Raw genomic sequence first — 57,671 nt, forward strand, 5'->3', positions numbered from 1 at the left:
GCCCGCTCCCACAAAGGGCAGGGCTTTGATATGAAGTAGGGCGGGCTCCTGTGGATGCCGCCCTTTTTTGTGCAAGAGCATTATGCAAAGCAGCAGCAACCTGTTTCCTGTCGCCCTGATCAGCGCCGAACGCCGCGGTGATCTGAGCGAAGACGTGTACCGCTTGAAACCCGGCAACAGCCCCGACTGGTCGGTGGAAATTGCCGTGACCCGTCTGGGCATGGCCGATGACGCGACGCCGCGCGGTGTGCCGGTGATTCTGCTGCATGGCAGTTTTTCCAATCGACGCTTCTGGTATTCCCCAAAAGGCCTGGGCCTGGGCGCGTACCTGACGCGCCTCGGTTTTGATGTGTGGATCCCGGAAATGCGCGGCCACGGCCTGTCGCAGCGTAATGAGGACTACCGGCGCAACCGCGTGGCCGACTACGCCCGTTACGATCTGCCGGCGATTGCCGCGTTCGTCCGTGAGCAGAGCGGGCAGGTGCCGCACTGGATCGGTCATTCGCTGGGCGGCATCACCCTGGCGGCGGCGCTGGGTGGCGAATACCTCGGCGAGCCGGCGGTGGCGTCGGCGGCGTTTTTCGGCACACAGGTCAGCCGCACCTACTGGCCACTGAAGATTCCGCCGGTGGAGTGGGGCGGGCGCTTCATTCTCAAGCGCTTCGTGCAACTGTCCGGCTCACGCCTCAAGCGCGGCCCGGAAGACGAACCGATCGGGCTGGCGCTGGAAAGCATGCGTTGGTACGGCCTGTTCGGGCGGTTTGGCGACAAGGACAAGGATTGGTGGGCCGGTCTGGCCGAGGTTCAGGTGCCAGTGCTGGCGGTGACGGCGGCGGGGGACCATCAGGATCCGACGTGGGCCTGCCGCAAACTGTTCGAGCAGATCGGCTCCGGGCACAAGCAGTTCGTCAATCTGGGCCGCGAGCAGGGCTTCAGTGACAACTTCGGGCATGTCGAAATGCTGGTGAGCAAAGCCGCGCAGGCCGAAGTCTGGCCGCTGGTGGCGCGCTGGCTGCAGGATCAGCACACGCCGCTGTTGGGCGAGCAAGCGAATCTGGCGGCAGCGGGGTAAGCCGAAGGCGCTGAAGGGCATTTCGTTCGGATCGGCTTGCGGCTAAGATATGACGCGTTGTGCAATTCTGGTCATATTGGGTGGCTGTTTAGCGATAACGTTTCAGCGTTTGTTCAGGTTCGTTCAGCGACCATGCATGCGCCAGGGTAAACAGCGACCACCGGGACTCGTTTCAACAGAGTGCGACATCCTTGATCGTCATCCTTGTTACAGGAGTTTTTCGATGAACCATTACCTCACGCCTGACCTGTGCGACGCCTATCCGGAGCTGGTGCAGGTGCTGGAACCGATGTTCAGCAATTTCGGCGGCCGTGATTCTTTCGGCGGCGAAATCGTGACCATCAAATGCTTCGAAGACAACTCGCTGGTCAAGGCACAGGCTGACCTCAAGGGCAACGGCAAAGTGCTGGTGGTCGATGGCGGCGGCTCGCTGCGACGGGCGCTGCTGGGTGACATGATCGCCGAAAAAGCCGCGAAAAATGGCTGGGAAGGCATGGTCATCTACGGTTGCATCCGTGACGTCGACGTCATCGCCCAGACCGATCTTGGTGTGCAAGCACTGGCCAGTCATCCGATGAAGACCGAAAAACGTGGCATTGGCGACCTCAACGTACCCGTGACCTTCGCCGGCGTGACCTTACATCCGGGCCACTTCATCTATGCGGACAACAACGGCGTGATCGTTTCGCCGAGTCCGCTGCAGATGCCTGAATAAGTTTTCGACATAGGGATGCGGATGTTCGAGGAAGAAAACGCGCAGTGGGGGCTGGTGCATGCCCTGGTGCTGGACGGTAAAGGCGGTGCGCGTTCGATTGCCCGGACCGAGCTCGATGCTCTGCAGCTGCAGGCTCATGAAAGCCTGTGGCTGCATTGGGATCGCAGCCATCCGCAAACCCAGACCTGGCTGCGCAAATCCAGCGGCCTGAATGAGTTCAGCTGCGACCTGCTGCTGGAAGAAAACACCCGGCCGCGCCTGTTGCCATTGCCGGATGCCGAGCTGCTGCTGTTTCTGCGCGGGGTCAACCTTAATCCGGGGGCCGAGCCGGAAGACATGGTCTCGGTGCGGATTTTCGCTGCCGCTCAGCGTGTGATTTCGCTGCGTTTACGGCCGCTGCGCGCCACCGATGAATTGCTGGCGCTGCTGGGCGAGGGCAAAGGCCCGAAAACTTCCTCTGAACTGATCCTTTATCTGGCGCAATTCCTCACCAACAAGGTGCAGGATCTGGTGACGTGCCTGTCGGAACTGGTCGATGAAGAGGAAGAAAAACTGGATGCCGACGAACGGTATACCCCCGAGCATGGCTCGATTTTGCACATCCGCCGCCGGGCGGCCGGACTGAAGCGTTTTCTCGCCCCGCAGCGGGACATTTTCGGACAGCTGACGCGGATCAAACTGCCGTGGTTTGTCGACGATGACGCTGACTACTGGAACGAATTGAACAACAGCCTGACCCGCTACCTCGAAGAGCTGGAGTTGACCCGAGAGCGCATGGGGCTGGTGCTGGAGGCCGAAGACCGGCGTCTGAACGTGCGCATGAATCGCACCATGTACCGTTTCGGCATCATCACCTGCATCTTTTTACCGATGAGTTTTCTCACCGGTCTGCTGGGCATCAACGTTGGTGGAATTCCGTTCTCCAGCAGCCCTTATGGATTCCTCATCGCCTGTCTGACGGTGCTGGCGATGGCGTTCGGTCAATGGTGGTTATTCCGCCGTTTGCGCTGGGTGTGAAGATGCAACATGTGACCCGACCAAATTTGCCCGCGTCTTTCACAGACATCACGAGAGGTGCGTATGCACGATCCGTTTGAACAGTCTTTGCGCGACATGCTCAACGCTTCGCCGTCCAGCCGCGACGACGATGCCTGTCTGGGTCGCGTACTCAAAACCGCCAACCGTCAGGTCGGCGCCGGTGATCTTTTCAGCCTGCTGGGCCGCTGGCTGCCCGCGCTGATGATCGCCCTGAATAACGGATCGGCTCACGTCTCGCCGGTTTCCCGTCTTCGTAAAACCACTGCACGCACTGCTGATAAGGCTGATTGAATATGGAACTTGATCTCTGGACTCAGAGCCTCGTCACTGCAATGACTGCGTTGTGGACCAAAGTTGCCAACTTCATCCCGAACCTGTTCGGCGCACTGGTGGTGCTGCTGTTGGGCTTCGTGGTGGCCAAGCTGCTCGATACCTTGCTGTCCAAGTTGCTGGCCAAACTGGGCCTCGATCGCCTGATGGGCGGCACCGGCCTGACCAAACTGTTGTCGCGGGCCGGGCTGCAAGTGCCGATCTCGACCCTGATCGGCAAGATCGTCTATTGGTTCGTTCTGCTGATTTTCCTGGTTTCTGCAGCAGAGTCGCTTGGACTTGAGCGAGTTTCAGCTACGCTGGACATGCTGGCGCTGTATTTGCCGAAAGTTTTCGGTGCCGCGCTGGTGTTGCTGGTGGGTGTTCTGCTCGCGCAGCTGGCCAATGGGCTGGTGCGCGGGGCGGCGGAAGGCGTGGGCCTGGACTATGCTTCAGGTTTGGGTCGCATTGCCCAGGGGCTGGTGATCATCATCAGCATCTCGGTCGCGATCAGTCAGCTTGAGGTCAAGACTGACCTGCTGAACCATGTCATCGTCATCGTATTGATTACCGTTGGTCTGGCGGTTGCGCTGGCCATGGGCCTGGGAAGCCGGGAAATTGCCGGTCAGATTCTTGCGGGAATCTATGTGCGTGAGTTGTATCAGGTTGGGCAACAAGTGCGTGTTGGTGAGGTCGAAGGCCAGATCGAAGAGATCGGCACGGTTAAAACCACATTGCTGACCGATGACGGTGAGCTAGTCTCACTGTCCAATCGGATCCTGCTGGAACAGCATGTGAGTAGCCGCTAACCCGGCAAACCCTGCTAATGTATGCCGCCGCAAAATGCCCTGAAGGGCCAGCGGCGGACATTGACCTGACTGTCGGCACGACTTGTTTTGAATAAAGCCCAAACGCTATCCACGCGCTACGACCCCCGTGAGCTCTCTGATGAGGAGCTGGTCGCGCGCTCGCATACCGAGCTGTTTCACGTGACGCGCGCCTACGAAGAGCTGATGCGGCGTTACCAGCGAACATTATTTAACGTTTGTGCGAGATATCTTGGGAACGATCGCGACGCAGACGATGTCTGTCAGGAAGTGATGCTGAAGGTGTTGTATGGCTTGAAGAACTTCGAGGGGAAATCGAAGTTCAAGACCTGGCTGTACAGCATCACTTACAACGAATGCATCACGCAGTATCGGAAGGAACGGCGAAAGCGTCGCTTGATGGACGCCTTGAGTCTGGACCCCCTGGAAGAAGCGTCGGAAGAAAAGGCGCCGAAACCCGAGGAGAAGGGCGGACTCGACCGCTGGCTGGTGTATGTGAACCCGATTGACCGTGAAATTCTGGTGCTACGATTTGTCGCAGAACTTGAATTTCAGGAGATCGCAGACATCATGCACATGGGTTTGAGTGCGACAAAAATGCGGTACAAACGTGCTCTAGACAAATTACGTGAGAAATTTGCAGGCATTGCTGAAACTTAGTTCAGCGCAAATATCTCTTACGTGTAGGCAAGTTCTGATAGACTTGCCGCCGAGTTGTCCCCCGGTTTGCGGGACTGCTTCACAATCACCAGATGGGGATTTAACGGATGAAACTGAAAAACACCTTGGGCTTGGCCATTGGTTCTCTTATTGCCGCTACTTCGTTCGGCGCACTGGCACAAGGCCAAGGCGCAGTTGAAGGCGAGATCAACTACAAGAAGCAGTACAACGACAGCATTGACCATGTCGAAGACGGCTTCAACCCAGGCGCCAAAATCGGTTACTTCCTGACCGACGACGTCTCGATCAACTTCGGCTGGGATCGTAACAACCACACCCGTTCGAACGACGGCACCGGCAGCCAGAAACTGCGTGGCGACAACTTCGGTCTGACCGCTCAGTACCACTTCAACAACGCTGGCGACGCTCTGCGTCCTTACGTTGAAGGTGGCGTCAAGCACGGCAACCTGACCAACGTAGCTGCTGACGGCCACACCGGTCGCGACCAGTCGACTTTCCTGACTGCTGGCGCTGGCGTTAAGTACTACTTCGCCGAAAACTTCTTCGCCCGTGCTGGCGTAGAAGCTGACTACAAACTGGACAACGGCCGTTGGGACTACGCTCCATCGGTTGGTCTGGGTGTGAACTTCGGTGGCGGCGGCAAGCCAGCTGCTGCTCCAGTTCCAGCTCCGGCTGAAGTCTGCTCCGACAGCGACAACGATGGCGTTTGCGACAACGTTGACAAGTGCCCGGACACCCCAGCCAACGTAACCGTTGACGCTGATGGCTGCCCAGCAGTTGCTGAAGTTGTTCGTGTAGAGCTGGACGTGAAATTCGACTTCGACAAGTCGGTCGTCAAGCCAAACAGCTACGCTGACATCAAGAACCTGGCTGACTTCATGAAGCAGTACCCAGCTACTCACACCACTGTTGAAGGTCACACTGACTCCGTCGGTCCTGACGCTTACAACCAGAAACTGTCCGAGCGTCGTGCAAACGCCGTTAAGCAAGTTCTGACCAACCAGTACGGTGTTGAGGCTTCCCGCGTTCAGTCGATCGGCTACGGCGAATCCCGCCCAGTTGCTGACAACAAAACTGAAGCTGGTCGCGCTGTTAACCGTCGCGTAGAAGCGCAGGTTGAAGCTCAAGCTAAGTAATTAGCTCGCCGCTTTGAGAAAAGCCCGGCTTATGCCGGGCTTTTCTTTGCCTGCGATTTGGCGTTGAAGCTTTAAAGGATCGCAGCCTGCGGCAGCTCCTACAGGATGTGGACAGCTCCTCTGTAGGAGCTGCCGAAGGCTGCGATCTTTCGCTCTTCTGCAACGGCCGCCACCGCCCCAATCACCAGAATCGCCGGGCTTTTCAATTCAAAAGCACAGGCATCCTCTGCCATGCCCAGCAAATCGCTCCGACACTCGCGCTGCTCCGGCAACGACGCATTTTCAATCATCGCCACCGGCGTATCCGCCGCCATCCCGCCCGCCAGCAGCTGATCGCGAATCTCGCCAAGCTTGGCCACGCCCATGTAAATCACCAGCGTCGTGCCGCCCTGCGCCAGCGCCTGCCAGTTCAATTGGCTGTCATCCTGAGTGTGCGCAGTCACCAGCGTCACCCCGCGCGCCACTCCGCGCAGCGTCAGCGGAATATCGCACTGCGTCGCGCCAGCCAGCCCGGCGGTGATGCCGTTGACCAGCTCGACCACAACCCCACGCTCGCGCAGCCACTGTGCCTCTTCACCGCCGCGACCGAAAATGCACGGATCGCCGCCCTTGAGCCGCACCACGCATTTACCCTGGCGTGCATAACGCAGCATCAGGCGGTGGATGAAGGCCTGCGGCGTCGAGCGACAGCCGCCGCGTTTGCCCACGGCAATGATGCGCGCCGCCGGGCAGTGCTCGAGCACGGCGTTATTGACCAGATCATCGATCAGCACCACATCGGCTTCACGCAAGGCGCGCACCGCTTTGAGGGTCAACAGCTCCGGGTCGCCGGGGCCTGCGCCCACCAGCCAGACTTTCGCATTCATGCGGTGTTCCTCATCAGATCGCGACGGCTGATTGCACGTCGGCAGCCAGCAAACGTTTTATTTCCGGGACGCAGGAGCCGCATTGCGTGCCGCAGCCCAAGCTGTCTTTCAAACCCTGCAAGTCCAGGCCCTGGCGAATGCCGGCGCACACCGCGTTGAGGCTGACGTTGTTGCAGTTGCACAAGGTTTTATCCACAGCGCTTTGCGCCCCGACGCTACCCGGTGGCGCGCTCATCGGCGCCAGCAGCCAGCGTCGCAGTTGTTCGTCCGCCCGGCCTTCCAGCCACAGCCCTTGCAGCCAATGCTGGGCGAGGGTTTCGCCGGCCAGGCGAATCGCAGTGATCCGGCCGTTTTCTATGCGCACACGCTTGCCGATGGCGCGGCGTGGATCGTCATAGGCCAATACCGGGCCGTCGATCAACGCCAGACAACGGTCGATTTCACTCAGCAATTGCGGATCCGGTGCCTCGCTGCTGGCAGCGCGTATCAGCAACGCCGATCGTTCACGTCCGACAAGGCTGAGACTTGCGTAGGAAAACGCCTCACAGAGCGGACGTAGCGTCTCGAAATGCCGTTGAACATCGCCCTCGATGAGTGCGAATAGCTGCCACGGCAGATTCACCGGTTCCAGGCGAACTCCGCTGTGCTTGAGTTCCGGCTGCTTCGACAACGGATCAAACGCCGGCAGGGTCAGACTGTTCACCCCACCCTTGAGAAAACGATCGCCCCAGTGCATCGGCAGAAACGCCTGGCCCGGGCGCACGCTGTCATCGCTGGCGACCGCGACAACCAGCGCACCGCGGCGACTTTTCAGACTGACCAGATCTCCCGGCTGCAAGCGGTGCCGACGCAGTTCGTCCGGGTGCAGGCTCAACAACGCCTCGCTGACATGGCCGAACAATTGCGCGGCAGTACCGGTGCGGCTCATACCGTGCCATTGATCGCGCAGGCGTCCAGTGATCAGGGTCAGGGGAAAGCGCGCATCGCGTTGTTCCTTGGCGGCGCGGTAGGGCTCGCTGATGAACTGCGCGCGACCGCTGGCCGTCGGGAAGACCCCGTCGCCATACAGGCGCGGCGTGCCTTGTCGGGCCCCGGTGGGGAAGGGCCATTGTTGCGGCCCGATGTCGTCGATCAAAGCGTGGCTGATGCCGGACAAATCCAGATCACGTCCGCGTGTCAGTGCTTTGAATTCATCGAACAGCTGTGCAGGCTGTTCGAAGGCAAACAGGGCCGGTTGCTGCGGACGCAGACGTTTCTCTAGACGCTGTGCGAAATCCACGGTGATCGCCCAGTCCGCTCGCGCTTCAGCCGGTGGGAGAATGGCTTTGCGTACGTGGGAAATGCGCCGTTCGGAGTTGGTCACCGAACCTTCTTTCTCGCCCCAACTGGCGGCGGGCAATAACAGATCGGCGAAGGCCGCGGTCTCGGTGGTACGAAAGGCTTCCTGCAACACCACGAACGGGCAGGCTTGCAGCGCTTCACGAACGGCGTGTTGATCGGGCATCGACTGCGCAGGATTGGTACAGGCAATCCACAGCGCCTTGATCTGGCCGCTGCGAACTTGCTCGAACAACTCAATGGCGCTGAGTCCGGGCGTGTCTGGCAAACGATCAACGCCCCAATAAGCCGCGACTTCGGCGCGATGCTCGGGATTACCTGCGTCGCGGTGGCCGGGCAGTAAGTTGGACAGGCTGCCGGTTTCGCGTCCACCCATGGCATTCGGCTGACCGGTGAGGGAGAACGGTCCTGCGCCCGGACGGCCAATTTGCCCGGTGGCCAGGTGCAGGTTGATCAGCGCACTGTTTTTTGCGCTGCCGGCGCTGGACTGATTCAACCCCATGCACCACAACGACAGAAAGCTCGGCGCTGTGCCCACCCATTCAGCGCATTGCTGCAACTGCTCGACGCTGATTCCGCACAATTGCGAGACCATTTGCGGGGTGTAATCGCGCACCATTTTTTTTAGCTCAGGCAAGCCCTCGGTATGCGCCTGGATGAAATCGCGATCGATCCAGTCTTCCCACAACAGCAGGTGCAAAATCCCATGAAACAACGCGACATCGGTGCCGGGCAGAATCGCCAGATGCAGGTCCGCGAGGTCGCAGGTGTCGGTGCGCCGAGGGTCGATGACGATGACTTTCATCTGCGGCCGGCGGGATTTTGCCTCTTCCAGCCGACGGAAAAGGACCGGATGGGCGTAGGCCATGTTACTGCCGACGATCATCACGCAATCGCTCAGCTCCAGATCCTCGTAGCTGCACGGCGGGGCGTCGGCGCCGAGGCTGCGCTTGTAGCCGACCACTGCCGACGACATGCACAGCCGCGAATTGCTGTCGATGTTGTTAGTGCCGACCAACGCGCGGGCGAGTTTGTTGAAGGCGTAGTAGTCCTCGGTCAGCAACTGACCGGAGATGTAGAACGCCACGCTGTCCGGGCCGTGTTCGGCGATGGTTGCGGCAAACACATTGGCCGCGTGTTCCAGCGCGGTATCCCAATCGGTGCGGCTGCGCGCCAGACCTTTGCCCAGGCGCAGTTCCGGGTACAACGCGCGGGCGGCGAGGTCGCCGGTCAGGTGCAGGGTCGCGCCTTTGCTGCACAGTTTGCCGAAGTTGGCCGGGTGCGCCGGGTCGCCGCTGACGCCGAGGATGCGCTCGCCGTCATGCTCGATCAGCACGCCGCAACCGACGCCGCAGTAACAGCAGGTCGAGGCGGTCGTCTGGCGGCTCATCAGGCGCTATCCCGCAGCGCCAGTTGCACCCGGCCATTCTCGACGCGCGCCGGGTGATGGTGCGCGCAACCGATGTCCGGGGCCTGGGCTTCGCCGGTTTGCAGGTCGATCTGCCAGTTGTGCAACGGGCAGGCCACGCGTTTGCCGTAGATCAAGCCTTGGGACAACGGCCCGCCCTTGTGCGGGCAGCGGTCGTCGAGGGCGAAAACCTCATCGTCGCTTGTGCGAAAAATCGCGATGTCACCTTTCGGCCCGGCAATGATCCGCGAACCGAGGGCGTTGATTTCATCCAGCGCACAGATATCCAGCCAGTTCATGCCGGCACCTCCAGGTTTTTCACGGGGATCACCTCGAATTCTTTCTTCAGTTGCGGCTGTGCCAGACGCTCCTTCCACGGGTCCTGTTCGAACGACAGGGAGAATTGCAGGCGTTCGTTCAGCGCCTTGCGCCGCTCCGGGTCTTCGAGCACGGCGCGCTTGATGTGCTCCATGCCGACCCGTTGCAGGTAATGCACGGTGCGTTCGAGGTAGAAGGCTTCCTCGCGATACAGCTGCAGGAACGCACCGTTGTATTCGCGGACTTCTTCGGCGGTTTTCAGCTTGACGAAGAACTCGGCGACTTCGGTTTTGATCCCGCCGTTGCCACCGATGTACATCTCCCAGCCGGAATCGACACCGATTATTCCTACGTCCTTGATCCCCGCTTCCGAGCAATTGCGTGGGCATCCGGAGACGGCCAGCTTCACTTTGTGTGGCGACCACATGTTGAACAGGTCGTGTTCCAGCTCGATGCCCAGTTGCGTCGAATTCTGCGTGCCGAAGCGGCAGAACTCGCTGCCGACGCAGGTTTTCACGGTGCGGATGGATTTGCCGTAGGCGTGACCGGAGGGCATGTCGAGATCCTTCCACACGCCGGGCAGATCCTGCTTTTTGATCCCCAACAGGTCGATGCGCTGGCCGCCGGTGACCTTGACCATCGGCACGTTGTACTTGTCGGCCACGTCGGCGATGCGCCGCAGTTCCGACGGGTTGGTCACACCGCCCCACATGCGTGGCACCACCGAGTAAGTGCCGTCCTTCTGAATGTTGGCGTGGGCGCGTTCGTTGATCAGGCGCGATTGCGGATCGTCCCTGGCTTCGCCGGGCCAGGTGGAAATCAGGTAATAGTTCAGTGCCGGGCGGCAGGTGGCGCAGCCGTTCGGGGTGCGCCAGTTGAGGTAGCTCATGGTTCCGGCGATGGTCAGCAGGTGCTGCTCGCGAATGGCCTGGCGGATTTGTCCGTGGTTGAGGTCGCTGCAGCCGCAGATGGCTTTTTCGCTTTTCGGTTTGACGTCCGCTGCGCCGCCGACGGTGTTGATCAGGATCTGCTCGACCAGCCCGGCGCAGGAGCCGCAGGAGCTGGCGGCCTTGGTGTGTTTCTTCACCTCATCGACGCTGAACAGGCCGTGTTCCTGAATCGCCTTGACGATGGTGCCCTTGCACACGCCGTTGCAGCCGCAGACTTCGGCGCTGTCGGCCATGCTCATGGCTTTGTCCTGGCCCTGATGTCCTACGTCGCCCAGAGCGTTTTCGCCGAACATCAGGTGATCGCGGATCTCGCCGATGGCGTGATTCTCACGAATCTGCCGGAAATACCAACCGCCATCTGCCGTATCGCCGTACAGACAGGCGCCGACCAGCACGTCATCCTTGATCACCAGTTTTTTGTACACGCCGCCGATCGGGTCGGAGAGGGTGATGGTTTCGGTGCCTTCGCCGCCCATGAAGTCGCCGGCGGAAAACAGGTCGATGCCGGTGACTTTCAGTTTGGTCGAAGTCACCGAACCCTGGTAACGAGCGAAACCCAGTTGTGCGAGGTGGTTGGCGCAGACCTTGGCCTGTTCGAACAGCGGCGCCACCAGGCCATAGGCAATTCCGCGATGGCTGGCGCATTCGCCGATGGCATAGATGCGCGGATCGTAGGTTTGCAGCGTGTCATTGACCAGAATCCCGCGGTTGCACGGGATGCCGGCGCGTTCCGCCAGTTCGGTGTTGGGGCGGATGCCGGCGGCCATCACCACCAGATCGGCGGGGATGATCTCGCCGTTCTTGAATTGCACCGAGCCGACCCGACCGTTGCCAGCGTCGTGCAGCGCCTGAGTCTGCTCGCACAGGCGAAAGTGCAGGCCACGGGCTTCGAGGGCGCTTTGCAGCAACTGGCCGCTGGTCTTGTCCAGTTGCCGCTCCAGCAGCCACTCGCCGATGTGCACCACGGTCACGTGCATGCCGCGCAGCATCAGGCCGTTGGCGGCTTCGAGGCCGAGCAGGCCGCCGCCGATGACCACCGCGTGTTTATAGGTTTTTGCGGTGTCGATCATCGCCTGGGTGTCGGCGATGTCGCGGTAGCCGATCACGCCGTGCAAGGTGTTGCCGGGGATCGGCAGGATGAACGGCGTCGAGCCGGTGGCAATCAGCAGGCGGTCGTACTCGGCTTCGGTACCGTCCTCGGCGATCACCCGGCGTTTGACCCGGTCGATCTGCACCACCTTGCGGTTCAGGAGCAGCTTGATGTTGTTTTCCAGGTACCAGTCGAGGTCGTTGAGCACGATCTCTTCGAACGTCTGCTCACCGGCCAGCACCGGCGACAGCAGGATGCGGTTGTAGTTGGTGTGCGGCTCGGCGCCGAAGACGGTGATGTCGTACAACTCGTTGCTCAACTTCAGCAGTTCTTCCAGGGTACGGACCCCGGCCATGCCATTGCCGATCATCACCAGTTTGAGTTTTTTCATCAGGTTCTCCGGGGAGCTGCGGCGGGCCTGTTGGGGCCGTCGGGCCGTGCTCGACAAATTTTGCGCAAACAAAAAAAGGCGTCCCGCTAGTTGCCTAGCGAGGACGCCTTTGTCCTGGTCCCGTTCTCTCGGGAAGCCCGGCCTTCGTCGTTGAAGGTTGGGCTTTATGTATGTTGAAAGAGGTAATGCAGTGGTTGTGCCAAGTGGCGAAGGGGGCGGGTTTATTGGGATTTGGTCGTTTTTCAGGGTTATTTTTTGCACTGAATCGAGGCGGGTTGCTCATTCGTGGGGCGTTCAGGCGGGTGGCTTTTTGGTGATTGGGCTGACGCCTTCGCGAGCAAGCCCGCTCCCACAGGGGATCTGTGTCGTTCACAGATCCACTGTGGGAGCGGGCTTGCTCGCGAATGGCGCGACGCGGTTCAACTGTGAAACAACAAAACCAGCAGCACCAGATTCCCCAACAAAGCCAACAGCGCCACCGTCCGCCAGACCTTCAGCGGCTCTCGCTCCAGCAAAGGCCTGGGCCGCACGCTCAAACTGCGCCGTTCACCCTGTTCCAGCAGCAATAACCATTCTTCAGCGGTTTCAAAGCGCTGTTGCGGATCGGCCGCCACGCCGCGCTCCAGACTTTGCACGAGCCATTCCGGCAAGTCCGGGCGATAACGGCTGGCACTCACCGGCACGCCGAAGCGCGGTCGCTGGAAGGCTTCGATCTCGCCATAGGGAAAATGCCCGGTCAGCAGGAAATACAGGCTCACACCCACTGCGTACAAATCCTGTTGCGCACTCGGCGGTTCGCCGCGAAAGGCTTCCGGGGCGATGAAACTCGGGGTTCCCGGCAGGGTAGCCGGCGTGTCTTGTGAGAGTCCCGGGCAGTACGCCAGACCGAAATCCAGCAGGCGCAACTCGCCGTCATCGCCCAGGTGCAGGTTCTCCGGCTTGATGTCGCGATGCAGGATCTGCCGGCGATGCAGCAGGCCCACTGCGCGTAACAGGCGCTCGGCAAGCTCCTGCCACTGCGCCAGCGGCAATGGATGATTGCGCTGAAACAGCTCGGCCAGGGTCGTCCCGGAATATTCGCGCATCACGTAGTACAAATGCTGACGCTGAGTGACGGCATGGACTTCAGGAAAATGCCGCCCGGCCACGCGCTTGAGGAACCATTCTTCCGCGAGCAAGGCCTGTCCGGCCTGCGGATCGTCGGCCAGCCGCGCCGGCAAGGTTTTCAGCAGCCAGTTCGCGCCTTGCCCGTCAATGACCCGATACAGCAGCGATTGCTGGCTCTGACCGACCAGGCCTTGCACCTGCCAGCCTTCGAACACCTGCGCGGTTTTCAGCGGTGGTGGCAGCGGCCATTGCTGCAAATGAATCAGCGCATCACCGAGGCTCGCTTCGCCGACAGCCTCGACCCGCACCAGCAGCGCACTGGCGTTGTCCTGACTGCCTGCCAGGTGTGCGGCGTTGACCAGCGTGTGTGCGGCGCTGTCGAGATCCGGCTGATCGCGCAGAATCGCGGCAATCGCGGTATCGCCCAGGGTCGACCACACGCCATCGCTGAGCAGCACGAAACATTCGTCCGCGCGCAACTCGCCATCGAGAAAGTCCAGCACCAGATGCTGATCCAGCCCCAGCGCGCGTTTGAGCACGTGCTGCATGCCTGGTTGATCCCAAACGTGATCCTCGCTGATCCGTTGCAGGTAGTCAGCGTGCCAGCGATACACCCGGCAATCGCCGACGTGAGCCAGGGTGAAGCGCTGGCCGCGCAGAACCAGTGCGCTGACCGTGGTCAGCAACGGTTGCCCGCCGCCATTGGCCTGCAGCCAGCGGTTTTGTGCGAGCAGCAGGCGGTCCAGCGCCTGCGCCACGCTCCAGGTTTGCGGCGTGGCGTAGTAATCGAGTGCCAGCGCCTGCAGGGTCGAGCGTGCGGCCAAGCCACCGTCGGCGCATTGGCTGACGCCGTCGGCGATGGCGAACAGGTAACCCTTGCTGGCGGCCAGCGCCGGGGCGGGCGTGACCAGGCGCAAGGCGTCCTGGTTTTCCGCGCGCGGCCCGGTGGCGCTGGCTTCGGCGAAACTCAGTTGCAGCGGCATTGCCCGTTCAGACTCGCGCAGCGGTCACAGCAGCCGAACCCCAGGTGGTTCTCCAGCGACGTTTGACCCCGTGCAGACCGAACCACGCCAGCACCCCAAGGCTGGCGAACAACCACAGCGCCAGTTGATAGCTGCCGGTGCTTTGCTTGATCGCGCCCATGCCCGCCGCCAAGGCAAAGCCGCCGATGCCGCCAGCCATGCCGATCAGCCCGGTCATTACGCCGATTTCCAGGCGAAAACGTTGCGGAACCAACTGGAACACCGCGCCATTACCAGCACCGAGACCCAGCATGGTGCAGACGAACAGCGCCAGTGCGGCGTAGGAACTGGGCAGGTTGAAACCGACGGCCGCAATGCAGATCGCCGCCACGGTGTACATCGCCAGCAAGGTGCGAATGCCACCGAAGCGATCCGCCAGCGCGCCACCCAGCGGGCGCATCAGGCTGCCGCCGAACACGCAGGCGGCGGTGTAGTAACCGGCCGTGACCGGGCTCAGGCCGTACTGGTCGTTGAAGTAGCCGGGCAGGGCGCTGGCCAGACCGATGAAGCCGCCAAAGGTCACGCTGTAGAAAAACATGAACCACCAGCTGTCGCGGTCGCCAAGGGCCTTGAAATAGTCAGCCATGGCTTTGGCTTTCGGCCGCTGCGGCGCGTTTTTCGCCAGCCAGGCGAACAGCACCAGGGTCAACAACAGCGGAATCAAGGCGAAGCCGAACACATTGCTCCAGCCGAACGACGCCGCCAGCACCGGCGCGATCAACGCGGCGAACACGGTGCCGGAGTTGCCCGCGCCGGCGATACCCATGGCCTTGCCCTGATGCTGCGGCGGATACCATTGCGAGGCCAGCGGCAGGGCCACGGCAAACGAGGCGCCGGCCATGCCGAGGAACAGCCCGAGTATCAGCGCTTGTTCATAGCTGTGGATGCCCAGTTTCCAGGCACCGAACAGTGCACAGATGACGATCACCTGACCGATCAGCCCGGCGGTTTTTGGCGACAGCCGATCCGCCAGCATGCCCATCACAAAGCGCAGCACTGCACCGGCCAGAATCGGCGTCGCCACCACCAGGCCGCGCTGTTGCGTGGTCAGGTGCAGGTCGGCGGCGATTTGCACGGCCAACGGGCCGAGCAGGTACCAGACCATGAAGCTCAGGTCGAAATACAGAAACGCTGCGAACAGGGTCGGGGTATGGCCGGATTTCCAGAAGCTTGAATTCATCGCGCACCTCGGCTGAAAAGAGTCTCGAAAGGAGTCACAGCAGGTGGCGCGCCGCCACGGCCGCACCACCGGCCCCGGGCTGTGGGGCCAAAACGCAAAAACGCCGCTACCGGTTCGCCGATGGGGCGAGCGGGTGAGCGACGTCTTTGTCGTAGGTGGGGCAACCGCCGTTGGTTACCTGTGGGTTTTACTTAGCGAGATTTGTGCCAACCGGTGAAAGATCAAAAGCCCCTCACCCTAACCCTCTCCCGGAGGGAGAGGGGACTGACCGAGGTGTCTGGCGTTAAACATCGACCTGAGAAACCGAGTCGATTATGGATTCACAGCAGAAATCACAGGTCAGCGTATTTCCCGAGCATCCCCCAATCAGTCCCCTCTCGCGGAGGGTGAGGGACTGACCGAGGTGTCTGGCGTTAAACATCGACCTGAGAAACCGAGTCGATTATGGATTCACAGCAGAAATTGCAGGTCGGCGTATTTCCTGAGCATCACCCAATCACTCCCCTCTCCCGGAGGGAGAGGGGACTCACCGAGGTATCTGGCGTTAGACATCGACCTGAGAGACCGAGTCGATTATGGATTCACAGCAGAAATCGCAGGTCGGCGTATTTCTCGAGCATCCCCCAATCAGTCCCCTCTCCCTCCGGGAGAGGGCTAGGGTGAGGGGCTTTTCAGCGGTGAGAATGCCTCAGCCCAGCAGCTCGCTCATCGCGATGATCTGCTCCGCCACTTGAATCAGCTTCTGCTGGCGGCTCATGGCCTGGCGGCGCATCAGGGTGTAGGCCTCGTCTTCGTTGCAGTCTTTCATTTTCATCAGCAGCCCTTTGGCCAGTTCGATGCGCTTGCGCTCGGCCAGTTGCTGGTCGCGGGCCTGCAATTGCGCGCGCAGGGCCTGATCGCTTTCGAAGCGGGCCATCGCCACATCCAGAATCGGCTGCAGGCGCTGGGCGTGAATGCCTTCGACGATGTAGGCGCTGACCCCGGATTTGATCGCCTGGCGCATCACCCCCGGGTCATGTTCGTCGGTAAACATCACGATCGGCCGCGGCTGGTCGCGGCTGACCAGCACCACTTGCTCCATGACATCACGCCCCGGTGACTCGGTATCGATCAGGATCACGTCCGGGCGCACCGTTTCGACGCGGGCCGGCAGGTCGATGGTCAGACCGGATTCATCGATGACCTCGAAACCGGCCTCGGTCAATGCGGCCTTCAGACGCCCGACCTTTTTCGCGGTGTCGTTGATCAGCAGAATACGCAACATATTGGCGATCTCCTGTCAGCGGCGGGCGAGAAGGGCAGTGGCATCGCTCAGAGCGTGCAGCCTGAAACTGCGGGCGTACGCCGCTGGATCGCTGCCGTCCCAGATTTTGCCGTCGAGCAACTGACTGCTGCGCATTTCCTTACCCCAGGCCGCGACGCCCACGGCGGTGGCGGCTTCACGGTAGATACCCAGCTGCTGCACCTGCCGCGCCACGGCGAGGTAGTCAGGGTCCTCGCGCAACAGGCCCCAGCGGCGGAACTGGGTCATGAACCACATGCCGTCGGACAGGTACGGCAGATTCACCTCGCCATTGCCGTGAAAGCGCAAGGCGTGCGGGTCCTGCCAGCGGTTGCCCAGACCGTCGGCGTAATCGCCGAGAAAACGCGGCTCGATGCATGACAGCGGGGCGTCGAGGTATTCCGCGGCGCTCAGCAGTTGCGCGGTGCTGCGGCGGTTTTCCGGGCTTTGTTCGATGAAGCGGCTGGCCTCGAGAATCGCCATCACCAGCGCGCGCGCGGTGTTCGGGTATTGCTCGACGAACGCGCGAGTGCAGCCGAGGACTTTTTCCGGGTGATCGGGCCAGATGGTCTGGCTGGTGGCCAGGGTGAAGCCCAGATCCTGCTGCACGGCGCTGGCCGCCCACGGCTCACCGACGCAGAAACCATCGATGCGCCCGGCTTGCAGGTGCGCGACCATTTGTGGCGGCGGCACCACCACGCTGTCGACGTCCTGCAACGGATGGATGCCCTGACTCGCCAGCCAGTAATACAGCCACATCGTATGGGTGCCGGTGGGGAAGGTCTGGGCAAAGGTCAGTTTTGCGCGGCTTTGGTGCGCATGCCGGTCCAGCGCTTCAGGACTGGTCACGCCCAGTTGCTGCAAGCCGTGGGACAGGTTGAGGCTCTGGCCGTTCTGGTTCAGCCCCATCAGCACCGCCATGTCACACGGGGCGACGCCGCCGATGCCCAAGTGCACCGCGTAAATCATTCCGTACAGGCTGTGGGCAACGTCGAGTTCGCCGCTAACCAGCTTGTCGCGCAGGGTCGCCCAGGATGCCTGGCGCTTGAGGTTGATCGTCAGCCCGTAAGGTTGGGCAAAGCCTTGCGTGGCGGCGACCACCACTGAGGCGCAATCGCTGAGGGCCATGAACCCCAGGTCGATCACGGTTTTTTCCGGGGCATCGCTGCCGTTGACCCAGGCCAGTGGCCCGACGGATGAATCGCTCATATAAAAGCACCTTGCAAAAAAAAGCGCCGTCCCAGGCTTTGCCCGAGCAAACCTGAGGACGACGCCATTGTCCGTGCCCGCACGCCGCCATTGGCCTGTGGACTGATGAGCGGGAAGGTGCAAGGCATATGCCAGTCGCGTTGATTTACCTGTGTGCCTCGCGCCGGGGGAGGTTGCCCGGCTATAATCGCCGCCTCTTTTCGCCGCTCGAGTCATCGCCGCCCATGTACACCCTGGCCCGTCAGCTGTTGTTCAAACTTTCCCCGGAAACTTCCCACGATCTGTCGCTGGATCTGATCGGCGCGGGTGGGCGTTTGGGCCTCAACGGCATGCTGTGCAAGAAGCCGGCGAACGTACCGGTGACGGTCATGGGCCTGGACTTCCCGAATCCGGTGGGGCTGGCGGCCGGTCTGGACAAGAACGGCGCGGCCATCGACGGCTTCGCGCAACTGGGTTTCGGTTTTGTCGAAATCGGCACCGTGACCCCGCGCCCGCAGCCGGGCAACCCGAAACCACGGATCTTCCGCCTGCCGGAAGCCGAGGCGATCATCAATCGCATGGGCTTCAACAACCTCGGCGTGGACAACCTGCTGGCGCGGGTCGCCGCCGCCAAGTACCAGGGCGTGCTGGGGATCAACATCGGCAAGAACTTCGACACCCCGGTCGAGCGCGCGGTGGATGACTACCTGATCTGCCTGGACAAGGTCTACGCCCACGCCAGCTATGTGACGGTCAACGTCAGCTCGCCGAACACCCCGGGCCTGCGCAGTCTGCAGTTCGGCGACTCGCTCAAGCAGTTGCTGGCAGACCTGGCCACGCGTCGCGCCGAACTGGCTCTGCGTCATGGCAAACACGTGCCGCTGGCAATCAAGATCGCCCCGGACATGACCGACGAAGAAACCGCGCAGGTCGCGCAGGCGTTGATTGAAACCGGGATGGACGCGGTGATCGCCACCAACACCACCCTGAGCCGCGTCGGCGTTGAAGGTATGGAGCATGGCGACGAGGCGGGTGGTCTGTCCGGTGCGCCGGTGCGTGAGAAGAGCACCCATACCGTGAAGGTGCTGGCGGGCGAGCTGGGCGGCAAGTTGCCGATCATTGCCGCGGGCGGGATCACCGAAGGCAAGCATGCGGCCGAGAAGATCCTGGCGGGCGCGAGTCTGGTGCAGATCTATTCCGGTTTCATCTACAAGGGCCCGGCGCTGATCCGTGAGTCGGTAGACGCCATCGCCGCCCTGCGCTGAGTTTACTGAGGATCCTGTGATGAGGGGGCTTGCCCCCGTTGGGTTGCGAAGCAGCCCTCTGCGGTCCATAAGGTAAACCGTTTTGCGGTCTTGACGACTGCTCCGCAGCCGAACGGGGGCAAGCCCCCTCGCCACAGTAGTCCAGTGCTGGCAATTGATTTTTGCTGGCATAAAAAAGGGCTCCTCGAAGGAGCCCCTGGGCCGTAGCCCGCCGTCCGGGAAGGACGTGCATGGTAAGTCGTCAGAAATTCAGATTGTCGTGTTGCAATAAGTGCCCTGTGTCAGCCAACGGCGTGAAGTTCGTTGAGTCTGTGGATTCCCGCAGTGCCGGTCATACCGTCCCAGTTGTCGCCGCGTCCTTCTCGCCAGCCGTTGATCCAGGCTTGACGTACCGACGGTAGAGTAAATGGGCAAAGCTCGCGGGATTTGCCACCAACGCCATATTGATATCCGCGCAAAAATGCTCTTTCCAACGGATCACGCTTAAGTCTTCTCATAGGGTGTTTCCCTCACTTGTTGACTGTGTTCATCGCGTTGACCTCAATCGAGGTCTGGCAGAAAGATTTCTGCCGTTGGGCGGCTCGCTGCCGGCGTGGCGAGCCAAGGTGTTGACGCCGTTGGGACGTCAACCTGTGATCAGTTCTAACCAATGAGTCACAGCGAGGGAATGATCGTTTTGTCATAAGGACGTAACGAAAATAGTGCTACAGCCATAAGTAACTTTGGGTTTCATGCGCGTTTTATGAGCAAACCCCGGTATGATCGGCTCCGCGCTGAATGAAGGGGTTAATCCTTTAGTGAGAATGACCCACGTTTGCGCTTGGTTAATAAGCGACGAAGGGTCGCTTCAAGACTTTTTGTTTCATCAACTTTTTTATCTGTCCCGGCATCTAAGCTCCTTTAACCCGAGCAGCGGGGATGGAACGGCACACCTTCGTGCCACGCGGGCGCTCTTTTAGAAAAGCGCCTGATTGAAAACCGGATCGGCAATGCGTTGCCGGTTCACTAGCCAAAGGCTCTGGAAATACCATGTCCGACCGTTTCGAACTCTTCCTCACTTGCCCTAAAGGTCTTGAAGGCCTGCTTATCGAGGAAGCCGTCGGGCTTGGCCTTGAAGAAGCTCGCGAGCACACCTCCGCCGTGCGTGGCATGGCGACCATGGAAACCGCTTACCGCCTGTGCCTCTGGTCGCGTCTGGCCAACCGCGTGCTGCTGGTGCTCAAGCGCTTTCCGATGAAAGACGCCGAAGACCTGTACCACGGCGTGCTCGATATCGAATGGCAAGATCACATGCTTGCCGACGGCACCCTGGCGGTGGAATTCAGCGGCCATGGCTCGGGCATCGACAACACCCACTTCGGCGCCTTGAAGGTCAAGGACGCCATTGTCGACAAACTGCGCACCCCGCAGGGCGACCGTCCGTCGATCGACAAGCTCAACCCGGACCTGCGCATTCACCTGCGCCTGGATCGCGGCGAAGCGATCCTCTCCCTTGATCTCTCCGGCCACAGCCTGCACCAGCGCGGCTACCGCCTGCAGCAGGGCGCTGCGCCGCTGAAGGAAAACCTCGCGGCAGCGATCCTGATCCGTTCCGGCTGGCCGCGCATCGCAGCCGAAGGCGGCGCGCTGGCTGACCCGATGTGCGGTGTCGGTACGTTCCTGGTCGAGGCCGGCATGATCGCCGCCGACATGGCGCCGAACCTGCGCCGCGAGCAGTGGGGTTTCACCGCGTGGCTGGGGCACGTCCCGGCGCTGTGGAAAAAACTCCATGAAGAAGCCGTCGAGCGTGCCGCTGCCGGTCTGGCCAAGCCACCGCTGTGGATTCGCGGTTACGAAGCCGATCCACGCCTGATTCAACCGGGGCGCAACAACGTCGAGCGCGCCGGGCTGAGCGAGTGGATCAAGATCTATCAGGGCGAAGTCGCGACTTTCGAGCCGCGTCCGGACCAGAACCAGAAAGGTCTGGTGATCTGCAACCCGCCGTACGGTGAGCGTCTGGGTGACGAAGCCAGCCTGCTTTATCTGTATCAGAACCTCGGCGAGCGTCTGCGTCAGGCCTGCCTGAACTGGGAAGCGGCGGTGTTCACCGGTGCGCCGGATCTGGGCAAGCGCATGGGCATTCGCAGCCACAAACAGTATTCGTTCTGGAACGGCGCGCTGCCGTGCAAACTGCTGCTGATCAAGGTGCTGCCGGATCAGTTTGTCACCGGCGAGCGTCGCACCCCGGAACAGCGTCAGGCCGAGCGCGAGCAAGCGGCTTACGACCAGACCCCGGACGAGCCGCAAGAGCGCAAGTTCAACAAGAACGGCAACCCGATCAAGCCCACGCCCGCCCCGGCGCCGGTGATCGAGCAGCCGCGCCTGAGCGAAGGCGGGCAGATGTTTGCCAACCGCCTGCAGAAAAATCTCAAGGCACTGGGCAAGTGGGTCAAGCGCGAGGGCATCGATTGCTACCGCGTCTACGATGCCGACATGCCGGAATATGCGATGGCCATCGACCTGTACCACGACTGGGTGCACGTGCAGGAATACGCGGCGCCGAAGTCGATCGATCCGGAAAAGGCCTCGGCGCGCATGTTCGATGCGCTGGCCGCGATCCCGCAGGCGCTGAATGTCGACAAGAGCCGCGTGGTGGTCAAACGCCGCGAGCGCCAGAGCGGCACCAAGCAGTACGAGCGTCAGGCTGCGCAGGGCAAGTTCAATGAGGTCAGCGAAGGCGGCGTGAAGCTGCTGGTGAACCTCACCGACTACCTCGACACCGGGCTGTTCCTCGACCACCGGCCGATGCGCATGCGCATTCAGAAAGAGGCGGCCGGCAAGCGCTTCCTCAATCTGTTCTGCTACACCGCGACTGCCAGCGTGCACGCGGCCAAGGGCGGTGCGCGCAGCACCACCAGCGTCGACCTGTCGAAAACCTACCTCGACTGGGCGCGTCGCAATCTGTCGCTGAACGGCTTCTCCGACAAGAACCGTCTGGAGCAGGGCGACGTGATGGCGTGGCTGGAAAGTAGTCGCGACGAGTACGACCTGATCTTCATCGATCCGCCGACCTTCTCCAACTCCAAGCGCATGGAAGGCATCTTCGACGTGCAGCGTGACCAGGTGCAGTTGATCGACCTGGCCATGGCGCGTCTGGCACCGGGTGGCGTGCTGTACTTCTCCAACAACTTCCGCAAGTTCCAGTTGGAGGAAAACCTCGCCGAGCGTTACGCGGTCGAGGAAATCAGCGCGCAGACCATTGATCCGGATTTTGCCCGCAACACCAAAATTCACCGCGCCTGGAAAATCACGGCTCGTTGACACTTTGCCGGGTTGGATCCACAGAGCCTTGATTTTTAAAGGCTCTGCGGATCCGCCCGGAGCTAGCCAAATTAATGGCTAATAGCTATAACTCAACTCATGGCCAACGGGGGCTCCCCCGAAACACTGGCGTAGTGAGTTGCCCTTATGTCGTTGCACCCCGTGCGCCCGAAGATTCTGGGTTTTATCAGCGAAGACGTCTCGGCCTGGCTGGTCGCGCTGCTGGTATTGCTCGCCGGCGGGATTCTTACGGGGTTGCTCGCCTGGGCCACCCTCAATCAGATCAACCATCAATTGCGCCAACGCTTCCAGCTGCTGGCCAATGAGCGTTACAGCCGCATCGAAGAGCGTTTCCAGGATCAGGAGCAGCGTCTCGATGGCCTGCGCCGCTTCTTCGCCAATTCCGATTCGGTGTCGCGCAGCGAATTCGATGGCTATGCCAAACCTCTTCTTTTACGCACCCAGGCCTATTCCTACGCGCCACGGGTCAGCCGTGCCGATCGTCCAGCCATCGAACAAGCTGTACGCGCCGAGGGTTTCAGCACCTTTACCTTTCGTGAGCTGACTGCCGACGGCCAGTTGCAGACCGCAGCCGATCGCCCGGAATACGTGCCGGTCATCTATACGCAGAGCCAGAGTCGCCTGCCGCCGCCCTTGGGTTACGACTTGCTGGCGCAGCCATTACGCCGCGCGACCCTGGAGCGCGCTGACCGAACCGGGCACATGGCGGTGTCGCAGCCGTTGCACCTGGTCGGCATCGATCCTGCGTATGCCCGGGGCGTGTTGCTGGTGGCGCCGGTCTCGCGTGAACCTGCGCCGGGAGCGATGCCGGAAGGTTATGTGATGGCGGTGATCAGCATGCATCAGCTGCTGGCCGACGGCCTGCCCGAGGACAGCCAGGACTTCCTCACCGTACGCATTCTCGACCTGTCCACCGATGACCAGCATGAAGTGCTCTACGAGTCGGCGAACAAAACCGGTGACAGCGATCTGTCGGCCACGCGGTTGTTGCGCATGGCCGACCATGACTATCAAGTGGAGATGCAGCCCAGCGAAGCATTTCTCCAGGCCAACCATTCCTCGATCAGCAGCCTGGTGATCCTGGGCGCGCTGCTGAGTCTGTTGCTCAGCGCCTTGCTGTATGTGCTAGTGAGCCAGCGCCAGCGCGCCTTGCGCATGGTCGAACTGCGCACCGAGGAGCTGCGCGCCCGCGAGCAGGAGTTGCGCGGCACCCACGGCCAGTTGCGCGGGGTGCTGAACGCGGCGACGCAAGTGGCGATCATCGCCACCGACCTGCGCGGGGTGATCAACACCTTCAACCCCGGCGCGGAGCAGATGCTTGGCTACAGCAGCGCCGATGTCGTCGGCCGCATGACCCTGGAAAACCTGCATCTGCCGCGGGAACTGGCGGCGCGCGCGGCGGAGTTGAGCGCGCGTTATGGCAAGGTCATTCCGACTTGTCACGCGATGCTGGTCGAGGGCGGCGAGGTCGGCGGCCATGAAGCGCGGGAGTGGACGCTGGTGCGCAGCGACGGTAGCCATCTGCCGGTGAACATGCTCGCCACCCCGGTGCTGGATGAGCAAGGCTTGTGGGTCGGGCATCTGGCGATCTGCATCGACATCACCGAGCGCAAGCGCGTGCACGAAGCGCTGGCGGCGCGCGATGTGCTGCTGAAAAAGCTCAGCGCCCATGTGCCCGGCGGCATCTACCAATTCAAGATGGAATTCGACGGGCGTTTCAGTGTGATCTACGCCAGCGACGGCATCCGCGAGATCTACGAGCTGGAGCCGGACGTGCTGCTGCTCAACGCCGAGGCGATTTTCACCCGCATCCATCCGCAGGATGTTTCGCGGGTGCGCCATTCGATCCGCGCTTCGGCGGATACCCTCAGCCCGTGGCGCGAGGAATACCGCGTGCAATTGCCCTCGCGCGGCCTGCGCTGGGTCCGCGGCGAGGCGACGCCGGAGGAACTGCCGGGCGGCGGGGTGCTGTGGCACGGCTATATTTCCGATATTTCCGACCTGAAACGGGTGGAGGAAGAGCTGCGCGCATTGTCGGTCACCGACTCGCTGACCGGCATTCACAACCGCCGCTATTTCCAGGAGCGCCTGACCACCGAAATGGCCCGGGTCGAGCGCGGCGGTGGCGAGCTGTCAGTGATCATGCTCGACATCGACCACTTCAAGCGCATCAACGATCAGTACGGGCATGCCGTGGGCGACCGGGTGTTGCAAGCGGTGTGCGAGCGCATCGGCCATCGTCTGCGCCGCACCGATGTGTTCTGTCGGCTGGGCGGCGAGGAGTTCATGGTGTTGTGCCCGGACATTGACGGCGAGCACGCTTACGTCCTCGCGCTGGAGCTGTGGCAAGGTTTGCGCAGTACGCCGGTGGATGTGGTCGGCGTGGTGACGGCGAGTTTCGGCATCGCCAGTTGGCGCCCGGGGGAGGGTGCGGATGCGTTGTTGCTGCGGGCGGATTCGGGGGTGTATGCGGCGAAGCAGGGCGGGCGCGATCGGGTGGAGCAGATGAGCTGACATTTGATCCACCACAAAACCTGTGGGAGCTGGCTTGCCAGCGATAGGGTTATGTCAGTCAGCCTATTCGTTGGCTGACACTCCGCTATCGCTGGCAAGCCAGCTCCCACAAGGTTTGGCGGTGTTGGATAGATCGGCTTACAACGCTGCAGCGCTCTGCGGCAACCGCGGTTGCTTGTACAGATCCAGCAGCACCTGATCCAGCACCGACGACGCGCCGAACGGGGCCTTGTCGTTGAGGATCGCCACCACCGCCCAGGTGTTGCCGTTGACGTCGCGGCTGAAGCCGGCGATGGCGCGCACGGTGTTCAGGGTGCCGGTCTTGACGTGGGCTTCGCCGCGCATCGCGGTGGTTTTCAGGCGTTTGCGCATGGTGCCGTCGGTACCGGCAATCGGCAGCGAGCTGATGTACTCGGCGGCGTACGGGCTGTGCCAGGCGGCTTGCAGCATGTTGGCCATCTCGCGGGCGCTGACGCGTTCGGCGCGGGACAGCCCGGAGCCGTTCTCCATCACCAGGTGCGGCGCGGTGATGCCTTTCTTCGCCAGCCACTGGCGCACCACACGCTGCGCAGCCTTGGCATCGTCACCGTCGGCTTCGTTGCGGAATTTCTGGCCGAGGCTCAGGAACAGCTGCTGGGCCATGGTGTTGTTACTGTATTTGTTGATGTCGCGGATGATTTCCGCCAGATCCGGCGAGTAGGCGCGGGCCAGCAGCTTGGCGCTGCTCGGGGTCGCGGCGAGACGATCCTTGCCCTGGATGCTGCCGCCCAGTTCTTTCCAGATCGCGCGCACGGCGCCGGCGGTGTAGGTCGCGTGATCGAGCAGCGACAGGTAGGTCTGCGAGCTGCAGCCTTCGCCCAACTGCCCGGCAACGCTCACGGTCACGCTGCCATCCGGCTGGGTCACCGGGTTGTAGCGCACGCCGCCGGTGCACTGCTTGGAGTTGAGCGCCTTCACCGTGTTTTCGATGTGCACGCTGGCAATCGGCGGCTCGACCGAGATCAGCACCCGGCCATTGTCATTGCGCGCGACGAAGCGCAGCGCCTTGAGGTTGACCAGCAGCGAATCGGGCTTGACCAGGAACGGCTTGTTCTCGTCGTTGCCGTCATCGTTGAACTCGGGCAGTTGCGGCTGGATGAAGAAGCTGCGGTCGAGGATCAGGTCGCCGGTGACCTGGGTCACGCCGTTGGCGCGCAGGTCACGCATCAGCAGCCAGAGTTTTTCCATGTTCAGCTTCGGATCGCCGCCACCCTTGAGGTACAGGTTGCCGTTGAGGATGCCGCCGCTGAGATCGCCGTCGGTGTAGAACTCGGTTTTCCACTGGTGGTTGGGGCCGAGCATTTCCAGCGCGGCGTAGGTGGTGACCAGTTTCATCGTCGAGGCCGGGTTGACCGAAACGTCGGCATTGAACACCGTCGGATTGCCGGGGCCGTCGAGCGGGATCATCACCAGCGACAGCGCGGTGGGTTGCAGTTTGCTGGCCTTGAGGGCTTTTTCGACGTTAGGGGTGAGGGCGGTATTGATGGTGGCGGCAGACACCGGCAGGGCCAGGGGCAAAAGAAGGCCGGCGAGAAACAGTGGACGCAACGATTTGATCATATGAAATGGAACCCTGCAGAAGAGGGGAAAAATAACGAGGGCATGGATGAAAAAGCCCTCAGTGGTCATGAAAGTGTCGGCATTATGCCCCAAGGTGTAACAGCTTGTGCCTCGCCCGGGGCGGCCATTTCGTTATTTTTTTTACAGGCGGTCGGCCACGCTGCCCAGAGAGTCGGGCAATTGACCGCTTAAACTGGTAAAGTGCCGGCCGTTATTACTTAAGAGGATTGTTCCAATGGCGACTAACCGTTCCCAGCGTCTGCGCAAAAAACTGTGCGTCGATGAATTTCAAGAGCTGGGTTTCGAACTGAACCTGGACTTCAAAGAAGACTTGTCCGAAGAAGCCATTGACGCTTTCCTCGAAGCATTCATCAAAGAAGCCATGGAAGCCAATGGTCTGGGCTATGTCGGCGGCGACGACTTCGGTCTGGTATGCCTGCAGAAGCGTGGCTCGGTCAACGAAGAGCAGCGCGCTGCCGTTGAAGCGTGGCTGAAAGGCCGTAGCGAACTGACCGGCATGACCGTCAGCCCGCTGCTGGACGTGTGGTATCCGGAAAAGCCGATCAACGCGGCCAAGTGATACTGAAAAAAACGGCGACCCTTGGGTCGCCGTTTTTTTTTGAAGATCAAAAGATCGCAGCCTGCGGCAGCTCCTACACCTGACCTCTGTAGGAGCTGCCGAAGGCTGCGATCTTTTGCTTTTCAGGCTTTACGCCAATTCAAAATCAGCAGCGTCAAAACCCCCGCCACAATCCCCCAAAACGCCGACCCAATGGAAAACAGCGTCAGCCCTGACGCCGTCACCATAAAGGTGATCAGCGCCGCCTCACGTTCCTTCACTTCGCTCATGGCAATGCTCAGACCATTGATGATCGAGCCGAACAGCGCCAGCGCGGCTATCGACAACACCAGTTCCTTCGGCAGCGCGGCAAACAGCGCCGCCAACGTCGCGCCGAACACCCCGGCGATCCCGTAGAAAATCCCGCACCACACCGCGGCGGTGTAGCGTTTGTTGCGATCTTCATGGGCATGCGGCCCGGTGCAGATGGCGGCGCTGATCGCTGCGAGGTTGATGCCATGGGAGCCGAACGGCGCCAGCAGCAACGAGGCGATGCCGGTGGTGGTGATCAGCGGCGAAGCCGGGACGTTATAGCCGTCGGCGCGCAGCACGGCGATGCCGGGCATGTTCTGCGAAGTCATGGCCACCACGAACAGCGGGATGCCGATGCTGATGGTCGCCGCCAGCGAGAAATGCGGAGTGGTCCACACCGGCGTCGCCACCTCCAGATGAAAGCCGCTGAAATCCAGCAAGCCCATGAATCCCGACAGCGCGGTGCCGATCAGCAGTGCGGCGAGCACCGCGTAGCGCGGCGACAGGCGTTTGACCACGAGATAGGTGAAAAACATGCCCAGGACCAGACCGGTGCGATGTTGCGCGGCGACGAAGATTTCGCTGCCGATCTTGAACAGAATCCCCGCCAGCAACGCCGCGGCCAGCGACGCCGGGATCTTTTTCACCAGGCGTTCGAAGCTGCCGGTCAGGCCGCAAATCGTGACTAACACTGCGCAAGTGATGTAGGCGCCGATCGCCTCGCCATAGGAGACGCCGCCGAGGCTGGTGATCAGCAGCGCCGCGCCCGGGGTCGACCAGGCGATGGTGATGGGGGTGCGATAGCGCAGCGACAGGCCGATCGAACACACGGCCATGCCGATCGAGATCGCCCAGATCCATGAGGAAATCTGCCCGCTGCTCAAACCCGCCGCTTGCCCGGCCTGGAACATCAGCACCAGGGAGCTGGTGTAGCCGGTCATCATCGCGATGAAGCCGGCGACGATGGCCGAAGGCGAAGTGTCGGCGAGCGGGCGCAGGCGGGTGTAGGTGGCGTCGTTCATGACGGCGGTGTTCCTTATACAAATGAAGATCCCCGCCCCCGACACATCCCTGTAGGAGCTGCCGAAGGCTGCGATCTTTTGATCTTGCTTTTTAAAATCAAAATCAAAAGATCGCAGCCTTCGGCAGCTCCTACATGAGCGGGTTGGGTGCGAAGGCGGATTCTGCGATCAAGCCTAAACTCAATCGTAACGGATCGTTGCAATACAGCCGTGGTCACAAACAGCCATACAGTCGTGTTGCCACCATCCATTGTGTACAATCGCGCTGTTTTTTACGCGATACTTGCCAGCGACCTACTGTGCCGTATTACAGTCACGGTCTATTCGCCGCAGTTCTCCCGACTCGAGTGCCCATGAACGAACAGTTGCAACCCCTCAAGAAACAACCGCGAGCAGGCAAAGCCGGCCGCAGCGGAACCCAGGACGATATTGTCTACGCGCATATCTTCGAGGCCATCCTCGAACAGCGTCTGGCGCCCGGCACCAAGTTGAGCGAAGAAGCGCTGGGGGAAATCTTCGGGGTCAGCCGCACCATCATTCGTCGCGCGCTGTCGCGCCTGGCCCATGAAGGCGTGGTGCTGTTGCGGCCGAACCGTGGCGCCGTAGTCGCCAGCCCGAGCGTTGAAGAAGCGCGCCAGGTGTTCATGGCCCGCCGTCTGGTGGAGCGTGCGATCACCGAGCTGGCCGTGCAGCACGCCACCGCCGAGCAGATTGCCGAACTGCGGCAGATGGTCAACGACGAGCGCGACAGCTTCTCCCGTGGCGATCGCGGTGCCGGCATTCGTCTGTCGGGCGAATTCCACCTGAAACTGGCCGAAGCGGCGAAAAACGCTCCGCTGATCAGCTTCCAGCGCAGCCTGGTCTCGCAGACCTCGCTGATCATCGCCCAGTACGAAAGCGGCAACCGCTCGCATTGCTCCTACGACGAGCACACCCAGTTGATCGACGCCATCGAAGCGCGCAACGGTGAGCTGGCGGTGGACTTGATGATGCATCACATGGATCACATCGACAGCAAGCTCAACCTCGACGAAGAGAGTGCCTCGGATGACCTGCATGCGGTGTTTTCGCATCTGTTGCAGACCAAGAAGCCGGGGCGTCCGGCGGCCAAGCTCTAAAGTAGACCGAGTCGCTCCCTTCGCGAGCAAGCCCGCTCCCACATTGAAATGCATTCCCCCTGTGGGAGCGGGCTTGCTCGCGAAGACTTCCTGACGGCAATAAAAATCCCCCGGAGCTGAACGCTACCGGGGGATTTTTTTGCCTCGGAAAACTCAGCGCTGATGCACCAGCGCACCCGCCGCATAGGTCTGCTGCACGGTGCGGTCATCGCCCAGGGTCATCAGCACAAACAAGGTCTCGGCAATATTGTTGGCCTGCTTCAGGCGGTAGCTGAGCAGCGGCGTGGCGTTGTAATCCAGCACCAGGAAGTCGGCATCAGAGCCCGGTTGCAGGTTGCCGATCTTGTCTTCCAGACGCAGCGCCCGCGCTCCGCCCAGGGTCGCCAGGTACAGCGACTTGAACGGACTCAGGCGCGCACCCTGCAACTGCATGACCTTGTAGGCTTCGTTGAGGGTCTGCAGCAGCGAGAAACTGGTGCCGCCGCCGACGTCGGTACCGAGGCCGACATTCAGTTTGTGCTTCTCGGCCATTGGCAGGTTGAACAGGCCACTGCCGAGGAAGAAGTTCGACGTCGGGCAGAACGAGATTGCCGACCCGGTCTCCGCCAGACGCGCGCATTCGTCATCGCACAGGTGCACGCCGTGGGCGAAGACCGAGCGCTCGCCGAGCAGTTTGTAGTGATCGTAAACGTCGAGGTAGCCCTTGCGCTCCGGGAACAGTTCCTTGACCCACTCGATTTCCTTGAGGTTCTCGCTGATGTGGGTCTGCATGTACAGATCCGGGTATTCGCTGAGCAACTGGCCAGCGAGGGTCAGCTGTTCCGGAGTGCTGGTCGGGGCGAAGCGCGGGGTGACCGCGTAGTGCAGGCGGCCCTTGCCGTGCCAGCGCTCGATCAGCGCCTTGCTCTCGACGTAGCTCGACTCGGCGGTGTCGGTCAGGTAGTCCGGGGCATTGCGGTCCATCATCACCTTGCCGGCGATCATCCGCAGATCCAGCTTCTCGGCGGCCTCGAAGAACGAGTTCACCGACTGCGGGTGCACGCTGCCGAACACCAGTGCGGTGGTGGTGCCGTTGCGCAGCAGTTCCTTGATGAAAATGTCGGCGACGTCATCGGCGTGTGCCTTGTCGCCGAACTGGCTCTCACACGGGAAGGTGTAAGTGTTGAGCCAGTCCAGCAACTGTTCGCCATAAGACCCGACCATGCCGGTTTGCGGCAGGTGGATGTGGGTGTCGATGAAGCCCGGGGTGATCAGCGCATCCTGATAATGCTCGATCGCGATGTCCGCCGGCAGTGTCGGCAGCAGTTCGCTGGCGTGGCCGAGGGCGCTGATTTGGCCGCCATCGACCACCAGCAGGCCGTCCTCGAAATATTCGTAGGAGGCTTCGATCCCGACTTCGGCGGGGTCGGCGATGCTGTGCAGGATGGCGGCGCGGTAGGCTTTGCGAGTCAGAGGCATGAGGGTTCTCTAATCAGTTTGAGGCTTTGAGTTTGGCGGCCTGACTGCGGCGCGACACCGGCAGCAGTCGGGCAATCGGTTCGGCGCTGGCGCTGTGCTGGCCGAAGTTGGCGTTATAGGTGGCGATGATTTCGCCGGCGATGGAGATAGCGATTTCCACCGGCAATTTGCCTTTGACTTCGCCGATGCCCATCGGGCAACGCATGCGTTGCACCACGGCGGGGTCGAAGCCGCGGTCACGCAGGCGATGTTCGAATTTGGCGCGTTTGGTCTTTGAGCCGATCAGGCCGAACCAGGTGAAGTCGTTGCGCTTGAGGATGGCGGCGGTGAGTTCCAGGTCGAGCTGATGGTTGTGGGTCATGACGATGCAGTAGCTGCCGGCGGGCAGGTCGTCGATTTCATCCACAGGTTCTTCGGCGACGATTTTGCGCACGCCGTGGGGAATCTGCGGCGGGAACTCCTCTTCCCGCGAGTCGATCCAGCGCACCCGGCAGGGCAGGCTGGCGAGCAGCGGCACCAGCGCGCGGCCAACGTGACCGGCGCCGAACACGGCGATCTGCGCCTGCACCTGGCCCATCGGTTCGAACAGCAGCACCGTGGCGCCGCCGCAGCACTGACCGAGGCTGGCGCCGAGGCTGAAGCGTTCCAGATGCGTGTCCTGCTTGCCGCTGGCGAGCATGTCGCGGGCGATCTGCATGGCCTTGTATTCCAGATGCCCGCCACCAATGGTGTCGAAGGCCTGTTTCGCGCTGACGACCATTTTCGAACCGGCATTACGCGGGGTCGAGCCGAGTTCTTCGATGATCGTCACCAGCACACAGGGCTCGCCCTGGTTCTGCAGGTCGGCGAGGGCGTCGATCCAGTTGTACATAGTTCACCCCTACAGCATCGTTGTCTGTTCCGGCCTCATCGCTGGCAAGCCAGCTCCCACAGGATTTGCGGTGTCACGCATATCGGGTCAACACCACAAAAACCTGTGGGAGCTGGCTTGCCAGCGATAGGCCGCGCCTCGGTCTTTAGAGCGGAGCCAGTTCGGTTTCAGCTTCGACCGCTTTCACCGCCTGCAACTGACGCATCTGCTCACACCCCCACAACACCCGCTCCGGGGTCGCCGGCGCATCGATCTTCGGCTGATGCTGGTAGTCACCGAGGCTCGCCACCGCGTCCTTGATCGCGCACCAAGCGGCAATGCCGAGCATGAACGGCGGCTCACCGACTGCCTTGGAATGGAACACCGTGTCTTCCGGGTTCTTGCGGTTTTCCACCAGCTTGACCCGCAAATCCAGCGGCATGTCGGCCACGGCCGGGATCTTGTAGCTGGCCGGGCCGTTGGTCATCAGCTTGCCCTTGTTGTTCCACACCAGCTCTTCCATGGTCAGCCAGCCCATGCCCTGGACAAAGCCGCCCTCGACCTGACCGATGTCGATCGCCGGGTTCAGCGAGGCGCCGACGTCGTGGAGGATGTCGGTACGCAGCATCTTGTATTCGCCGGTCAAGGTATCGACGATCACTTCGCAGCACGCCGCGCCGAAGGCGAAGTAGTAGAACGGCCGACCGCGGGCCTGGCTGCGGTCGTAGTAGATCTTCGGGGTCTTGTAGAAGCCGGTGCTCGACAGCGAGACCTGATTGAAATACGCCAGCTGGATCAGCGCTTCGAAGGTCAGGATCTGCTCGCGCACGCGCACATGGCCGTTGCGGAATTCGACGTCTTCGACGCTGACCTTGTAGTGCCGCGCGGCAAACTCCACCAAACGCTGCTTGATGATCTCGGCGGCGTTCTGTGCAGCCTTGCCGTTGAGGTCGGCACCGCTGGAGGCAGCGGTCGGCGAGGTGTTCGGCACTTTGTCGGTATTGGTCGCGGTGATCTGCACCCGATCCATTTCCACCTGGAACACTTCGGCCACCACTTGCGCGACCTTGGTATTGAGGCCTTGGCCCATTTCCGTGCCGCCGTGGTTGAGGTGGATGCTGCCGTCGGTGTAGACGTGGATCAGTGCGCCGGCCTGGTTCAAGAAGCTGGCGGTGAAGGAAATGCCGAATTTCACCGGAGTCAGCGCCAGGCCTTTTTTCAGGATCGGACTGTTGGCGTTGTAGCGGCGGATCGCTTCGCGGCGCTCGGCGTACTGACTGCTGGCCTCCAGTTCAGCGGTCATTTCCTCAAGCATGTTGTGCTCGACGGTCTGGTAGTAGTGGGTGACGTTGCGCTCGGTCTTGCCGTAGTAGTTGGCCTTGCGCACCGCCAGCGGATCGAGGTGGAGATGCCGGGCGATCGCGTCCATCACTTCTTCGATGGCAACCATGCCCTGCGGCCCGCCGAAACCGCGGTACGCGGTGTTCGACGCGGTGTTGGTCTTGCAGCGGTGACCATTGATGGTCGCATCACCGAGGTAATACGAGTTGTCCGAGTGGAACATCGCCCGGTCAACGATGGATGCCGACAGATCGGGCGAGCAGCCGCAGTTGCCGGCCAGATCCATGTTGATCCCGTGCAGGCGCCCGGTGCTGTCGAAGCCGACGTCGTACTCGACGTAGAACGGGTGACGCTTGCCAGTCATCAGCATGTCTTCGACCCGTGGCAGACGCATCTTGGTCGGCTGCCCGGTGAGGTGCGCGATCACCGCACACAGGCACGCCGGGCTCGCGGCCTGAGTTTCCTTGCCGCCGAAACCACCGCCCATGCGGCGCATGTCGACGACGATCTTGTTCATCGACACGTCGAGCACTTCGGCCACCAGTTTCTGCACTTCGGTGGGGTTCTGTGTCGAGCAGTAGACGATCATCCCGCCGTCTTCGGTGGGCATCACTGAGGAGATCTGCGTCTCCAGATAGAAGTGTTCCTGACCGCCGATGTGCAGCGTGCCTTGAATGCGGTGTTCAGCGCTCGCCAGTGCGGAGGCCGAATCACCGCGCTGGTGAGTGTGGCTGTCGAGCACGAAGTGGCGTTTGCGCAAGGCTTCGACCACGTCGAGCACCGGTTCCAGATCTTCGTATTCGATGATCGCTGCCATTGCCGCTTTGCGCGCGGTTTCCAGGTCTCTGGCGGCCACGGCCAGCACCGGTTGGCCGACGAACTGCACGTCGTCGATGGCCAGCAGCGGGTCGCCCGGCAGCAGCGGGCCGATGTCTTTCAGGCCCGGCACGTCTGCGTGGGTGATCGCAATGCGCACGCCTTCGAAGGCGTAGCAGGGCTTGGTGTCGATGCTGATGATTTTGGCGTGGGCGCGATCCGACAGCCGCGCGTAGACGTGCAGCTGATTGGGGAATTCCAGGCGATCATCGATGTACTGCGCTTCACCGGACACATGCTTGGCGGCGCTGTCGTGCTTGACGCTGCGGCCGACCCCGGTGGTCAGGTCCTTGGCGAACAGTTCAGCCAGTTCGGCTTGTGTCTTCTCTACGGCATGATGGTTAGACATAAGCGGTCACCCGAGTCTCGATGTGCGGTGTTTGCAGTTCGATGAAGTATTTGCGCAGCAGGTTCTGCGCGCTGAGCAGGCGATATTCCTTGCTGGCGCGGAAGTCCGAGAGCGGCGTGAAATCGTCGGTCAGGGCGGCGCAGGCGCGTTCGATCACGGCGTGGTTGAACGGCTGCCCGAGCAACACCGCTTCGCAGTGCGCGGCGCGTTTCGGGATCGCGGCCATGCCGCCGAACGCCATGCGTGCGTCAGTGATCACGCCATTTTCCACACGCAGGTTGAATGCGGCGCAGACCGCAGAGATATCGTCGTCCAGACGCTTGGACACCTTGTAGGCGCGGAAGCGCTGCTCGGCAGTGGCGCGCGGGACGATGATCTTCTCGATGAACTCGCTTTCCTGACGGGCGGTGACTTTGTAGTCGATGAAGTAATCTTCGAGGTTCAGCGTGCGTCGGGTTTCGCCTTTGCACAGCACCACCTGCGCGCCGAGGGCGATCAGCAGCGGTGGCGAGTCACCGATTGGCGAAGCGTTGCCGATGTTGCCGCCGAGAGTGCCCTGGTTGCGGATCTGCAGCGAGGCGAAGCGCTGCAGTAGTTCGCCGAAGTCCGGGTATTCGGCATTCAGCGCTTCGTAGCAGTCGGAGAGGGCGGTGGCGGCGCCGATTTCGATGCGATCGTCGAAGGTTTCGATGCGTTTCATTTCGGCGACGTTGCCGACGTAGATCATCACCGGCAAGGTGCGGTGGAACTGGGTGACTTCCAGCGCCAGGTCGGTACCGCCAGCCAGCAGGCGCGCTTGTGGATAAGCGTCATACAGATCGGCCAGATCGGCGACGGTCAGCGGCACCAGACAGCGCTTGTCACCGCTGTTGAGTTCGCCGATATCGCTCGGGGCGATGGCTTTGAGGCGGGCGATGGTTTCGGCTTCGCGGGCATCGAACTGGTCTGGCTGCTTGCCACAGCACGATTGCTCAGCGGCGGCGAGGATCGGCCGGTAGCCGGTGCAGCGGCAGAGGTTGCCGGCCAGCGCTTCGTGAGCCTTGGCCGGATCCGCGGCGTCGCTGTTCTTTTGCAGGGCGAACAGCGACATGACGAAACCGGGGGTGCAGAAGCCGCACTGCGAACCGTGACACTCGACCATGGCTTTCTGCACGCTGTGCAGTTCGCCTTGGTGTTTGAGGTCTTCGACGCTGATCAGTTGTTTGCCGTGCAGCGACGAGACGAAGGTCAGGCACGAATTGAGACTGCGATAGCGAATGTGTTCGCGGCCGGCGTCATCCGTTTGCAGTTCGCCGACCACCACGGTGCAGGCGCCACAGTCGCCGCTGGCGCAGCCTTCTTTGGTACCGGATTTGCCCACATGTTCGCGCAAGTAATTGAGCACGGTCAGGTTCGGGTCCAGGGCGTGCTCGCTACGGAGTTCCTGGTTTAGTAAAAACTGGATCACGGAAGGCCTCGCAGACTCATTATTGTTGTTAACCGACGTGAACCGAATTTAGCAGGTCTGACTTTTCGGTCAATGGTTTTCTGACTTAAAGGTCAGGAAAATCGGTTTTGTCGATTAACGCGTGCTCTATTGAGTATTGACCCTGAGCGGGTCCACTGCTTTTTTGCTTGAATCGTGCCAAAAACCGCTGTGCGGGCACTCCGCCATGCCCCTGCATATGCGCTACACTGCGCCGCTTGTGCAGATCGAAGAGTTTGAAGGACAACCATGACGTTCAAGGCGCCGGACAGCCTCGCCGAGCAAATCGCTCACCACCTCGCCGAACGCATCATTCGCGGCGAAATGAAGCCGGGAGAGCGCATCCAGGAACAGAAGGTCACGCTGGCGCTCAATGTCAGCCGCGGCTCGGTCCGCGAAGCCCTGCTGATCCTCGAACGCCGCCACTTGATCGCGATCCTGCCGCGACGTGGCGCGCATGTCACCGAACTCACTGCGCACAAGGTGCAGAGCCTGTGCACGCTGATGAGCGAGCTGTACATCCTGCTCGGTAACGCGGTCGCCAATGGCTGGCAGACCCAGGCCGACATGGCGCCGTTCGTGCAGATCCAGCAGCGCCTGACCGCCAGTTACGAGCGTCAGGACATCCGCACCTTCGTCGACGACAGCTTCGCCGTGATGCGCGCCGCGTACCCGTTCGCCAACAATCCATACCTGCAAGAGACCGTCGAGAACCTGCAGCCGGCCATGAGCCGTGCCTACTTTCTCGCGCTCGAACAGCGCAAGGCGGAAATGAGCGAGTTCCTCGAACTGTTCGAACGCCTGCTGGCCGCTGTCCTCGCCCGTGATTTGCCGCAGATCCGCATCGTGCTGACGGCTTATGCCCAGCGCAGCTGCGATCTGGTGGTGTCTGCGCTGACGGTTGCTTAAGCGTGCGGCTAAAGTGCATCAAACTGGCGGGGTTCAAGTCCTTCGTCGATCCGACCACGGTGAACTTCCCCAGTAACATGGCGGCGGTCGTCGGGCCGAACGGTTGCGGCAAGTCGAACATCATCGACGCCGTACGCTGGGTGATGGGCGAAAGTTCGGCGAAGAACCTCCGTGGCGAGTCGATGACCGACGTCATCTTCAACGGCTCGACCAGCCGCAAGCCGGTGAGCCAGGCGAGTATCGAGCTGGTGTTCGACAACTCCGACGGCACCCTGGTCGGCGAGTACGCGGCGTACGCCGAGATTTCCATTCGGCGCAAAGTCACCCGCGACAGCCAGAACAGCTATTTCCTCAACGGCGCCAAATGCCGCCGGCGCGACATCACCGATATTTTCCTCGGCACCGGCCTCGGCCCGCGCAGCTACTCGATCATCGAGCAGGGGATGATCTCCAAGCTGATCGAAGCCAAGCCCGAAGACCTGCGCAACTTCATCGAAGAAGCGGCAGGCATCTCCAAGTACAAGGAGCGCCGGCGCGAGACCGAGAACCGCATTCGCCGCACCCACGAAAACCTCGCGCGTCTGACCGACCTGCGCGAAGAACTCGAACGCCAGCTCGAACGCCTGCACCGTCAGGCCGAATCGGCGAAGAAGTATCAGGAATACAAAGCCGAAGAGCGTCAGCTCAAGGCGCAACTGTCGGCCCTGCGCTGGCAGGATCTGAACGATCAGGTCGGCCAGCGCGAGTCGATCATCGGCAACCAGGAAGTCAGTTTCGAAGCACTGGTCGCCGAGCAGCGCAATGCCGATGCGGCCATCGAGCGCCTGCGTGACGGGCACCACGAACTGTCCGAACGCTTCAATCTGGTGCAGGGCCGGTTTTATTCGGTCGGCGGCGACATCGCCCGGGTCGAGCAGAGCATCCAGCACGGCCAGCAACGCCTGCGCCAGTTGCAGGACGATCTGAAAGAAGCCGAGCGCGCGCGTCTGGAAACCGAATCGCATCTGGGCCACGACCGCACGCTGCTGCTGACCCTCGGCGAAGAGCTGGACATGCTCGTCCCCGAGCAGGAAGTCAGCAGCGCCGCCGCCGAAGAAGCCGCCGCTGCGCTGGAAGATTCCGAAAGCGTCATGCACGGCTGGCAGGAGCAGTGGGACGCCTTCAACCTGACTGCCGCCGAACCCCGGCGCCAGGCCGAAGTGCAGCAGTCGCGGATCCAGCAGCTGGAAACCAGCATGGAGCGTCTGGCCGATCGGCAAAAGCGTCTCGCCGAGGAGCGCGACTTGCTCTCCGCTGACCCCGAAGACGCGGCGATCATGGCGCTCAACGAGCAGCTCGCCGAATCCGAAGCGACCCTCGAAGATTTGCAGACCAGCGAAGAAGCGCAGGTCGAAAAACTTGAACAGCTGCGTCAGGAATTGCAGCAGGCGCTGACCGCGCAACAGCAGGCGCAGGGCGATCTGCAGCGGCTCAACGGGCGTCTGGCGTCGCTGGAAGCCTTGCAGCAAGCCGCGCTCGATCCGGGCACCGGCACCGCCGAATGGCTGAAAGAACACAACCTCGCCGAACGCCCGCGCCTGGCCGAAGGCCTGAAGGTCGAGGCCGGTTGGGAGCTGGCGGTGGAAACTGTGCTCGGCGCCGACCTGCAAGCGGTGTTGGTGGATGATTTCAGCGGTTTCGATCTGTCCGGGTTTACCCAGGGCGATCTGCGCCTGCTCAGCCCCGCCGGTGATGGCGTACGAGTGGCGGGCAGCCTGCTGGATAAGGTCGAGGCGCAGATCGATCTGTCGCCGTGGCTCGGTCAGGTCAGACCGGTCGACAGCCTTGAGCAAGCCTTGGCCTTGCGCGGCCAGTTGAGCGCCGGGCAGAGTCTGATCAGTCGCGATGGTTACTGGGTCGGCCGGCACTTTCTGCGCGTGCGGCGCGCCAGTGAGGCCGAGAGCGGCATGCTCGCCCGTGGTCAGGAAATCGAAACGCTGCAGGCCGAACGCGAAGAGCGCGAAGCCACCGTCGAAGCCATGGAAACCCGTTTGCAGACTCTGCGTGCGCAGCAGCGCCAGCAGGAAAACGGCCGCGAACATCTGCGCCGCTTGCTGCAAGACGAAGCGCGCCAGCAAGGCGAATTGAAAGCCCAGTTGTCCGCCGGCAAAGCCAAAGCCGAACAGCTGACGCTGCGCCGCACGCGGCTGGATGAAGAGCTGGTCGAACTCGGCGAACAACGTGAGCTTGAGCATGAACAGCTCGGCGAAGCGCGCATGCAATTGCAGGAAGCGCTCGACGCCATGGCGCTGGACACCGAGCAACGCGAGTTGCTGCTGGCTCAGCGCGACAGTTTGCGTGAACGCCTCGACCGCGTGCGCCAGGAAGCCCGCCAGCACAAGGATCATGCGCATCAACTGGCCGTGCGTCTCGGCTCGTTGCGCGCGCAGCACGATTCCACGCGTCAGGCGCTGGAGCGTCTGGAACTGCAGGCCGAGCGCCTGACGGAAAAGCGCGAGCAGTTGAGTCTGAATCTGGAGGAGGGCGAGGCGCCGCTGGAAGAGTTGCGCCTGAAACTCGAAGAGCTGCTCGACAAGCGCATGACCGTCGACGAAGAACTGAAGACCGCGCAGATCGCCTTGGAAGATGCCGATCGCGAATTGCGCGAGGCGGAAAAGCGCCGGACCCAGGCCGAGCAGCAGTCGCAATTGATCCGTGGTCAACTCGAACAGCAGCGCATGGAATGGCAGGCCCTGACCGTGCGGCGCAAGGCGTTGCAAGATCAACTGCTCGAAGACGGCTACGATCTCAACGGCGTGCTCGCCACCCTGACCGCCGAGGCCAGTGAACGCGCTGCCGAAGAAGAACTCGAACGGATCAATGCGCGCATTCAGCGCCTGGGCGCGATCAACCTCGCGGCCATCGATGAATACACGCAACAATCCGAGCGTAAACGTTATCTGGATGCGCAGGACGCCGATCTGGTCGAAGCCCTGGAAACCCTGGAAAACGTCATTCGCAAGATCGACAAGGAAACCCGTAACCGTTTCAAAGATACCTTTGATCAGATCAATGGCGGATTGCAGGCACTTTTCCCGAAAGTTTTCGGTGGCGGCAGCGCGTATTTGGAACTGACGGGCGAAGATCTACTCGATACAGGGGTGACGATCATGGCGCGGCCGCCTGGCAAGAAGAACAGCACCATCCATTTGCTCTCCGGCGGGGAAAAAGCCCTGACCGCGCTGGCACTGGTATTTGCCATCTTCAAATTGAATCCGGCGCCGTTCTGCATGCTCGATGAAGTTGACGCGCCACTGGATGACGCTAACGTTGGACGCTACGCACGACTGGTGAAAGAAATGTCGCAGACCGTGCAGTTCATCTATATCACCCACAACAAGATCGCCATGGAAATGGCTGATCAACTGATGGGGGTGACGATGCACGAACCGGGTTGTTCGCGACTGGTTGCAGTGGATGTCGAGGAGGCGATGGCGATGGTGGACGCCTAGCGGCGCAGCTTCGAGCGATAAGATGCAAGCTGCAAGAGAAGAGCTTGTGGCTTATAGCTCGCGACTTGCAGCTGCGCTGCGCAAAGATGACAACAGGCTGATTATTTGAATGAAAGTGGCAAATCGACACAATTTGCGCAGCGATTTCGACAGACGGTGTAAAGTTGTCTTTGGTCGTGCTAGTTTAATGTCAATTTTTCGTATACGTGGGCAAAACGCCTGTCAGAACATAGAGTTGGCGCCACGTTTTAAAGCGGTTTGCACAGTGTAAACCCCTTATTTTTCAGCATTTTTTATAGAGGCACGGGATTACATGGAAATCGGTCTGCGCGAGTGGCTGATCGTCATCGGCATCATTGTGATAGCCGGTATTCTTTTCGATGGCTGGCGCCGTATGCGCGGCGGCAAGGGAAAACTGAAATTCCGTCTTGACCGAAGTCTGTCCAATCTGCCGGACGAGGACAGCAGCGCCGAGCTGTTGGGCCCGGCCCGAGTGCTGGATACCCATAAAGAGCCGCAACTGGACGAACACGATCTGCCATCGGTAAGCATGCCGGCCCGCGAAGCGCGGGAGCCTCGCGAATCCGCTGGCAAACGCGGCAAGCGTGGCAGCAACGGTCCGGCTCAGGGCGACCTGAACCTCGACCTGGATCTGGACGGCGGCCCGAGTTTCAGCAGCCGTGACGACGATTTCGTCGAAGACAGCAAGCCTGCGCCAGCGGTGGCCGACAAGGATCAGCCGCAAGCCGAAGAAGTGCTGGTGATCAGCGTGATCTGCCGCGACGCCGCCGGCTTCAAAGGCCCGGCGCTGCTGCAGAACATTCTCGAAAGTGGTCTGCGCTTTGGCGAAATGGATATTTTCCACCGCCACGAAAGCATGGCCGGCAACGGTGAAGTGCTGTTCTCCATGGCCAATGCGGTCAAGCCGGGTATCTTCGACCTGGACGACATCGACCATTTCAGCACCCCGGCGGTGAGCTTCTTCCTCGGTCTGCCAGGCCCGCGTCATCCGAAGCAGGCCTTCGACGTGATGGTGGCGGCAGCCCGCAAGCTGTCCCAGGAACTGAACGGCGAGCTGAAAGATGATCAGCGCAGCGTTTTGACCGCGCAGACCATCGAGCACTACCGTCAGCGTATCGTCGAATTCGAACGCCGCGCCCTGACCCAGAAACGCTAAGGCTGGAGCGCAGTTGTGGCAGCGGGACTTTGTGGCGAGGGGGCTTGCCCCCGTTCGGCGGCGAAGCCGTCGTAAATCCTGTTACCGAGCTGCATCTGGCACGATGCGGTGAATGGTCTTGGTGCCGCTTTGCGGCACAACGGGGGCAAGCCCCCTCGCCACAGGTCAGTCCTGGGCCATCATTGTATTTAATGGATTGAGCAGCCTCGGCTGCTCTTTTGCTTTATGAGAGAACACCCATGACCGCCGCCAAAAACCGTATTCTAGAGCTGCGCGCTGAACTCGATCAGCACAACTACCGTTACCACGTCCTCGACGAGCCGAGCATTCCGGACGCCGAGTACGACCGGTTGTTCCATGAGCTCAAGGCGCTGGAAGCGGCCAATCCGGAGCTGATCACCAGCGACTCGCCGACCCAGCGCGTCGGCAGCGTGGCGCTGACCGCGTTCACCCAGGTACGTCACGAAGTGCCGATGCTCAGCCTCGGTAACGCCTTCGAAGAAAGCGACATGCGCGAGTTCGACCGGCGGGTGACTGAAGGTCTGGACCTGCCGGCGAGTGATCTGTTCGGTGGCGGTGCGGCGGTGGAATACAGCTGCGAGCCGAAACTCGATGGTCTGGCGGTCAGTCTGCTGTATCAGGACGGTGTGCTGGTGCGTGGCGCCACGCGCGGCGATGGCACTACGGGTGAAGACATCAGCGTCAACGTACGCACCGTGCGCAACATCCCGCTGAAGCTGCATGGCACGGGCTGGCCGGCGACGCTGGAAGTGCGCGGTGAAGTGTTCATGTCCAAGGCCGGTTTCGAGCGCCTCAACGCCTCGCAGCTGGAGATCGGCGGCAAGACTTTCGCCAACCCGCGCAACGCGGCGGCGGGCAGTCTGCGGCAGCTGGATTCGAAGATCACCGCCAACCGCCCGCTCGAATTCTGCTGCTACGGCATCGGCCAGGTTTCTCACGATATTTCCGACACCCACATTGGCAATCTCAAACAGTTGCAGAAGTGGGGCATGCCGATCAGCCATGAGCTGAAACTGGCCAAAGGCATCGGCGAGTGCCTGGATTATTACCGCGATATCGGCGAACGACGTAATGCGCTGGCCTATGAAATCGACGGCGTGGTGTTCAAGGTCAACAGCATCGCCGATCAGCGTGAGCTGGGCTTTCGTGCGCGCGAACCGCGCTGGGCCATCGCGCATAAATTCCCGGCGATGGAAGAGCTCACCGAATTGCTCGACGTGGAATTCCAGGTCGGCCGCACCGGCGCCGTCACCCCGGTGGCGCGCTTGAAACCGGTCAAGGTCGCGGGTGTCACCGTGGCCAATGCCACCCTGCACAACATGGATGAAGTCGCGCGTCTGGGCCTGATGATTGGCGACACGGTGATCATCCGCCGGGCCGGTGACGTGATCCCGCAAGTGGTGCAAGTCATCACCGAGCGTCGGCCGGAGGATGCCCGGCCAGTGGCGATTCCTGAGAGTTGCCCGGTGTGCGGTTCGCACGTCGAGCGCACGCAACTGGTCAAGCGCAGTAAAGGCAAGGAAACCATCAGCGAAGGCGCGGTGTATCGCTGCGTCGGCCGCTTGGCGTGTGGCGCGCAGCTGAAGCAGGCGATCATCCACTTCGTCTCGCGCCGCGCCATGGACATCGAAGGCCTCGGCGACAAGAGCGTTGAGCAACTGGTGGACGAAGGACTGGTCAGTTCCCCGGCTGACTTGTACGCGTTGAAGTTCGAGGACATCGTCGATCTGGAAGGCTTCGCCGAGGTGTCCAGCAACAAGCTGCTGGCGGCGATCGAGAACAGCAAACCGCCGGGCCTGGCGCGCTTTATCTACGCCCTCGGCATTCCCGATGTTGGCGAGGAAACCGCCAAGGTCCTGGCGCGTTCGTTGGGGTCGTTGGAGCGCGTGCAGCAGGCGTTGCCGCAAGTGCTGACCTACCTGCCGGACATCGGCCTGGAAGTGGCCCACGAGATTCACAGCTTCTTTGAAGATGCGCATAACCAGCAGGTGATTGCTGAGTTGCTCGGTCATGGCTTGCAGATTCAGGATCAGGGCGAGCTGGGCGCCGAGTTTGCCGCGAGCACCACGCTCGGCGGTCTGCTCGACAAGTTGCACATCCCTTTTGTCGGCCCCGGCGGTGCGCAGAAACTGGCGGACAAATTCGGTTCGCTGGAGGCGGTGATGAACGCCGACTGGCTGGACATGCGCCAGGCGCTGCCGGAGAAGCAGGCCAACTCGGTGCGCGAGTTTTTTGCCGCGCCAGAGCATCGGCAGATCGCCGAGTCTGCCGAACAGCAACTGCGTGATTTCGGTATGCACTGGCTCAGCGAGAAGAAGGTCGTCGAAGGCCTGCCGCTGTCCGGCGAGACCTGGGTGCTGACCGGCAAGGTCGAGCTGATGAGCCGTGATGTGGCCAAAGAACACCTGGAAAGCCTGGGCGCGAAAGTCGCCGGCTCGGTGTCGGCCAAGACCCATTGCGTGGTCGCCGGACCGGGCGCCGGGTCGAAGCTGACCAAGGCCAATGAGCTGGGGGTGAAGGTGATGGATGAGGAGGCGTTTATCGCTTTCCTCAAAACCCACGGTATTTCTGCTTGAGTCAGTGGGTGAACTCAAAACCTGTGGTGAGGGGATTTATCCCCGATCGGCTGCGCAGCAGTCGCAAAGCCTGAGCACACGATTTGTCTGATTCACCCGAGTTGTAAGGTTTTGGGGCTGCTTCGCAACCCATCGGGGATAAATCCCCTCACCACAAGTGAGGGCATCATCCAATGGCCGTGGAGTATTCGGGAACGATGTTGGCTCGGCAATGATCTAGTCTTGGCAAGCCCCAGGGAGAGATCGCCATGTACCGCTTTTTCGAGCAGCTCAGTTCTCGCATCGTCGCGCCGTTCATGGGCGAATCCTCGCGCAACAGCAAAATCTGGCCGTGCCGCTGCGGTCAGTCGCTGTTCTTTCGCAACAGCCAGTGCCTGGCGTGCAACGCCGCGCTGGGCTATCAGCCAGAAGAAAGTCGCATCAGCTCATTGTCGCCCGGTGGCGAGGAGGGCACCTGGACGCTGGATGCCGATCCCGCTGCCGGACTGTTTCGTCGCTGCGCCAACCTCGCCACCGCCGCGGCGTGCAACTGGCTGCTGCCGGCCCATGTCGATGATGCGCTGTGCATCGCCTGCAGCCTCAATCGCACCATTCCCGATCTGTCCGACCCGGAAAACCCCGAGCGCTGGCGCAAAGTCGAAACCGCCAAGCGCCGGCTGGTGGCGCAACTGATCAGCCTCGGCTTGCCGGTCATCCCGAAAACCGTGGATGAGGACAGCGGGCTGGCCTTTGACTTTATCGGTGTCGACCTCGAAGGCAACGCGCCGATGACCGGCCACGCCAACGGCCTGATCACCCTCGACATCAAGGAAGCCGACGACGCCCACCGCGAGCAGGTGCGGGCGGCGATGCATGAACCCTATCGCACGTTGCTCGGGCATTTTCGGCATGAAGTCGGGCATTACTACTGGGACCGGCTGATCGCCAACGGCCTGTGGCTCGAAGGCTTCCGTAACCTTTTCGGCGACGAGCGCGCCAGCTACAGCGAAGCGCTTGACCGTCACTACCAGCAAGGCGCGCCGCTGGACTGGCCGCAACACTACGTCAGCGCCTACGCGACCATGCATCCGTGGGAAGACTGGGCGGAAACCTGGGCGCATTACCTGCACATGATGGACGCGGTGGACACCGCGCTGGGCTTCGGCATGAGTGCGCGCGAGATGGATTTCGACTACCAGCCGTTTCCCCCGGAAACCCTGTACGACCCGCAGCACCCCGGCGGCGCGGCATTCCTGTCGTTCGTCAACGCGTGGATCGAACTGGCGGGCATGCTCAACGAACTGTCGCGCAGCATGGGCCAGCCGGATTTCTACCCGTTCGTGCTGCCGGCGGCGGCGATTGCCAAGCTGCACTTTATCCATCTGGTGATCCAGCAGGCGGGTGGCAAGGCCGACGAGGTCCTGACCCTGTAGCCGCTGCCGCAGGCTGCGATCTTTATGTCCTTGAACCCGTTCATATTTTTAATCTGCAACCAACGGTTGTAACTTCGCTTCAGATAGGTACAATGGCGCGGCTCGCCGAGAGGTGAGTGTCGTTATGGTGACCCTATCGGTCCCCCCGCAACGATTACCCGTGAACCTGGTCAGAGCCGGAAGGCAGCAGCCACAGCGGGAACATTGTGTGCCGGGGTGTGGCTGGTAGGGTTACCACCTTGACGAACATCGAACGTGTCAACAGAACTGCATGGGTTTCGCCCACTGCGGTTTTTTTATGCCTGCGATTTGAGGTTTCACGCGAGCTCCCGTAGGCCAAGCCTGCGCGCGAAAGCTGCATCCCCAAAGCCCTTCGGCCATTGGTGCGCAACAGTGGCATACTCCACGGTCTTGCTGCGCGCGCCGTTGCCAAGTCCGCGCCCTGGCTACGAGGTTGTATGCACCCGGAACATCACGATTTATCCACCGCCGTCTACTTGCCCGTGACCGATGAAACCTGCGCCAGCCTGTTGCAGCCTGAGGGCGCGAAAGTCCTCGGCGAGCTGACGGACGCGCAACTGGCGGCAGTGCTGGTCATCCAGAATCTGGCCCAGGCCGCCGCCAGGGACCTCAACGCCGCAGCCGCCGAGAAGGTCCTGGCCCGGCTGCTCGCGTGGGCGGTGGATGGTCGGGTAGGGCTGTTGTCCGAAGCGCAGCGACTGTTCGATCCGCGCCAGTTGTATTTCGGCCTGAACGCGCTGCGCGGGCTGAACCTGCGGTTGCTGTTGGCCGAAGAAGTGGCGGCGCAGGAGTATCTGCTGGCGGACGGCAAATGGGATGACGAATTCAAGACCCGCCATCACGCGCTGAATAATCCGTTCAGCCAGCAGATGATCAGCCCCATCCAGCGCGAGCGCTGGCTGAGTTCGGCCCAGGACAAACTGGTCAGGACCTTCCGCGCCAATCTCGACGAGGACCTGCACGTGCAAGGCTATGCCGGGATCGGCAAAAGCCATCTGCTCGGGGCCCTGACCGAATGTCTGGACCCCGGGAAAACCCTGTTGCTGGCGCGCACCCCGGAAAAACTCGCGACTCTGCGTCAGCGCATGGGCATCAGCAATGATCGCAAGCCTGGCGTCACCTTCGAAGCGTTTGCGCGCGGGCTGATGCTCGGTCGCCGGCCACAGACCAAAGGGGCTGCCGCGCGGCTGCCGAGCAAGCGGAGTGTGGCGCAGGAGCTGAACATTCTCGGTTTTCGCGGACATGATGCGCAGCGCACGTTCAACGTCTGCCTGGAAACCCTTGAGCGCTATTGCCAGTCCCGCGACTACAGCCTGAGCGCCCAGCATCTGCCGTATTTCCAGCTGTCATTGAGCGGCCTCGAATCCAGGGTGCTGCTGGAATATGCCAGCCGCATCTGGACCTATCTTGAGGCCAATCCTGCGTGGGGCGGGCAGACGGGCTTCGAGGCGTTGGTGTTGGTCAAACGCGCGAGCCTGGCCGGCTGCGTGGTGCCGCCGCGCTATACCCACGTGCTGATCGACGAAAGCCAGGACATTCCTGCCTCGCTGCTGCAGATCATCGAGCGTGGCCGCCAGGTGCTGATTACCTTGGGCGATGAATACCAGCACGCCAGCCGCGATCTGGTGAAACGAAAGCGCGAAGTGCGCCAGAGCGATATCACCTATTCCGTGCGTTCGGGGCGTAATGTCGAGCGTCTGGTCAACCCGCTGATTTCCCGGCACTCGGAAAAGACCAAGGTGCCTTTCGAGGGCGCGCGTGAGGCGGACGTCGGCATCGAGTTTTATCCGCTGGGCTTTGTCCCGCCCGAAGGTTGCGTGGTGCTGACCGCCTCGCCGTGGGACTCCATGATGTGGGCCATGCAGTTGCACGATGCCAACTGCCTGTTCAGTTTTCCCGACCTGAAAGCCCAGCGCGACCTCGAGCATTTCATGACCACCGCCATCGAGCTGTTCAAGGTCGATTATTACAGTGCCGAATACAGCGACAAGGGGCCGCACCGCTATTTCAGCGACTTGCCCGACTGGCAGCAGGTGCGCGCGGCCAATCAGTTCGACGAGGCGTTCCTGTGGGTCGAGGCCGAGTTGCAGAAGGGGTTCAAGGTGTCTGACCTGACCCGGCTGCAGCGGATGATTGGCGGCCCCGGCAAAAGCTGCATGCTGATGCAGGCACAAGCGGCCGGCGGCATGGAGTTCGACCGGGTGCTGCTGACGCCGGAGCTGCTGACCAACGTCAAGTTCAAGGACGCCTATGCGTTCGACGAGCGCATCTGTGCGGTGTACATCGCCATCTCCCGCGCCCGCCAGCAGCTTTATCTGCCGTACGACGTGGTCGAATGGATCGAATTTCACGATTACCAGAAATTCCGCGAATCGCACGGTCACTGATTGCCGGGCGACTATCCCCCTGTAGGAGTGAGCCCTGCTCGCGATAGCGGTGTATCAGTCAACATCTTCAGTGACTGACACACCGCTATCGCGAGCAGGGCTCACTCCTACAAAGGAGGCCGATGCGTCCCCGAATCCGGCGGATATTCCCCCGTCAACCGCCCCCCCAACCAGATTAGACGAGCACACCGGATGCAATTTTGCCCTTGCTCCGCTAGCATTAGCCGCTTCAGCTTCCTTCGTTGCGACGGTTTTCGATGAGTTATCAGGTTCTTGCACGTAAATGGCGTCCGCGCTCGTTCCGCGAAATGGTCGGCCAGACCCATGTGCTCAAGGCTCTGATCAATGCCTTGGACAGCCAGCGGCTGCACCACGCGTACCTGTTCACCGGTACCCGCGGGGTCGGTAAGACCACCATTGCGCGGATCATTGCCAAATGCCTGAACTGTGAGACAGGTATCACCTCCAGCCCCTGCGGCGAATGTTCGGTATGCCGCGAGATCGACGAGGGGCGCTTTGTCGACCTGATCGAGATCGACGCCGCGAGCCGGACCAAGGTCGAAGACACCCGCGAGCTGCTCGACAACGTGCAGTACGCCCCGAGCCGTGGGCGCTTCAAGGTCTACCTGATCGACGAAGTGCACATGCTCTCCAGCCATTCGTTCAATGCGCTGCTGAAAACCCTCGAAGAGCCGCCGCCCTACGTCAAGTTCATCCTCGCGACCACGGATCCGCAGAAACTTCCGGCAACCATTTTGTCGCGCTGCCTGCAGTTTTCGCTGAAGAACATGACGCCGGAGCGCGTGGTCGAGCATTTGACCCACGTGCTGACTGCCGAAAACGTACCGTTCGAAGACGATGCACTGTGGCTGCTCGGTCGCGCCGCTGACGGCTCGATGCGCGACGCCATGAGCCTCACCGACCAGGCCATCGCCTTCGGTGAAGGCAAGGTTCTGGCCACCGATGTGCGGGCGATGCTCGGCACGCTGGATCACGGCCAGGTCTATGACGTTCTGCATGCGCTGATCGAAGGCGATGCCAAGGCGTTGCTCGAAGCCGTGCGCCATCTGGCCGAGCAAGGCCCGGACTGGAACGGCGTGCTCTCGGAAATTCTCAATGTGCTGCACCGCGTGGCCATCGCCCAGGCGTTGCCGGAAGGTGTCGATAACGGTCATGGCGACCGGGATCGGGTGCTGGCGCTGGCGCAGGCGCTGCCGGCCGAAGACGTGCAGTTCTATTACCAGATGGGCCTGATCGGCCGTCGCGACTTGCCGCTGGCGCCGGATCCTCGCGGTGGTTTCGAGATGGTCTTGCTGCGGATGCTGGCCTTCCGGCCCGCAGACACGGCGGACGCCCCGAGGCAACCGCTAAAGCCAGTGGGGATCAGCCAGGCCACAGTTGATTCCGCAAACTCAGTGGCTGCCGCGCCGAAACCTGCGCCGGTAGTCGCTGCGACTGTTGCGCCGACGCCTGCACCTGCAGCGATGGCTGCTCCTCTGCCAGCGCCGGCGCCGGAACCCGCGCCTGTTGCGGTCGCCGAGCCTGAGCTGCAGTCAGAACCCGAGCCGGTGGTCGCCGAAGAAGTCGTCGACCTGCCGTGGAACGACCCGGTCGCCTCCGAGCCTGAACCGGCACCTGCGCAGCAACCGGCCGTCGAGCCGATGCTGGAAACTGCCAGCGAGCAGCCCGAGTTGCCGCCGATGCCGCTGCCGACCCCGGACAGCGTGGTGCCGGATGCGCCGGAGTGGGCCGCGGCGCCGATTCCCGAACCGTCGGTCGCCGATGTCGATGCCGCCACCCCGGGCATGGACCTGGACGACGAGCCGCCGCTGGACGAAGACTACATCGAGCCGGACATGGATTCGGCTTACAGCTACCTCGACGATCTGGCCAGCGAACATGCCGCCGAGCCGGCTCCGGAACCCGAGCCGGAGCCCGCCGCCGCGCCGGCCACCGGTCTGGCTCTACAATGGCTGGAGCTGTTCCCGCAACTGCCGATCTCCGGCATGACCGGTAGCATCGCCGCCAACTGCACGCTGATCGCGGTCGATGGCGACCATTGGTTGCTGCACCTGGACCCGGCGCACAGTGCGCTGTTCAACGCCACACAGCAGCGGCGCTTGAACGATGCCTTGAACCAGTTCCACGGTCGCACCCTGACCCTGACCATCGAGCTGATCAAACCGGAGCAGGAAACCCCGGCGCAGGCCGCGTCCCGTCGCCGCGCCAACCGTCAGCGCGAGGCGGAGGAATCGATCCACGGCGATCCGTTCATCCAGCAGATGGTCCAGCAGTTCGGTGCGGTGGTGCGACACGATACTATTGAACCTGTCGACGCTCTGGTGACTCAGGGCTAATAACTGAAGGCGTTTGGCGTGCACGCGCCGGGCGCTGTTTTGATCCAAGTACGTTTGAGGTGATTCCCATGATGAAAGGTGGCATGGCCGGCCTGATGAAGCAGGCGCAGCAGATGCAGGAAAAAATGGCCAAGATGCAGGAAGAACTGGCCAACGCCGAAGTCACCGGCAAGGCCGGCGGCGATATGGTCACCGTGGTGATGACCGGTCGTCACGACGTGAAAAGCGTCAGCATCGACCCAAGCCTGGTTGAAGGCCTGAGCGAAGACGACAAGGAAATGCTCGAAGCCGTGGTCGCCGCCGCCGTCAACGACGCCGTGCGCAAGATCGAAGCCAACAGCCAGGAAAAAATGGGCAGCATGACCGCCGGCATGAACCTGCCAGCGGGTATGAAACTGCCATTCTGATTCGCCAGTGCGCGACAGATGAGCTACACAAAATGCCAGGCATCGCGCCTGGCATTTTTGTTTCTGGCGGGTGGAGAGTTGTGTTGGTCATGCGGACGCCTTCGCGAGCAAGCCCGCTCCCACAGGTGATTGCATTCCATCTGGAGAAATGCGGTCGAATGTGGGAGCGGGCTTGCTCGCGAAGAAGTCGACTTGGTCCGCCTGAAGAAACATCGAACACCCCACAGCCTGAACGGTCTGCTCCCTATACCCGCTGAATTCATCATTCACAGGAGACGCTGACATGTCCGACCCTCTGACCCTCAATCAACGCTTCGTTCTCGCTTCACGCCCGGTCGGCGCGCCGACCCCGGAAAATTTCCGTCTGGAGCGCGAAGCCTTGCCGGACCTCGAAGAAGGGCAAGTGTTGCTCAAGACCCTCTACCTGTCGCTGGACCCGTATATGCGCGGACGCATGAGCGACGCTCCGTCCTACGCCGCACCGGTACAAATCGGCGAAGTGATGACCGGTGGGGCTGTCAGCCGTGTCGAAGACTCGCGTCATCCGAAATTCCACAAGGGTGATCTGGTGGTCGGCGCGACAGGCTGGCAGAGCCACAGCATCAGCGACGGGCGCAACATCATGCCGATCCCGTCCGGTCTGCCGAGTCCGTCGATGGCCCTCGGGGTACTGGGCATGCCGGGGATGACCGCTTATATGGGGCTGATGGACATCGGCCAGCCGAAAGAGGGCGAAACTCTGGTGGTTGCCGCAGCGTCCGGCGCAGTCGGCTCGGTGGTCGGCCAAGTGGCGAAGATCAAAGGCTTGCGCGCGGTGGGCGTGGCCGGTGGCGCCGAGAAGTGCAAATACGTGGTCGAGGAGTTGGGCTTTGATGCCTGCATCGATCACAAGGCGCCGGACTTCGCCGAGCAACTGGCCAAGGCCTGCCCGGACGGCATCGACATCTATTACGAGAACGTCGGTGGGCACGTGTTCGAGGCCGTGCTGCCGCTGCTCAACCCCAAGGCACGGATTCCGCTGTGCGGTTTGATCGCCGGCTACAACGCGTCTGAAGCGCCGCAAGGCCCGGATCGTCTGCCGCTGCTGCAACGCACGCTGCTGACCAAGCGTGTGCGGATTCAGGGCTTCATCGTGTTCGATGACTATGGCGATCGTCAGCCGGAATTCATCAGCCACATGGTGCCGTGGGTGCGCGACGGCAAGGTGAAATTCCGCGAGGACGTGGTGCAGGGCCTGGAGCAGGCGCCCGAGGCGTTTATCGGTCTGCTGGAGGGGCGCAACTTCGGCAAACTGGTGGTGAAGGTCGCCGAGGACTGAGCATTTGACGCTGGCCGGAGGCGCGGGTATAAACCGCGTCTCGTTGTTTCGTCGGACTTTTTACCCATGAGCTTCAGCCCTTTGATTCGCCAACTGATCGACGCCCTGCGAACCTTGCCGGGCGTGGGTCAGAAAACCGCCCAGCGCATGGCGTTGCAGTTGCTCGAACGTGACCGCAGCGGCGGCACGCGCCTGGCCCAGGCCTTGAGCCAGGCCATGGAAAGGGTCGGGCATTGCCGTCAGTGCCGCACGCTGACCGAAGACGATCTGTGCCCGCAGTGCGCCGATACCCGCCGCGACGACACGCTGCTGTGCGTGGTGGAGGGGCCGATGGACGTGTATGCAGTGGAGCAGACCGGTTTCCGTGGCCGCTACTTCGTGCTCAAAGGGCACTTGTCGCCGCTCGATGGTCTGGGCCCTGAGGCGATCGGCATTCCACAGTTGATGGCGCGGATTGAGGAGGCGGGCACGTTCACCGAAGTCATCCTCGCCACCAACCCGACGGTCGAGGGTGAAGCCACTGCGCATTACATTGCGCAGTTGCTGCAGAACAAAGGACTGATTGCCTCGCGGATTGCCCACGGTGTGCCGCTGGGCGGTGAGCTGGAGCTGGTGGACGGCGGGACACTGGCGCATTCGTTTGCCGGGCGTAAGCCGATTGTTCTCTGAATTTGCGGCGTTTGACCTGACGCCTTCGCGAGCAAGCCCGCTCCCACATTGGTTTTGTGTCGTTCACAAATCCCCTGTGGGAGCGGGCTTGCTCGCGAAGGGCGCGCCTCGGTCTATCTGATTCACACAATTGAGTTGAAAACCAAGCAAGCGCTCGGTTAACGTCGGCCAACCCTTCGATGGAGTTCGCCGATGCCTGCCTTCCAGGAATACTTCGACCCCAGCCACCAAATGGTCCGCGACAGCGTCAGACGTTTCGTCGAGCGTGAGATCCTGCCGGACGTCGATGCGTGGGAAGAGGCCGAAAGCTTTCCCCGTGAGTTGTACCTGAAAGCCGGGGCGGCGGGGATTCTCGGCATCGGCTATCCCGAAGCGCTGGGCGGCAGTCATGAAGTCGATCTGTTCGCCAAGGTCGCCGCCAGTGAAGAGCTGATGCGCTGCGGCTCCGGCGGGCTGGTGGCGGGGCTGGGTTCGCTGGATATCGGCCTGCCACCGATCGTCAAATGGGCGCGGCCCGAGGTGCGCGAGCGCGTGGTGCCGGCAGTGCTCAGTGGTGAAAAGATCAGCGCGCTGGCGGTCACCGAACCCGGCGGCGGTTCCGACGTCGCCAATCTGCAAACCCGCGCCGTGCGTGACGGCGATGTCTATCGGGTCAGCGGCAGCAAAACCTTTATCACCAGTGGCGTGCGTGCCGATTGCTACACCGTTGCGGTGCGCACTGGTGCGCCGGGGTTCGGCGGCATCAGTCTGCTGCTGATCGAGAAGGGTACCCCAGGCTTCACTGTAGGTCGCCAGCTGAAGAAAATGGGCTGGTGGGCCTCGGACACCGCTGAGTTGTTCTTCGACGACTGTCGGGTGCCTGTGGGCAATCTGATCGGCGCCGAGAACATGGGCTTCGCCTGCATCATGGGCAATTTCCAGAGCGAACGGCTGGCACTGGCGCTGATGGCCAACATGACTTCACAGCTGGCGCTGGAAGAGGCATTGAAGTGGGCGCGCGAGCGGGAGGCATTCGGTAAACCGATCGGCAAGTTTCAAGTGATCAAGCATCGCCTGGCGGAAATGGCCACGGCGCTGGAAGTATCGCGCGAGTTCACCTACCGGCAGGCGGCGAAGATGGCGGCGGGGCAGAGTGTGATCAAGGAGATTTCCATGGCCAAGAACTTTGCCACGGACACTTCGGACCGGATCACCAGCGAAGCGGTGCAGATTCTCGGTGGGCTGGGTTACATGCGCGAGAGCCTGGTGGAGCGGCTGTATCGGGATAACCGCATTCTGTCGATTGGCGGCGGGACGCGGGAGGTGATGAACGAGATCATCAGCAAGCAGATGGGGCTTTAGATTTTGCAGTGAGGCTGCCGGCCCATTCGCGAGCAAGCCCGCTCCCACATTCGATCGTGTTCCCTCAGGGGAATGCGGTCGAATGTGGGAGCGGGCTTGCTCGCGAAGGCGTAATGGCAGGCGCCGCTTACTTGTCAGTCAGGGCAAACTGCGTCAGGCAGAAGCTGGGAATCCCCATGTCCTCAAGACGCTGCGAGCCGCCCAGCTCCGGCAGATCAATGATCGCCGCCGCTTCATGCACCCGCGCACCCATGCGGCGGATCAGGTTGGCGGCGGCGATCAGCGTGCCGCCGGTAGCGATCAGGTCATCGAACATCACCACCGAATCACCTTCGCACAGGCTGTCGGCGTGCACTTCGAGGAAGGCTTCGCCGTACTCGGTTGCGTATCCTTCGGCCAGCACGTCCGCCGGCAGTTTGCCTTGCTTGCGAAACAGCACCAGCGGCTTGTTCAACTGATAGGCCAGTACCGAGCCGATCAGGAAACCACGCGCATCCATCGCGCCGATGTGAGTGAAGTCGGCTTCCACATAGCGGTGAGCGAAGCTGTCCATTACCAGGCGCAGTGCCGTTGGCGACTGGAACAGTGGGGTGATGTCGCGAAAAATCACGCCGGGTTTCGGGAAGTCGATCACGGGGCGGATCAGGGATTTGATGTCGAAGGAGTCGAAGACCATCGTCGAGGTGTCCTGGCAGGGCTGCAAACGGCGCAGTATACCCGCGGCTGAAACGCTTCGCTCAACCGCGGATCGAGATCAGCCTTCGAGCGAGCCGCCGGCCAGGGCGCACAGCTGGATCGGGTCGAGGATGTGGATCTCTTTGCCCTCGGCAGCGATCAGTTCGTTCTGCTGGAAGCGCGTGAACACCCGCGACACGGTTTCCACCGCCAGCCCCAGGTAGTTGCCGATTTCGTTGCGCGACATGCTCAGGCGGAATTGGTTGGCCGAGAACCCGCGGGCGCGGAAGCGTGCCGACAGGTTGACGAGGAATGTGGCGATGCGTTCGTCGGCAGTTTTCTTCGACAGCAACAGCATCATTTGCTGGTCGTCGCGGATTTCCCGGCTCATCACGCGCATCAACTGGCGGCGCAGCTGCGGCAGTTGCAGGGCCAGTTCGTCGAGGCGTTCGAAAGGAATTTCGCAGACTGAAGTGGTCTCCAGGGCCTGGGCCGATACCGGATGTTTTTCGGTGTCCATGCCAGACAGACCGACCAGTTCGCTCGGCAGGTGGAAACCGGTAAGTTGCTCTTCGCCGGTGTCGCTCAGGCTGAAGGTTTTCAGAGCGCCGGAGCGTACTGCATAAACGGAATCGAAGGTGTCGCCCTGGCGAAAAAGGAACTCACCTTTTTTCAACGGGCGGCCACGTTTAACGATTTCGTCCAGCGCATCCATGTCTTCCAGATTCAGCGACAGTGGAAGGCACAGCGGTGCCAGGCTGCAATCCTTGCAATGGGCCTGGTTGTGAGCGCGCAGTTTAACTGGCTCGGACATTTCTTCAATCCTTGTGGGAAAACACACATAAGCCGTAAGGGTAACCCACGGGAGGACATTCAGGCCAGTGCACGGCGACTTTGTCCTACGGACATTAAGCCGCAGGGCGGGTGGTCAGGCAAAACCTCAAGCTCGGCTCACTGCCGAGCAAAAACTAAATCACCCGCGAAAAGCGCTGACGGTTCTGCTGTTCCAGGTACGCGTCGAACACCATGCACACCGAGCGCACCAGCAGGCGTCCGGCCGGCAGCACCTCGATGCGCTCGCGGCTCAGGCTGATCAGACCGTCGTTGGCCATGCCCTGCAGTTGTGGCCACAGCGTGCCGAAATAGCCCTGGAAATCGATGTTGAACGCGTGCTCGATCTCGGCAAATTCCAGGCTGAAATTGCAGATCAACTGCTGGATCACCGCGCGGCGCAGACGGTCGTCGGCGTTGCACACCAGGCCGCGGCTGGTCGCCAGTTGTGCGGCGGCGAGGCTGTTCTGGTACTGGTTGAGGTCGCTGCTGTTCTGACAGTAAAGGTCGCCGATCTGGCTGATCGCCGAAACGCCCAGACCAATCAGGTCGCAATGGCCGTGGGTGGTGTAGCCCTGGAAATTGCGTTGCAGGGTCTGTTCTTCCTGGGCGATCGCCAGTTCATCGTCCGGCAGGGCGAAATGATCCATGCCGATGTAGCGGTAACCGGCGGCGGTCAGTTGCTCGATGGTGTGCTGGAACATCTCCAGCTTTTGCGCCGGGCTTGGCAGTTCGTGGCTGTTGATCCGCCGTTGCGGCATGAAGCGCTCCGGCAGGTGCGCATAGTTGAACACCGAGAGCCGGTCCGGTTGCAGGCTGATCACTTCTTCAACGGTGCGCGCGAAGTTCTCCGGCGTCTGCTTGGGCAGACCGTAGATCAGATCGATGTTGATCGAGCGAAATTGCAGGGTGCGCGCGGCGTCGATCACCGCGCGGGTTTCTTCCAGGCTCTGCAGGCGATTGACCGCACGCTGCACCGCCGGGTCGAGGTCTTGCAGGCCGATGCTGACCCGATTGAAGCCGAGTTCGCGCAACAGGCCCATGGTCGACCAGTCGGCTTCGCGCGGGTCGATCTCGATGCCGTAATCGCCGGAATCGTCATTCAGCAGGTTGAAGTGTTTGCGCAGGTGCGCCATCAACTGCCGCAGCTCGTCGTGGCTGAGGAAGGTCGGGGTGCCGCCGCCGAAGTGCAGTTGCTCGACGGTCTGCGAGGGTTCCAGATGGCAGGCAATCAGCTGGATTTCCTGCTCCAGCCGTTGCAGATATGGCTGCGCACGGCCGCGATCCTTGGTGATGACCTTGTTGCAGGCGCAGTAGTAACAAATGTTCGCGCAGAACGGCACATGCACGTACAGCGACAACGGGCGCAACGCCTTGCGGCTGTCGCGCAGGGCATGGAACAGGTCGAAAGTGCCGACCTGACTGTTGAATTGCACGGCGGTCGGATACGAGGTGTAGCGCGGCCCCGCCAGGTCGTAGCGGCGGATCAGATCTGAGTCCCAACGAATGGCGTCGAGCATGCGGGCATTCCCCGGATAGGCTGGCAGTGTGGGCGAGTCTATCGGGGTGCGGCGCTGGGCCTCTTGATTTGCATCAACGGTGGTTGAAGGCTGTACCTGGTTTTTTGTGGCGAGGGGGCTTGCCCCCGTTGGGCTGCGAAGCGGCCCTCGGCATTCAGCCAATCAGAACAGGTTGTCCGGATTTACGACTGCTGCGCAGCCGGACGGGGGCAAGCCCCCTCGCCACAGTTTCAGTGGCCCATCAGCCAATGTTGGTGAGGACCAGGAAGTGTCCAGATCCCGAATAGAATCACCAGCAAACCGCCAGCCATGCGCACGCTGCGTTTGCGCAAAATGGCAGTGACGCGTTCCGCCGCAAGCCCGGTGGCCAGCAGCACCGGCCATGTACCCAGCCCGAACGCCAGCATCAACAACGCACTGTCCAGCGCATTGCCTTGGCTCGCCGACCACAGCAGCGTGCTGTAAACCAGCCCGCACGGCAGCCAGCCCCACAGCGCGCCGAGCAACAGCGCGCGCGGCAGGGTCGACACCGGCAGCAAGCGGTTGGCCACCGGCTGGATGTAGCGCCACACACCACGGCCAAGGCTTTCGA

General features: G+C 61.6%; 43 protein-coding genes and 1 other RNA gene (1 of these 44 running past the window's edge). 25 read left to right on the forward strand and 19 right to left on the reverse strand.

Features of this window, described 5'->3' with window-relative positions:
- Positions 1-82: 82 nt before the first annotated feature.
- The 7 genes from ACXR0M_RS25025 to ACXR0M_RS25055 all read left to right on the forward strand — a co-directional run bounded on the left by ACXR0M_RS25025 (position 83) and on the right by ACXR0M_RS25055 (position 5,778).
- On the forward strand, positions 83-1,072 hold the full coding sequence (locus tag ACXR0M_RS25025; protein ID WP_458834313.1) for an alpha/beta fold hydrolase: 990 nt from the start codon (positions 83-85) through the stop codon (positions 1,070-1,072).
- 223 nt (positions 1,073-1,295) lie between these two features.
- Entirely contained in the window at positions 1,296-1,787 is a 492-nt protein-coding gene (gene rraA / locus ACXR0M_RS25030) for a ribonuclease E activity regulator RraA (RefSeq protein WP_458834314.1), read from the forward strand.
- Positions 1,788-1,808: 21 nt separating this feature from the next.
- Positions 1,809-2,804 (forward strand): zinc transporter ZntB, encoded by a 996-nt coding sequence (locus ACXR0M_RS25035; RefSeq protein ID WP_458834315.1) that lies wholly within the window; start codon positions 1,809-1,811, stop codon positions 2,802-2,804.
- A 63-nt stretch (positions 2,805-2,867) separates the two neighbouring features.
- Complete coding sequence (locus ACXR0M_RS25040; RefSeq protein ID WP_003223293.1) at positions 2,868-3,116, forward strand: hypothetical protein; 249 nt, start codon at positions 2,868-2,870, stop codon at positions 3,114-3,116.
- A 2-nt stretch (positions 3,117-3,118) separates the two neighbouring features.
- Positions 3,119-3,943 carry a mechanosensitive ion channel family protein gene (locus ACXR0M_RS25045; RefSeq protein WP_458834316.1) on the forward strand — a complete coding sequence of 275 codons (825 nt, stop codon included), beginning with the start codon at positions 3,119-3,121 and terminating at the stop codon, positions 3,941-3,943.
- Between the two features lie 87 nt (positions 3,944-4,030).
- The gene (gene sigX, locus ACXR0M_RS25050) at positions 4,031-4,621 is read left to right on the forward strand and encodes an RNA polymerase sigma factor SigX (RefSeq protein WP_011333251.1); all 591 of its coding nucleotides are present in this window, start codon (positions 4,031-4,033) and stop codon (positions 4,619-4,621) included.
- Positions 4,622-4,728: 107 nt separating this feature from the next.
- A complete protein-coding gene (locus ACXR0M_RS25055) occupies positions 4,729-5,778 on the forward strand; it encodes an OmpA family protein (RefSeq protein ID WP_458834317.1) in 1,050 nt (349 codons plus the stop codon).
- Positions 5,779-5,876: 98 nt separating this feature from the next.
- On the opposite strand, the gene cobA is transcribed toward ACXR0M_RS25055, so the two are convergent.
- The 8 genes from cobA to ACXR0M_RS25095 all read right to left on the reverse strand — a co-directional run bounded on the left by cobA (position 5,877) and on the right by ACXR0M_RS25095 (position 17,939).
- Positions 5,877-6,644, reverse strand: a complete 768-nt coding sequence (cobA, locus tag ACXR0M_RS25060; protein WP_458834318.1) for a uroporphyrinogen-III C-methyltransferase — start codon at positions 6,642-6,644, stop codon at positions 5,877-5,879.
- Between the two features lie 13 nt (positions 6,645-6,657).
- Entirely contained in the window at positions 6,658-9,372 is a 2,715-nt protein-coding gene (locus ACXR0M_RS25065) for a nitrate reductase (protein WP_458834319.1), read from the reverse strand.
- Entirely contained in the window at positions 9,372-9,689 is a 318-nt protein-coding gene (gene nirD / locus ACXR0M_RS25070) for a nitrite reductase small subunit NirD (RefSeq protein WP_458834320.1), read from the reverse strand. The genes ACXR0M_RS25065 and nirD overlap by 1 nt, the downstream gene beginning before the upstream one ends.
- On the reverse strand, positions 9,686-12,139 hold the full coding sequence (nirB, locus tag ACXR0M_RS25075) for a nitrite reductase large subunit NirB (protein ID WP_458834321.1): 2,454 nt from the start codon (positions 12,137-12,139) through the stop codon (positions 9,686-9,688). The genes nirD and nirB overlap by 4 nt, the downstream gene beginning before the upstream one ends.
- A 419-nt stretch (positions 12,140-12,558) precedes the next feature.
- Positions 12,559-14,229: a protein kinase domain-containing protein gene (locus tag ACXR0M_RS25080; RefSeq protein WP_458834322.1), complete on the reverse strand. Its 1,671-nt coding sequence runs from the start codon at positions 14,227-14,229 to the stop codon at positions 12,559-12,561.
- Positions 14,230-14,236: 7 nt separating this feature from the next.
- Positions 14,237-15,448: a nitrate/nitrite transporter gene (locus ACXR0M_RS25085; protein ID WP_458834323.1), complete on the reverse strand. Its 1,212-nt coding sequence runs from the start codon at positions 15,446-15,448 to the stop codon at positions 14,237-14,239.
- A 688-nt stretch (positions 15,449-16,136) separates the two neighbouring features.
- Complete coding sequence (locus tag ACXR0M_RS25090; protein WP_458834324.1) at positions 16,137-16,712, reverse strand: ANTAR domain-containing response regulator; 576 nt, start codon at positions 16,710-16,712, stop codon at positions 16,137-16,139.
- A 15-nt stretch (positions 16,713-16,727) separates the two neighbouring features.
- Complete coding sequence (locus ACXR0M_RS25095) at positions 16,728-17,939, reverse strand: CmpA/NrtA family ABC transporter substrate-binding protein (protein ID WP_458834325.1); 1,212 nt, start codon at positions 17,937-17,939, stop codon at positions 16,728-16,730.
- Between the two features lie 224 nt (positions 17,940-18,163).
- Between ACXR0M_RS25095 and ACXR0M_RS25100 the strand changes: the two genes are divergently transcribed.
- Positions 18,164-19,183 carry a quinone-dependent dihydroorotate dehydrogenase gene (locus ACXR0M_RS25100; protein ID WP_458834326.1) on the forward strand — a complete coding sequence of 340 codons (1,020 nt, stop codon included), beginning with the start codon at positions 18,164-18,166 and terminating at the stop codon, positions 19,181-19,183.
- A gap of 281 nt (positions 19,184-19,464) precedes the next feature.
- Here the strand turns inward: ACXR0M_RS25100 and rmf are convergent, their stop codons facing one another.
- Positions 19,465-19,680: a ribosome modulation factor gene (gene rmf, locus ACXR0M_RS25105; RefSeq protein ID WP_003223300.1), complete on the reverse strand. Its 216-nt coding sequence runs from the start codon at positions 19,678-19,680 to the stop codon at positions 19,465-19,467.
- A gap of 532 nt (positions 19,681-20,212) precedes the next feature.
- On the opposite strand from rmf, the gene rlmKL reads away from it, so the two are divergent.
- Positions 20,213-22,483, forward strand: coding sequence for a bifunctional 23S rRNA (guanine(2069)-N(7))-methyltransferase RlmK/23S rRNA (guanine(2445)-N(2))-methyltransferase RlmL (gene rlmKL, locus ACXR0M_RS25110; protein WP_458834327.1), 2,271 nt, complete (start codon positions 20,213-20,215; stop codon positions 22,481-22,483).
- A gap of 147 nt (positions 22,484-22,630) precedes the next feature.
- Positions 22,631-25,018 (forward strand): sensor domain-containing diguanylate cyclase, encoded by a 2,388-nt coding sequence (locus ACXR0M_RS25115; RefSeq protein WP_458834328.1) that lies wholly within the window; start codon positions 22,631-22,633, stop codon positions 25,016-25,018.
- A 138-nt stretch (positions 25,019-25,156) separates the two neighbouring features.
- On the opposite strand, the gene dacB is transcribed toward ACXR0M_RS25115, so the two are convergent.
- Positions 25,157-26,617, reverse strand: coding sequence for a D-alanyl-D-alanine carboxypeptidase/D-alanyl-D-alanine endopeptidase (gene dacB / locus ACXR0M_RS25120; protein ID WP_458834329.1), 1,461 nt, complete (start codon positions 26,615-26,617; stop codon positions 25,157-25,159).
- On the opposite strand from dacB, the gene ACXR0M_RS25125 reads away from it, so the two are divergent.
- Together ACXR0M_RS25125 and ACXR0M_RS25130 are read left to right on the forward strand one after the other, a co-directional pair.
- Positions 26,618-26,809, forward strand: coding sequence for a hypothetical protein (locus tag ACXR0M_RS25125; protein WP_458834330.1), 192 nt, complete (start codon positions 26,618-26,620; stop codon positions 26,807-26,809).
- 43 nt (positions 26,810-26,852) lie between these two features.
- Positions 26,853-27,197 (forward strand): YggL family protein, encoded by a 345-nt coding sequence (locus tag ACXR0M_RS25130; protein WP_458834331.1) that lies wholly within the window; start codon positions 26,853-26,855, stop codon positions 27,195-27,197.
- Between the two features lie 122 nt (positions 27,198-27,319).
- Here the strand turns inward: ACXR0M_RS25130 and ACXR0M_RS25135 are convergent, their stop codons facing one another.
- Positions 27,320-28,510, reverse strand: coding sequence for a benzoate/H(+) symporter BenE family transporter (locus ACXR0M_RS25135; RefSeq protein ID WP_458834332.1), 1,191 nt, complete (start codon positions 28,508-28,510; stop codon positions 27,320-27,322).
- Between the two features lie 353 nt (positions 28,511-28,863).
- Here ACXR0M_RS25135 and ACXR0M_RS25140 point away from each other — a divergent pair, with 353 nt between their 5' ends.
- Positions 28,864-29,628: a GntR family transcriptional regulator gene (locus tag ACXR0M_RS25140; RefSeq protein ID WP_007961054.1), complete on the forward strand. Its 765-nt coding sequence runs from the start codon at positions 28,864-28,866 to the stop codon at positions 29,626-29,628.
- Positions 29,629-29,781: 153 nt separating this feature from the next.
- Here ACXR0M_RS25140 and guaD read toward each other — a convergent pair whose 3' ends face one another.
- From guaD to xdhA, 4 genes are all read right to left on the reverse strand, one after another.
- Entirely contained in the window at positions 29,782-31,086 is a 1,305-nt protein-coding gene (guaD, locus tag ACXR0M_RS25145; protein WP_458834333.1) for a guanine deaminase, read from the reverse strand.
- A gap of 13 nt (positions 31,087-31,099) precedes the next feature.
- Positions 31,100-31,957, reverse strand: coding sequence for a xanthine dehydrogenase accessory protein XdhC (xdhC, locus tag ACXR0M_RS25150; protein WP_458834334.1), 858 nt, complete (start codon positions 31,955-31,957; stop codon positions 31,100-31,102).
- A gap of 145 nt (positions 31,958-32,102) precedes the next feature.
- On the reverse strand, positions 32,103-34,502 hold the full coding sequence (xdhB, locus tag ACXR0M_RS25155) for a xanthine dehydrogenase molybdopterin binding subunit (RefSeq protein WP_458834335.1): 2,400 nt from the start codon (positions 34,500-34,502) through the stop codon (positions 32,103-32,105).
- Positions 34,495-35,949 (reverse strand): xanthine dehydrogenase small subunit, encoded by a 1,455-nt coding sequence (gene xdhA, locus ACXR0M_RS25160; RefSeq protein WP_458834336.1) that lies wholly within the window; start codon positions 35,947-35,949, stop codon positions 34,495-34,497. Before xdhA ends, xdhB begins: the two co-directional genes overlap by 8 nt.
- A 267-nt stretch (positions 35,950-36,216) precedes the next feature.
- Here xdhA and ACXR0M_RS25165 point away from each other — a divergent pair, with 267 nt between their 5' ends.
- From ACXR0M_RS25165 to ACXR0M_RS25220, 12 genes are all read left to right on the forward strand, one after another.
- Positions 36,217-36,876: a GntR family transcriptional regulator gene (locus tag ACXR0M_RS25165; protein ID WP_007961062.1), complete on the forward strand. Its 660-nt coding sequence runs from the start codon at positions 36,217-36,219 to the stop codon at positions 36,874-36,876.
- 2 nt (positions 36,877-36,878) lie between these two features.
- Positions 36,879-40,367 carry a chromosome segregation protein SMC gene (gene smc / locus ACXR0M_RS25170; RefSeq protein WP_458834337.1) on the forward strand — a complete coding sequence of 1,163 codons (3,489 nt, stop codon included), beginning with the start codon at positions 36,879-36,881 and terminating at the stop codon, positions 40,365-40,367.
- 313 nt (positions 40,368-40,680) lie between these two features.
- A complete protein-coding gene (zipA, locus tag ACXR0M_RS25175; protein WP_458834338.1) occupies positions 40,681-41,544 on the forward strand; it encodes a cell division protein ZipA in 864 nt (287 codons plus the stop codon).
- 239 nt (positions 41,545-41,783) lie between these two features.
- Positions 41,784-44,141 carry an NAD-dependent DNA ligase LigA gene (gene ligA, locus ACXR0M_RS25180; protein WP_458834339.1) on the forward strand — a complete coding sequence of 786 codons (2,358 nt, stop codon included), beginning with the start codon at positions 41,784-41,786 and terminating at the stop codon, positions 44,139-44,141.
- Positions 44,142-44,389: 248 nt separating this feature from the next.
- A complete protein-coding gene (locus ACXR0M_RS25185; RefSeq protein WP_458834340.1) occupies positions 44,390-45,553 on the forward strand; it encodes a zinc-binding metallopeptidase family protein in 1,164 nt (387 codons plus the stop codon).
- Between the two features lie 134 nt (positions 45,554-45,687).
- Positions 45,688-45,784, forward strand: an RNA gene (gene ffs / locus ACXR0M_RS25190) — signal recognition particle sRNA small type.
- A gap of 227 nt (positions 45,785-46,011) precedes the next feature.
- The gene (locus tag ACXR0M_RS25195; RefSeq protein ID WP_458834341.1) at positions 46,012-47,961 is read left to right on the forward strand and encodes a hypothetical protein; all 1,950 of its coding nucleotides are present in this window, start codon (positions 46,012-46,014) and stop codon (positions 47,959-47,961) included.
- Positions 47,962-48,218: 257 nt separating this feature from the next.
- On the forward strand, positions 48,219-50,318 hold the full coding sequence (gene dnaX / locus ACXR0M_RS25200) for a DNA polymerase III subunit gamma/tau (protein ID WP_458834342.1): 2,100 nt from the start codon (positions 48,219-48,221) through the stop codon (positions 50,316-50,318).
- Between the two features lie 68 nt (positions 50,319-50,386).
- Positions 50,387-50,725, forward strand: coding sequence for a YbaB/EbfC family nucleoid-associated protein (locus ACXR0M_RS25205; protein ID WP_003223337.1), 339 nt, complete (start codon positions 50,387-50,389; stop codon positions 50,723-50,725).
- A 283-nt stretch (positions 50,726-51,008) separates the two neighbouring features.
- Positions 51,009-52,043, forward strand: coding sequence for an NADP-dependent oxidoreductase (locus ACXR0M_RS25210; protein WP_458834343.1), 1,035 nt, complete (start codon positions 51,009-51,011; stop codon positions 52,041-52,043).
- 66 nt (positions 52,044-52,109) lie between these two features.
- The gene (gene recR / locus ACXR0M_RS25215; RefSeq protein ID WP_458834344.1) at positions 52,110-52,712 is read left to right on the forward strand and encodes a recombination mediator RecR; all 603 of its coding nucleotides are present in this window, start codon (positions 52,110-52,112) and stop codon (positions 52,710-52,712) included.
- Positions 52,713-52,904: 192 nt separating this feature from the next.
- On the forward strand, positions 52,905-54,053 hold the full coding sequence (locus ACXR0M_RS25220; RefSeq protein ID WP_458834345.1) for an acyl-CoA dehydrogenase family protein: 1,149 nt from the start codon (positions 52,905-52,907) through the stop codon (positions 54,051-54,053).
- Between the two features lie 127 nt (positions 54,054-54,180).
- On the opposite strand, the gene ACXR0M_RS25225 is transcribed toward ACXR0M_RS25220, so the two are convergent.
- The 4 genes from ACXR0M_RS25225 to ACXR0M_RS25240 form a co-directional block, all read right to left on the reverse strand.
- Positions 54,181-54,729 (reverse strand): adenine phosphoribosyltransferase, encoded by a 549-nt coding sequence (locus tag ACXR0M_RS25225; protein WP_034152844.1) that lies wholly within the window; start codon positions 54,727-54,729, stop codon positions 54,181-54,183.
- Between the two features lie 78 nt (positions 54,730-54,807).
- Positions 54,808-55,542 carry a fumarate/nitrate reduction transcriptional regulator Fnr gene (fnr, locus tag ACXR0M_RS25230; protein WP_025110355.1) on the reverse strand — a complete coding sequence of 245 codons (735 nt, stop codon included), beginning with the start codon at positions 55,540-55,542 and terminating at the stop codon, positions 54,808-54,810.
- Between the two features lie 154 nt (positions 55,543-55,696).
- Positions 55,697-57,079 (reverse strand): oxygen-independent coproporphyrinogen III oxidase, encoded by a 1,383-nt coding sequence (hemN, locus tag ACXR0M_RS25235; protein ID WP_458834346.1) that lies wholly within the window; start codon positions 57,077-57,079, stop codon positions 55,697-55,699.
- A gap of 230 nt (positions 57,080-57,309) precedes the next feature.
- Positions 57,310-57,671, reverse strand: partial view of a sulfite exporter TauE/SafE family protein gene (locus ACXR0M_RS25240; RefSeq protein ID WP_458834347.1) — the 3' portion only. Its footprint extends 322 nt past the window's final position; only the last 362 of its 684 coding nucleotides appear in the window; its start codon lies off the right edge, out of view; the stop codon is at positions 57,310-57,312.

The organism is Pseudomonas sp. Eth.TT006, assembly GCF_054456575.1.

Coding starts and splice junctions, on each gene's coding strand:
- ACXR0M_RS25025 (WP_458834313.1), top strand. CDS start 83: ATGCAAAGCAGCAGCAACCTGTTTCCTGTCGCCCTGATCAGCGCCGAA.
- rraA (WP_458834314.1), top strand. CDS start 1,296: ATGAACCATTACCTCACGCCTGACCTGTGCGACGCCTATCCGGAGCTG.
- ACXR0M_RS25035 (WP_458834315.1), top strand. CDS start 1,809: ATGTTCGAGGAAGAAAACGCGCAGTGGGGGCTGGTGCATGCCCTGGTG.
- ACXR0M_RS25040 (WP_003223293.1), top strand. CDS start 2,868: ATGCACGATCCGTTTGAACAGTCTTTGCGCGACATGCTCAACGCTTCG.
- ACXR0M_RS25045 (WP_458834316.1), top strand. CDS start 3,119: ATGGAACTTGATCTCTGGACTCAGAGCCTCGTCACTGCAATGACTGCG.
- ACXR0M_RS25055 (WP_458834317.1), top strand. CDS start 4,729: ATGAAACTGAAAAACACCTTGGGCTTGGCCATTGGTTCTCTTATTGCC.
- cobA (WP_458834318.1), bottom strand. CDS start 6,644: ATGAATGCGAAAGTCTGGCTGGTGGGCGCAGGCCCCGGCGACCCGGAG.
- ACXR0M_RS25065 (WP_458834319.1), bottom strand. CDS start 9,372: ATGAGCCGCCAGACGACCGCCTCGACCTGCTGTTACTGCGGCGTCGGT.
- nirD (WP_458834320.1), bottom strand. CDS start 9,689: ATGAACTGGCTGGATATCTGTGCGCTGGATGAAATCAACGCCCTCGGT.
- nirB (WP_458834321.1), bottom strand. CDS start 12,139: ATGAAAAAACTCAAACTGGTGATGATCGGCAATGGCATGGCCGGGGTC.
- ACXR0M_RS25080 (WP_458834322.1), bottom strand. CDS start 14,229: ATGCCGCTGCAACTGAGTTTCGCCGAAGCCAGCGCCACCGGGCCGCGC.
- ACXR0M_RS25085 (WP_458834323.1), bottom strand. CDS start 15,448: ATGAATTCAAGCTTCTGGAAATCCGGCCATACCCCGACCCTGTTCGCA.
- ACXR0M_RS25090 (WP_458834324.1), bottom strand. CDS start 16,712: ATGTTGCGTATTCTGCTGATCAACGACACCGCGAAAAAGGTCGGGCGT.
- ACXR0M_RS25095 (WP_458834325.1), bottom strand. CDS start 17,939: ATGAGCGATTCATCCGTCGGGCCACTGGCCTGGGTCAACGGCAGCGAT.
- ACXR0M_RS25100 (WP_458834326.1), top strand. CDS start 18,164: ATGTACACCCTGGCCCGTCAGCTGTTGTTCAAACTTTCCCCGGAAACT.
- rmf (WP_003223300.1), bottom strand. CDS start 19,680: ATGAGAAGACTTAAGCGTGATCCGTTGGAAAGAGCATTTTTGCGCGGA.
- rlmKL (WP_458834327.1), top strand. CDS start 20,213: ATGTCCGACCGTTTCGAACTCTTCCTCACTTGCCCTAAAGGTCTTGAA.
- ACXR0M_RS25115 (WP_458834328.1), top strand. CDS start 22,631: ATGTCGTTGCACCCCGTGCGCCCGAAGATTCTGGGTTTTATCAGCGAA.
- dacB (WP_458834329.1), bottom strand. CDS start 26,617: ATGATCAAATCGTTGCGTCCACTGTTTCTCGCCGGCCTTCTTTTGCCC.
- ACXR0M_RS25125 (WP_458834330.1), top strand. CDS start 26,618: ATGAAATGGAACCCTGCAGAAGAGGGGAAAAATAACGAGGGCATGGAT.
- ACXR0M_RS25130 (WP_458834331.1), top strand. CDS start 26,853: ATGGCGACTAACCGTTCCCAGCGTCTGCGCAAAAAACTGTGCGTCGAT.
- ACXR0M_RS25135 (WP_458834332.1), bottom strand. CDS start 28,510: ATGAACGACGCCACCTACACCCGCCTGCGCCCGCTCGCCGACACTTCG.
- ACXR0M_RS25140 (WP_007961054.1), top strand. CDS start 28,864: ATGAACGAACAGTTGCAACCCCTCAAGAAACAACCGCGAGCAGGCAAA.
- guaD (WP_458834333.1), bottom strand. CDS start 31,086: ATGCCTCTGACTCGCAAAGCCTACCGCGCCGCCATCCTGCACAGCATC.
- xdhC (WP_458834334.1), bottom strand. CDS start 31,957: ATGTACAACTGGATCGACGCCCTCGCCGACCTGCAGAACCAGGGCGAG.
- xdhB (WP_458834335.1), bottom strand. CDS start 34,502: ATGTCTAACCATCATGCCGTAGAGAAGACACAAGCCGAACTGGCTGAA.
- ACXR0M_RS25165 (WP_007961062.1), top strand. CDS start 36,217: ATGACGTTCAAGGCGCCGGACAGCCTCGCCGAGCAAATCGCTCACCAC.
- zipA (WP_458834338.1), top strand. CDS start 40,681: ATGGAAATCGGTCTGCGCGAGTGGCTGATCGTCATCGGCATCATTGTG.
- ligA (WP_458834339.1), top strand. CDS start 41,784: ATGACCGCCGCCAAAAACCGTATTCTAGAGCTGCGCGCTGAACTCGAT.
- ACXR0M_RS25185 (WP_458834340.1), top strand. CDS start 44,390: ATGTACCGCTTTTTCGAGCAGCTCAGTTCTCGCATCGTCGCGCCGTTC.
- ACXR0M_RS25195 (WP_458834341.1), top strand. CDS start 46,012: ATGCACCCGGAACATCACGATTTATCCACCGCCGTCTACTTGCCCGTG.
- dnaX (WP_458834342.1), top strand. CDS start 48,219: ATGAGTTATCAGGTTCTTGCACGTAAATGGCGTCCGCGCTCGTTCCGC.
- ACXR0M_RS25205 (WP_003223337.1), top strand. CDS start 50,387: ATGATGAAAGGTGGCATGGCCGGCCTGATGAAGCAGGCGCAGCAGATG.
- ACXR0M_RS25210 (WP_458834343.1), top strand. CDS start 51,009: ATGTCCGACCCTCTGACCCTCAATCAACGCTTCGTTCTCGCTTCACGC.
- recR (WP_458834344.1), top strand. CDS start 52,110: ATGAGCTTCAGCCCTTTGATTCGCCAACTGATCGACGCCCTGCGAACC.
- ACXR0M_RS25220 (WP_458834345.1), top strand. CDS start 52,905: ATGCCTGCCTTCCAGGAATACTTCGACCCCAGCCACCAAATGGTCCGC.
- ACXR0M_RS25225 (WP_034152844.1), bottom strand. CDS start 54,729: ATGGTCTTCGACTCCTTCGACATCAAATCCCTGATCCGCCCCGTGATC.
- fnr (WP_025110355.1), bottom strand. CDS start 55,542: ATGTCCGAGCCAGTTAAACTGCGCGCTCACAACCAGGCCCATTGCAAG.
- hemN (WP_458834346.1), bottom strand. CDS start 57,079: ATGCTCGACGCCATTCGTTGGGACTCAGATCTGATCCGCCGCTACGAC.